The 55,928-nt window shown below is 34.9% G+C and carries 66 protein-coding genes and 1 pseudogene (2 of these 67 only partly in view); 30 read left to right on the plus strand and 37 right to left on the minus strand.

Annotated features, from left to right (window positions below):
* On the minus strand, window positions 1–644 hold the beginning of the coding sequence (locus GFS03_RS02490) for a 4Fe-4S dicluster domain-containing protein (protein ID WP_153422357.1). 1,615 nt of this gene lie to the left of the window's left edge; 644 of the gene's 2,259 nt are visible here — the first part of the coding sequence; it begins with the start codon at window positions 642–644; its stop codon lies beyond the left edge, outside the window.
* 48 nt (window positions 645–692) lie between these two features.
* Here GFS03_RS02490 and GFS03_RS02495 point away from each other — a divergent pair, with 48 nt between their 5' ends.
* Entirely contained in the window at window positions 693–1,442 is a 750-nt protein-coding gene (locus GFS03_RS02495) for a pantoate kinase (protein ID WP_153422358.1), read from the plus strand.
* Window positions 1,397–2,197, plus strand: coding sequence for a 4-phosphopantoate--beta-alanine ligase (locus GFS03_RS02500; RefSeq protein ID WP_153422359.1), 801 nt, complete (start codon window positions 1,397–1,399; stop codon window positions 2,195–2,197). Before GFS03_RS02495 ends, GFS03_RS02500 begins: the two co-directional genes overlap by 46 nt.
* Here GFS03_RS02500 and panB read toward each other — a convergent pair.
* Together panB and GFS03_RS02510 are read right to left on the minus strand one after the other, a co-directional pair.
* The gene (gene panB / locus GFS03_RS02505; RefSeq protein ID WP_153422360.1) at window positions 2,176–2,979 is read right to left on the minus strand and encodes a 3-methyl-2-oxobutanoate hydroxymethyltransferase; all 804 of its coding nucleotides are present in this window, start codon (window positions 2,977–2,979) and stop codon (window positions 2,176–2,178) included. The two genes, GFS03_RS02500 and panB, sit on opposite strands and share 22 nt — an antisense overlap.
* Window positions 2,876–3,559 (minus strand): hypothetical protein, encoded by a 684-nt coding sequence (locus tag GFS03_RS02510; protein WP_153422361.1) that lies wholly within the window; start codon window positions 3,557–3,559, stop codon window positions 2,876–2,878. Before GFS03_RS02510 ends, panB begins: the two co-directional genes overlap by 104 nt.
* 55 nt (window positions 3,560–3,614) lie before the next feature.
* On the opposite strand from GFS03_RS02510, the gene GFS03_RS02515 reads away from it, so the two are divergent.
* The 3 genes from GFS03_RS02515 to GFS03_RS02525 are packed head-to-tail and all read left to right on the plus strand — an operon-like array spanning window position 3,615 to window position 5,811.
* Window positions 3,615–4,352, plus strand: coding sequence for an ABC transporter ATP-binding protein (locus GFS03_RS02515; protein ID WP_153422362.1), 738 nt, complete (start codon window positions 3,615–3,617; stop codon window positions 4,350–4,352).
* Window positions 4,353–4,354: 2 nt separating this feature from the next.
* Window positions 4,355–5,545 (plus strand): ABC transporter permease, encoded by a 1,191-nt coding sequence (locus tag GFS03_RS02520; RefSeq protein ID WP_153422363.1) that lies wholly within the window; start codon window positions 4,355–4,357, stop codon window positions 5,543–5,545.
* A gap of 32 nt (window positions 5,546–5,577) precedes the next feature.
* Window positions 5,578–5,811 carry an Lrp/AsnC ligand binding domain-containing protein gene (locus GFS03_RS02525; RefSeq protein ID WP_153422364.1) on the plus strand — a complete coding sequence of 78 codons (234 nt, stop codon included), beginning with the start codon at window positions 5,578–5,580 and terminating at the stop codon, window positions 5,809–5,811.
* Window positions 5,812–6,039: 228 nt separating this feature from the next.
* Here the strand turns inward: GFS03_RS02525 and GFS03_RS02530 are convergent, their stop codons facing one another.
* Window positions 6,040–6,357 (minus strand): hypothetical protein, encoded by a 318-nt coding sequence (locus GFS03_RS02530; RefSeq protein ID WP_153422365.1) that lies wholly within the window; start codon window positions 6,355–6,357, stop codon window positions 6,040–6,042.
* Window positions 6,358–6,506: 149 nt separating this feature from the next.
* On the opposite strand from GFS03_RS02530, the gene GFS03_RS02535 reads away from it, so the two are divergent.
* Window positions 6,507–6,683 carry a ribbon-helix-helix protein, CopG family gene (locus GFS03_RS02535; RefSeq protein WP_009989429.1) on the plus strand — a complete coding sequence of 59 codons (177 nt, stop codon included), beginning with the start codon at window positions 6,507–6,509 and terminating at the stop codon, window positions 6,681–6,683.
* Here GFS03_RS02535 and GFS03_RS02540 read toward each other — a convergent pair.
* The 6 genes from GFS03_RS02540 to GFS03_RS02565 form a co-directional block, all read right to left on the minus strand.
* Window positions 6,680–7,315, minus strand: a complete 636-nt coding sequence (locus tag GFS03_RS02540) for an MBL fold metallo-hydrolase (protein WP_153422366.1) — start codon at window positions 7,313–7,315, stop codon at window positions 6,680–6,682. The genes GFS03_RS02535 and GFS03_RS02540 overlap by 4 nt on opposite strands.
* 8 nt (window positions 7,316–7,323) lie before the next feature.
* Window positions 7,324–8,442: an isopropylmalate synthase gene (locus GFS03_RS02545; RefSeq protein ID WP_153422367.1), complete on the minus strand. Its 1,119-nt coding sequence runs from the start codon at window positions 8,440–8,442 to the stop codon at window positions 7,324–7,326.
* Window positions 8,443–8,515: 73 nt separating this feature from the next.
* The gene (locus GFS03_RS02550; protein WP_181443773.1) at window positions 8,516–9,145 is read right to left on the minus strand and encodes a 6-hydroxymethylpterin diphosphokinase MptE-like protein; all 630 of its coding nucleotides are present in this window, start codon (window positions 9,143–9,145) and stop codon (window positions 8,516–8,518) included.
* The gene (locus tag GFS03_RS02555; protein WP_153422368.1) at window positions 9,142–9,348 is read right to left on the minus strand and encodes a hypothetical protein; all 207 of its coding nucleotides are present in this window, start codon (window positions 9,346–9,348) and stop codon (window positions 9,142–9,144) included. The genes GFS03_RS02550 and GFS03_RS02555 overlap by 4 nt, the downstream gene beginning before the upstream one ends.
* Window positions 9,329–9,721 carry a HEPN domain-containing protein gene (locus GFS03_RS02560; protein WP_153422369.1) on the minus strand — a complete coding sequence of 131 codons (393 nt, stop codon included), beginning with the start codon at window positions 9,719–9,721 and terminating at the stop codon, window positions 9,329–9,331. The genes GFS03_RS02555 and GFS03_RS02560 overlap by 20 nt, the downstream gene beginning before the upstream one ends.
* Window positions 9,714–10,091, minus strand: a complete 378-nt coding sequence (locus GFS03_RS02565) for a hypothetical protein (RefSeq protein WP_153422370.1) — start codon at window positions 10,089–10,091, stop codon at window positions 9,714–9,716. The genes GFS03_RS02560 and GFS03_RS02565 overlap by 8 nt, the downstream gene beginning before the upstream one ends.
* Window positions 10,092–10,123: 32 nt before the next feature.
* On the opposite strand from GFS03_RS02565, the gene GFS03_RS02570 reads away from it, so the two are divergent.
* Both GFS03_RS02570 and GFS03_RS02575 read left to right on the plus strand, forming a co-directional pair.
* Window positions 10,124–10,627 (plus strand): hypothetical protein, encoded by a 504-nt coding sequence (locus GFS03_RS02570; RefSeq protein ID WP_153422371.1) that lies wholly within the window; start codon window positions 10,124–10,126, stop codon window positions 10,625–10,627.
* Window positions 10,617–11,033, plus strand: a complete 417-nt coding sequence (locus GFS03_RS02575; RefSeq protein ID WP_153422372.1) for a 6-pyruvoyl trahydropterin synthase family protein — start codon at window positions 10,617–10,619, stop codon at window positions 11,031–11,033. The genes GFS03_RS02570 and GFS03_RS02575 overlap by 11 nt, the downstream gene beginning before the upstream one ends.
* 7 nt (window positions 11,034–11,040) lie before the next feature.
* Here the strand turns inward: GFS03_RS02575 and GFS03_RS02580 are convergent, their stop codons facing one another.
* Both GFS03_RS02580 and GFS03_RS02585 read right to left on the minus strand, forming a co-directional pair.
* On the minus strand, window positions 11,041–11,505 hold the full coding sequence (locus tag GFS03_RS02580; protein ID WP_153422373.1) for a hypothetical protein: 465 nt from the start codon (window positions 11,503–11,505) through the stop codon (window positions 11,041–11,043).
* Window positions 11,462–12,961, minus strand: a complete 1,500-nt coding sequence (locus GFS03_RS02585; RefSeq protein WP_153422374.1) for a dihydropteroate synthase-like protein — start codon at window positions 12,959–12,961, stop codon at window positions 11,462–11,464. Before GFS03_RS02585 ends, GFS03_RS02580 begins: the two co-directional genes overlap by 44 nt.
* 93 nt (window positions 12,962–13,054) lie before the next feature.
* Here GFS03_RS02585 and trxB point away from each other — a divergent pair, with 93 nt between their 5' ends.
* A complete protein-coding gene (gene trxB, locus GFS03_RS02590) occupies window positions 13,055–14,026 on the plus strand; it encodes a thioredoxin-disulfide reductase (RefSeq protein ID WP_153422375.1) in 972 nt (323 codons plus the stop codon).
* Window positions 14,023–14,817 (plus strand): inositol monophosphatase family protein, encoded by a 795-nt coding sequence (locus GFS03_RS02595; RefSeq protein WP_153422376.1) that lies wholly within the window; start codon window positions 14,023–14,025, stop codon window positions 14,815–14,817. The genes trxB and GFS03_RS02595 overlap by 4 nt, the downstream gene beginning before the upstream one ends.
* Here GFS03_RS02595 and GFS03_RS02600 read toward each other — a convergent pair.
* Both GFS03_RS02600 and GFS03_RS02605 read right to left on the minus strand, forming a co-directional pair.
* Window positions 14,762–16,585 (minus strand): AAA family ATPase, encoded by a 1,824-nt coding sequence (locus GFS03_RS02600; RefSeq protein ID WP_153422377.1) that lies wholly within the window; start codon window positions 16,583–16,585, stop codon window positions 14,762–14,764. The genes GFS03_RS02595 and GFS03_RS02600 overlap by 56 nt on opposite strands.
* 81 nt (window positions 16,586–16,666) lie before the next feature.
* A complete protein-coding gene (locus GFS03_RS02605) occupies window positions 16,667–18,223 on the minus strand; it encodes a phytoene desaturase family protein (protein WP_153422378.1) in 1,557 nt (518 codons plus the stop codon).
* Window positions 18,224–18,361: 138 nt separating this feature from the next.
* Here GFS03_RS02605 and GFS03_RS02610 point away from each other — a divergent pair, with 138 nt between their 5' ends.
* The gene (locus GFS03_RS02610) at window positions 18,362–19,516 is read left to right on the plus strand and encodes an alkaline phosphatase family protein (protein ID WP_153424531.1); all 1,155 of its coding nucleotides are present in this window, start codon (window positions 18,362–18,364) and stop codon (window positions 19,514–19,516) included.
* Window positions 19,509–20,048 carry a phosphoribosyltransferase gene (locus GFS03_RS02615; protein WP_153422379.1) on the plus strand — a complete coding sequence of 180 codons (540 nt, stop codon included), beginning with the start codon at window positions 19,509–19,511 and terminating at the stop codon, window positions 20,046–20,048. The genes GFS03_RS02610 and GFS03_RS02615 overlap by 8 nt, the downstream gene beginning before the upstream one ends.
* On the opposite strand, the gene GFS03_RS02620 is transcribed toward GFS03_RS02615, so the two are convergent.
* A complete protein-coding gene (locus GFS03_RS02620; RefSeq protein ID WP_153422380.1) occupies window positions 20,038–21,699 on the minus strand; it encodes a methylmalonyl-CoA mutase family protein in 1,662 nt (553 codons plus the stop codon). The two genes, GFS03_RS02615 and GFS03_RS02620, sit on opposite strands and share 11 nt — an antisense overlap.
* A gap of 80 nt (window positions 21,700–21,779) precedes the next feature.
* Between GFS03_RS02620 and mce the strand changes: the two genes are divergently transcribed.
* A complete protein-coding gene (mce, locus tag GFS03_RS02625; protein WP_153422381.1) occupies window positions 21,780–22,208 on the plus strand; it encodes a methylmalonyl-CoA epimerase in 429 nt (142 codons plus the stop codon).
* 72 nt (window positions 22,209–22,280) lie between these two features.
* Window positions 22,281–22,811, plus strand: a complete 531-nt coding sequence (gene hsp20 / locus GFS03_RS02630) for an archaeal heat shock protein Hsp20 (RefSeq protein WP_153422382.1) — start codon at window positions 22,281–22,283, stop codon at window positions 22,809–22,811.
* A gap of 16 nt (window positions 22,812–22,827) precedes the next feature.
* Here the strand turns inward: hsp20 and GFS03_RS02635 are convergent, their stop codons facing one another.
* A complete protein-coding gene (locus GFS03_RS02635) occupies window positions 22,828–23,346 on the minus strand; it encodes a ZPR1 zinc finger domain-containing protein (protein ID WP_153422383.1) in 519 nt (172 codons plus the stop codon).
* Window positions 23,347–23,414: 68 nt separating this feature from the next.
* On the opposite strand from GFS03_RS02635, the gene GFS03_RS02640 reads away from it, so the two are divergent.
* Complete coding sequence (locus GFS03_RS02640) at window positions 23,415–24,986, plus strand: GTPBP1 family GTP-binding protein (protein ID WP_153422384.1); 1,572 nt, start codon at window positions 23,415–23,417, stop codon at window positions 24,984–24,986.
* Here GFS03_RS02640 and GFS03_RS02645 read toward each other — a convergent pair.
* Window positions 24,976–25,383: an SRPBCC domain-containing protein gene (locus GFS03_RS02645; RefSeq protein WP_153422385.1), complete on the minus strand. Its 408-nt coding sequence runs from the start codon at window positions 25,381–25,383 to the stop codon at window positions 24,976–24,978. The genes GFS03_RS02640 and GFS03_RS02645 overlap by 11 nt on opposite strands.
* The gene (locus tag GFS03_RS02650) at window positions 25,380–25,799 is read right to left on the minus strand and encodes a CoxG family protein (RefSeq protein ID WP_153422386.1); all 420 of its coding nucleotides are present in this window, start codon (window positions 25,797–25,799) and stop codon (window positions 25,380–25,382) included. The genes GFS03_RS02645 and GFS03_RS02650 overlap by 4 nt, the downstream gene beginning before the upstream one ends.
* 26 nt (window positions 25,800–25,825) lie before the next feature.
* Here GFS03_RS02650 and GFS03_RS02655 point away from each other — a divergent pair, with 26 nt between their 5' ends.
* Window positions 25,826–26,395, plus strand: coding sequence for a nucleotidyltransferase family protein (locus GFS03_RS02655; protein ID WP_153422387.1), 570 nt, complete (start codon window positions 25,826–25,828; stop codon window positions 26,393–26,395).
* On the opposite strand, the gene cutC is transcribed toward GFS03_RS02655, so the two are convergent.
* From cutC to GFS03_RS02690, 7 genes are all read right to left on the minus strand, one after another.
* Window positions 26,366–26,872 carry a glyceraldehyde dehydrogenase subunit gamma gene (gene cutC / locus GFS03_RS02660; RefSeq protein ID WP_153422388.1) on the minus strand — a complete coding sequence of 169 codons (507 nt, stop codon included), beginning with the start codon at window positions 26,870–26,872 and terminating at the stop codon, window positions 26,366–26,368. The genes GFS03_RS02655 and cutC overlap by 30 nt on opposite strands.
* Window positions 26,873–26,877: 5 nt before the next feature.
* The gene (cutB, locus tag GFS03_RS02665; RefSeq protein WP_153422389.1) at window positions 26,878–27,714 is read right to left on the minus strand and encodes a glyceraldehyde dehydrogenase subunit beta; all 837 of its coding nucleotides are present in this window, start codon (window positions 27,712–27,714) and stop codon (window positions 26,878–26,880) included.
* Between the two features lie 69 nt (window positions 27,715–27,783).
* Window positions 27,784–27,939, minus strand: a complete 156-nt coding sequence (locus GFS03_RS02670; protein WP_153422390.1) for a YHS domain-containing protein — start codon at window positions 27,937–27,939, stop codon at window positions 27,784–27,786.
* Window positions 27,940–27,944: 5 nt separating this feature from the next.
* A complete protein-coding gene (gene cobA / locus GFS03_RS02675) occupies window positions 27,945–28,673 on the minus strand; it encodes a uroporphyrinogen-III C-methyltransferase (protein ID WP_153422391.1) in 729 nt (242 codons plus the stop codon).
* Entirely contained in the window at window positions 28,673–29,260 is a 588-nt protein-coding gene (locus tag GFS03_RS02680; RefSeq protein ID WP_153422392.1) for a DUF1404 family protein, read from the minus strand. Before GFS03_RS02680 ends, cobA begins: the two co-directional genes overlap by 1 nt.
* Window positions 29,260–29,499, minus strand: coding sequence for a hypothetical protein (locus GFS03_RS02685; protein ID WP_153422393.1), 240 nt, complete (start codon window positions 29,497–29,499; stop codon window positions 29,260–29,262). The genes GFS03_RS02680 and GFS03_RS02685 overlap by 1 nt, the downstream gene beginning before the upstream one ends.
* Window position 29,500: 1 nt before the next feature.
* Complete coding sequence (locus GFS03_RS02690) at window positions 29,501–30,328, minus strand: SIS domain-containing protein (protein WP_153422394.1); 828 nt, start codon at window positions 30,326–30,328, stop codon at window positions 29,501–29,503.
* A gap of 45 nt (window positions 30,329–30,373) precedes the next feature.
* Here GFS03_RS02690 and GFS03_RS02695 point away from each other — a divergent pair, with 45 nt between their 5' ends.
* The 4 genes from GFS03_RS02695 to GFS03_RS02710 all read left to right on the plus strand — a co-directional run bounded on the left by GFS03_RS02695 (window position 30,374) and on the right by GFS03_RS02710 (window position 34,821).
* The gene (locus GFS03_RS02695) at window positions 30,374–31,525 is read left to right on the plus strand and encodes an amidohydrolase (RefSeq protein ID WP_153422395.1); all 1,152 of its coding nucleotides are present in this window, start codon (window positions 30,374–30,376) and stop codon (window positions 31,523–31,525) included.
* The gene (gene taw21, locus GFS03_RS02700) at window positions 31,479–32,258 is read left to right on the plus strand and encodes a tRNA 4-demethylwyosine(37)-methyltransferase Taw21 (protein WP_153422396.1); all 780 of its coding nucleotides are present in this window, start codon (window positions 31,479–31,481) and stop codon (window positions 32,256–32,258) included. The genes GFS03_RS02695 and taw21 overlap by 47 nt, the downstream gene beginning before the upstream one ends.
* A gap of 298 nt (window positions 32,259–32,556) precedes the next feature.
* Complete coding sequence (locus GFS03_RS02705; RefSeq protein WP_153424532.1) at window positions 32,557–33,834, plus strand: glutamine synthetase family protein; 1,278 nt, start codon at window positions 32,557–32,559, stop codon at window positions 33,832–33,834.
* A complete protein-coding gene (locus GFS03_RS02710; protein WP_153422397.1) occupies window positions 33,835–34,821 on the plus strand; it encodes an alcohol dehydrogenase catalytic domain-containing protein in 987 nt (328 codons plus the stop codon).
* Here the strand turns inward: GFS03_RS02710 and GFS03_RS02715 are convergent.
* Window positions 34,818–35,057, minus strand: a complete 240-nt coding sequence (locus tag GFS03_RS02715) for a 50S ribosomal protein L13e (RefSeq protein ID WP_153422398.1) — start codon at window positions 35,055–35,057, stop codon at window positions 34,818–34,820. The genes GFS03_RS02710 and GFS03_RS02715 overlap by 4 nt on opposite strands.
* Window positions 35,058–35,089: 32 nt before the next feature.
* Window positions 35,090–36,103 (minus strand): RNA 3'-terminal phosphate cyclase, encoded by a 1,014-nt coding sequence (gene rtcA, locus GFS03_RS02720; RefSeq protein ID WP_153422399.1) that lies wholly within the window; start codon window positions 36,101–36,103, stop codon window positions 35,090–35,092.
* 13 nt (window positions 36,104–36,116) lie between these two features.
* On the opposite strand from rtcA, the gene GFS03_RS02725 reads away from it, so the two are divergent.
* The gene (locus tag GFS03_RS02725) at window positions 36,117–36,560 is read left to right on the plus strand and encodes a hypothetical protein (RefSeq protein WP_153422400.1); all 444 of its coding nucleotides are present in this window, start codon (window positions 36,117–36,119) and stop codon (window positions 36,558–36,560) included.
* On the opposite strand, the gene GFS03_RS02730 is transcribed toward GFS03_RS02725, so the two are convergent.
* Window positions 36,537–37,595 carry a DNA polymerase IV gene (locus GFS03_RS02730; RefSeq protein ID WP_153422401.1) on the minus strand — a complete coding sequence of 353 codons (1,059 nt, stop codon included), beginning with the start codon at window positions 37,593–37,595 and terminating at the stop codon, window positions 36,537–36,539. The two genes, GFS03_RS02725 and GFS03_RS02730, sit on opposite strands and share 24 nt — an antisense overlap.
* On the minus strand, window positions 37,592–38,443 hold the full coding sequence (locus GFS03_RS02735; RefSeq protein ID WP_153422402.1) for a carbohydrate kinase family protein: 852 nt from the start codon (window positions 38,441–38,443) through the stop codon (window positions 37,592–37,594). The genes GFS03_RS02730 and GFS03_RS02735 overlap by 4 nt, the downstream gene beginning before the upstream one ends.
* Before the next feature lie 274 nt (window positions 38,444–38,717).
* Here GFS03_RS02735 and GFS03_RS02740 point away from each other — a divergent pair, with 274 nt between their 5' ends.
* Complete coding sequence (locus GFS03_RS02740; protein WP_153422403.1) at window positions 38,718–40,076, plus strand: RuvB-like helicase; 1,359 nt, start codon at window positions 38,718–38,720, stop codon at window positions 40,074–40,076.
* Between the two features lie 83 nt (window positions 40,077–40,159).
* Complete coding sequence (locus tag GFS03_RS02745) at window positions 40,160–40,726, plus strand: GMP synthase subunit A (protein ID WP_153422404.1); 567 nt, start codon at window positions 40,160–40,162, stop codon at window positions 40,724–40,726.
* Between the two features lie 3 nt (window positions 40,727–40,729).
* Here GFS03_RS02745 and GFS03_RS02750 read toward each other — a convergent pair whose 3' ends face one another.
* On the minus strand, window positions 40,730–41,518 hold the full coding sequence (locus GFS03_RS02750) for a KaiC domain-containing protein (RefSeq protein ID WP_153422405.1): 789 nt from the start codon (window positions 41,516–41,518) through the stop codon (window positions 40,730–40,732).
* Window positions 41,519–41,596: 78 nt separating this feature from the next.
* Between GFS03_RS02750 and GFS03_RS02755 the strand changes: the two genes are divergently transcribed.
* The 4 genes from GFS03_RS02755 to GFS03_RS02770 are packed head-to-tail and all read left to right on the plus strand — an operon-like array spanning window position 41,597 to window position 44,268.
* Window positions 41,597–42,082 carry a cyclin-dependent kinase inhibitor 3 family protein gene (locus tag GFS03_RS02755; protein WP_153422406.1) on the plus strand — a complete coding sequence of 162 codons (486 nt, stop codon included), beginning with the start codon at window positions 41,597–41,599 and terminating at the stop codon, window positions 42,080–42,082.
* On the plus strand, window positions 42,052–42,648 hold the full coding sequence (locus tag GFS03_RS02760; protein ID WP_153422407.1) for an endonuclease V: 597 nt from the start codon (window positions 42,052–42,054) through the stop codon (window positions 42,646–42,648). Before GFS03_RS02755 ends, GFS03_RS02760 begins: the two co-directional genes overlap by 31 nt.
* A 4-nt stretch (window positions 42,649–42,652) precedes the next feature.
* The gene (locus GFS03_RS02765; protein WP_153422408.1) at window positions 42,653–43,270 is read left to right on the plus strand and encodes a cysteine hydrolase family protein; all 618 of its coding nucleotides are present in this window, start codon (window positions 42,653–42,655) and stop codon (window positions 43,268–43,270) included.
* An 8-nt stretch (window positions 43,271–43,278) separates the two neighbouring features.
* Window positions 43,279–44,268 (plus strand): DHH family phosphoesterase, encoded by a 990-nt coding sequence (locus GFS03_RS02770; RefSeq protein WP_153422409.1) that lies wholly within the window; start codon window positions 43,279–43,281, stop codon window positions 44,266–44,268.
* On the opposite strand, the gene GFS03_RS02775 is transcribed toward GFS03_RS02770, so the two are convergent.
* Entirely contained in the window at window positions 44,265–44,951 is a 687-nt protein-coding gene (locus tag GFS03_RS02775; RefSeq protein WP_153422410.1) for a metallophosphoesterase family protein, read from the minus strand. The two genes, GFS03_RS02770 and GFS03_RS02775, sit on opposite strands and share 4 nt — an antisense overlap.
* A 31-nt stretch (window positions 44,952–44,982) precedes the next feature.
* Between GFS03_RS02775 and GFS03_RS02780 the strand changes: the two genes are divergently transcribed.
* Both GFS03_RS02780 and GFS03_RS02785 read left to right on the plus strand, forming a co-directional pair.
* Window positions 44,983–46,122, plus strand: coding sequence for a DUF763 domain-containing protein (locus GFS03_RS02780; protein ID WP_153422411.1), 1,140 nt, complete (start codon window positions 44,983–44,985; stop codon window positions 46,120–46,122).
* 108 nt (window positions 46,123–46,230) lie between these two features.
* Window positions 46,231–46,891: pseudogene (locus GFS03_RS02785) on the plus strand (DUF47 domain-containing protein).
* On the opposite strand, the gene GFS03_RS02790 reads toward GFS03_RS02785, so the two are convergent.
* A complete protein-coding gene (locus GFS03_RS02790; RefSeq protein ID WP_153422412.1) occupies window positions 46,880–47,866 on the minus strand; it encodes an inorganic phosphate transporter in 987 nt (328 codons plus the stop codon). The pseudogene GFS03_RS02785 and the gene GFS03_RS02790 overlap by 12 nt on opposite strands.
* Window positions 47,826–48,056, minus strand: coding sequence for a ribbon-helix-helix domain-containing protein (locus GFS03_RS02795; RefSeq protein ID WP_153422413.1), 231 nt, complete (start codon window positions 48,054–48,056; stop codon window positions 47,826–47,828). Before GFS03_RS02795 ends, GFS03_RS02790 begins: the two co-directional genes overlap by 41 nt.
* A 167-nt stretch (window positions 48,057–48,223) precedes the next feature.
* Here GFS03_RS02795 and hel308 point away from each other — a divergent pair, with 167 nt between their 5' ends.
* Window positions 48,224–50,371 carry an ATP-dependent DNA helicase Hel308 gene (gene hel308 / locus GFS03_RS02800; protein WP_153422414.1) on the plus strand — a complete coding sequence of 716 codons (2,148 nt, stop codon included), beginning with the start codon at window positions 48,224–48,226 and terminating at the stop codon, window positions 50,369–50,371.
* A gap of 136 nt (window positions 50,372–50,507) precedes the next feature.
* Here hel308 and GFS03_RS02810 read toward each other — a convergent pair whose 3' ends face one another.
* The 4 genes from GFS03_RS02810 to GFS03_RS02825 form a co-directional block, all read right to left on the minus strand.
* A complete protein-coding gene (locus GFS03_RS02810; protein ID WP_153422416.1) occupies window positions 50,508–52,079 on the minus strand; it encodes an acyl-CoA carboxylase subunit beta in 1,572 nt (523 codons plus the stop codon).
* A gap of 24 nt (window positions 52,080–52,103) precedes the next feature.
* Window positions 52,104–52,613, minus strand: coding sequence for a biotin/lipoyl-containing protein (locus GFS03_RS02815; protein WP_153422417.1), 510 nt, complete (start codon window positions 52,611–52,613; stop codon window positions 52,104–52,106).
* The gene (locus GFS03_RS02820) at window positions 52,613–54,139 is read right to left on the minus strand and encodes an acetyl-CoA carboxylase biotin carboxylase subunit (protein ID WP_153422418.1); all 1,527 of its coding nucleotides are present in this window, start codon (window positions 54,137–54,139) and stop codon (window positions 52,613–52,615) included. Before GFS03_RS02820 ends, GFS03_RS02815 begins: the two co-directional genes overlap by 1 nt.
* A gap of 257 nt (window positions 54,140–54,396) precedes the next feature.
* Window positions 54,397–55,928: the 3' portion of an ABC transporter permease gene (locus GFS03_RS02825; RefSeq protein WP_153422419.1), read on the minus strand. Its footprint extends 76 nt past the window's final position; 1,532 of the gene's 1,608 nt are visible here — the last part of the coding sequence; its start codon lies off the right edge, out of view — the gene reads right to left on this strand; it ends in the stop codon at window positions 54,397–54,399.

A 55,928-nucleotide genomic window follows, 5' to 3' on the forward strand; every position in this document is an offset into this window, starting at 1 on the left:
ATAGGTATGTAGTTTCTCTTGAATATACTATGTATCTCCATATTCAAGCTTTTTATCAAATTATCTGTAGATACTGTTTTAAAATTATTATTATTAATAATTTTATTGTAAAACGAAGGTATGTAATACTTTATACTATCTTTGTATATTAGCGCGGACCATGCGAAATTATTCTCATTTTCAGTTTCTAACAGTTCTGGATATTTTACAGCTAGAATCCTTACTACTTTATAGTCAACTAATTCATTTATAGTCTTTTTACTTTTTGTAAATCCGAATTTATAACTGCCAAACCCCGACCCATTTAATGCAGTAAATCCTCCAACTGTGCCTTTTAAATATAATGGAAAGATCGCTGGATAATAATTAATTTTGGAAAGCTCATTTATTAATTTCTCGAAATTTACTCCAGCAGGTACTTCAAATATTTTATATATATTCTTTCCTTCAACTTCTCTAAATATACTTCCATCGTCAAATTTATCTGGAGCTCGTATTATTTTTGGATTAATATATCTTAATACGTCACCATATAACCCGGTTAGTCTACCAACTACCAATTCATTTTTATCCCTACTTTCGATCTTTTTTATGTCATAGCCTCCTATGATAGCTCTGCTAAATATTGATGCATCTAAAATCACAACTGCTCTTAGTAAAGATTATTAAATAACAATTTTATAGTTTTAGGCGTGGAGATTAAAGTACCAATTTCTATTTCCGGTATATGGTACCCAGTAATAGATAAAGAGAATTTGATAGAATCCGGATCCATAGGGTTAACCTTAACACTAGAACCGTACATAACTGCTGAAATTAGAGGTGGCAGTGGAATAGAATTTAATGGGATAGAGATAAAACTTCCCAATTATGAAATATTAAAGAAAAAATTAGGAGAATATAGGCTATCTGTATATTCTGAAGTACCATTAGGTTATGGCTATGGTTTAAGTGGAGCTATAAGCTTAGCGTATGCCCTAGGAGTTAAGGAACTAACTCCAATAAGTGAGAAAGATGCAGTTAACGTAGCTCATTTAAGTGATGTTATAGCTGGTAATGGATTAGGGGATGTAATAGCACAGTATTATGGTGGAGGTTTAGTTTATAGGAGAAAGACAGGAGGTTTAGGTTATGGTGAAGTTGAGGTGATAAATATTGATTGGTCAAGCTATCCAATTTTCTCTCAGCCTATTAGTCAACTTCCAACTAAGAGTATTATAAAAAGATCAGAAATAGCCCTTAAGCTTATAGACGAATTTCTTAAAAGTCCGTCTCCGTTAAAATTTATCGAGGTTGCTCAAAAATTTACAAGTAGTTTGGGCTTTAACTCAGAATATCCTTTTTCATATAGAAAGAAGGGGATAATTGTTAAAATCTTTGATCCAGAGTATGGAGTATGGATAAAGCACAAGATAGCAAGCCGTGGAGCATACGTGACATAATACCAGAAAATCATCCTAGAAGAGAATCCCTACTGATCAGGGAAAAACTAATTGAAGCGATGGAGAAAAATATCATAGTTCCTCAAGGATTAATTGCTCATGGAAGGGGAGAGTGTTTCGATTATTTAATAGGAGAGAAGACTCAAGATTTTGCTGAAAAGGCTATAGAAGTCGCAGCAGCTACCCTACTATTAGCTAAAACACCAGTTATTTCTATAAATGGGAATATGGCTGCATTAGTTCCAGAAAGTCTAGTAAAATTAGCAGAGGAGACAAATGCCAAGCTTGAAGTTAACTTATTCTATAGGGATGAAAGAAGAGAAAAAGCAATAGCTGAAGTCCTTTATAAGGCAAATGCCAAGGAGATTTTAGGAATAGGCGAGGAGGCATCAGCAGTCATACCAGAACTATTTAGTCAGAGGAGAAGAGTAAGCCCTAAAGGCATCTATGTGGCAGATGTAGTATTATTAGGTTTAGAAGATGGAGATAGAACTGAGGCGTTAGTGAAAATGGGTAAAAAAGTTATAGCTATAGACATTAATCCACTATCAAGGACTTCTAGAACAGCCACAATAACTATAGTTGATAATATAATTAGGGCGGTTCCGAGATTAGTGGAAAAGGTTAGAGAGCTAAAGTCTAAAAGTAAAGAAGAATTAGAACGTATAGTCATAAATTATGATAATAAAGCTGTCTTATCTGAATCATTGAGGTTTATAGCTAACAGATTAACTCAGCTCTCTCTTTCCTTATAGTGTTGTTTTTCTGGGAACTTATTATTTTTTACGTCAACTATGTACTGATTTATTGCGTTTGAAATAATTTCTTTCAAATTAACATATGATTTAGCGAAGTAAGGGGTGAAGTCAGATAGCCCCAGTAAATCGTTTATTACTAACACTTGTCCATCACAATATGGTCCAGCTCCTATACAGATTGTAGGTATGCTTACTTTTTCTGTAATTCTTTTAGCTATATCTGCATACGTGTTTTCAATGACTATTGAAAATACTCCTGCATCTTCTAGTTCTAAACAATCCTTTATTAATTGTTCCTCCTCCTGCTTAGTTTTTCCGATTGTCCTAAATCCTCCCAGCCTTAAAAACCTTTGAGGTGTTAAACCTATATGTCCCATTACGGGTATTCCAGCTTTTATGATTGCTCTAATAATGTCTTTGATTTCCTCTCCACCTTCTAGTTTTACTGCATCGCTACCAGCCTTAACAAGGAGTCCTGCATTCTTTACTGCAGTTTTAGCATCTATCTCATAACTTAGGAATGGCATGTCTGCAACTATTAGCTGAGGCGGATTTGCTCTTGCTACTGCTCTCGTGTGGGAAATCATATCTCTCATGGACACATTGAGCGTATTTGTATATCCTAGAACAACCATTCCTAAGGAGTCTCCTACAAGTATGGAGTCTAGCTCAGTATTAGATATTATCTTTGCTGTCGGATAATCGTATGCTGTTAACATCGTAATCTTCTCTTTCACTGATTTCTTCTTTATGAAGTCCCTTATTGTCACCTTTTTCATTGCTAATTCTAGAGCTTATTCTCTTAGCTAAATTTATAATTTTTTTCAATTTTTCGGCAATCTCAAAGGTTTCTTCATGTTGTGAAGCCTTGTAATACAATTTGACTATTAACGGTAAAATCTCAAATGAAAATTTCATAAAATTTTTCTTATCGAAGTCAAGTAGTTTAGGTTTCTTTAATAAGAATAGCAATTTTTTCTCTATCTCTTTAGGATTTAAACTATTATATTGAATCATTATAAGTGAAATTTCGGGATCTTCCTCGTTGTTCTCTATTTCGCCAATAAGTGCTAGCTTAGTCTGTTCAATGTCTATAAACTTCCACCAATGCTGATTAGCAGATTTATAAGTGGTCTCTATTATACCAAAATCCTTCTCTAACGCTCTCAATATCATTCTAGGGTCATAGTTGACTCCTAACTCCCCTAGTTTTTCAACTAATTGTTTATAGCTAAAGTCTCCGAGTTCCCTATTTTCATTCTCCTCAGTAATTTCTATTATAGCTTTTAAGATATATTTAGCCTTATCACCGTACTTCAGCAAAGCCTCTAATGTTCTATCCCTTACCGTGCCAATCATTTTATATATTACTTCGAAAATACATAATAAGTTCCTTAGCTATAATAGCATAAGTATGACAGAAAAGCAATTCGCGGTTAGTGTTACCAATTTACGAAAGCGAATCGGAAATAAGGAGATACTTAAGGGGTTATCATTTAATGTAGAGAACGGAGAAGTTTTTGGAATTGTTGGTCCTAATGGAGCCGGAAAGACAACTACACTAAGAATACTATCCGGTATTATTAAAAATTTCGATGGAAATGTAAAAATCTTCGGCCTTAGTCCAGTTGAGGCAAAACAAAAGGGGTATATCTCATATATGCCAGAAGACGCTTTCCCGTATGAGAAATTAACTGGCTACGAAAATTTAGATTTCTACGCTGAACTATACGCTAAAGGTGACAAGGAGTTAAAGGAAAAATACTTGAAAATAGGTATTGAGATTTCCAATTTAGGTAAGAGAATTTACGATAAGACAGCTGAGTATAGTAGAGGTATGAAAAGAAGGCTCATTATAGCAAGAACTTTAATGGTGATGCCTAAACTTTCAGTTCTAGATGAACCGACTTCAGCCCTAGATGTAGAGTCTGCAGTAAGAATAAGGAATATAATTTTAGATATGGCGAGAAGATATAATATGACAATAATACTCTCTTCACATAATATGCTAGAGGTCGAATACTTGTGTGATAAAATCACGCTGATTAACGATGGAAGAGTAATTGCTAATGGAAAGCCTGAAGACATCGTCAAAAGTGCTAATTCTAAGAACCTGGAAGAAGCTTTCATAAAACTCGTGTTCGGTGAGTAGTGATGCTAAAGACAATGATAAAGAAAGAGATATTGGATCTAAAAAGGGATAGAAAGTTAGTACTTGGGGCCATAATTCTTCCTTTCATATTACTACCGCTGATAGGCATTATACTTTACGCTTCTGTAGCTGTATCTCCACCTGTGATTGAAATAGTAAACTATAATCAATCAAACTTACCTTATGTTCAAGTTGTTTCACACTATATTAGTCAAAATGGGGGAAATGTAATTTACAACGATTCGAATGGAAGTATAATACCCGATGCTGTGATAATATTTCCCGGCGACTTTAACATAAATGCTAGTAATATCTCAAGACAAGCCTTTGTATATGTAAAGATTCTAATTTCCTCTAACCAGGAAGCTTCGAATTTAGTTAATAATGCATTAGGCTATTTATCTTATTATCTAATTTACAATAGAACTGAATTCTTGATAAATTCCTCTAATTTACAGCATAAGGTTAATCCTAGTGATATTCTAAGCCCCCTACTGGTTAAAAACTTCGTAGTTACTATAACTGGTAAAAGTGCATCGCAGTCTCAAGCTAACTTAAGTGAAATAGCTAGGATAATAACTCTAGTTCTCTTCCCCAGTGCTACTCCGGTAATATTTTATGTAACAGATGGGATAGTTGGCGAAAAGGAGAGGAAAACTTTAGAATCTTTACTGGCTTCACCAATATCAATAAACTCCTTTATATTCTCCAAGGTAATTATAGCTATAATTTTGGGAGTACTCTCATCATTGGGTGATATTCTAGGAGTGATACTATTTTCCTCCTTAATGTCATTCATGTTTGGTTTATCGTTATCCCTTAGTGCGTCATTTACTCTAATTGTTATCCTAGTCTACTTATTGGCTGTATTGCTTACCGCAGCCCTAAGTGTAATTTTACTCTTAGCTCTAGGTGGATCCATGCGTAATATGCAAATAATAAACTTTCTCATTTTATCGTTCGGTCTAATTGCCTCCTTTTCTGCTTTATTTATAAATGTAGCTAACTTACTGCCTCCACTTAATTTGATATTAATAATACCTTATGAGCAATTAAGTCTCTCATTACTTTACTTCGTTTCCGGTTCTACTTTTATTTCGTTATATCTTATATTGGGTGTGTTGATAGTAGCAGTGATAATTCTATTAGTGTCCTCAAAACTATTCAATTCAGAAAGATTACTGCTAAAGTAAACCTTTAAATATTGAGTCGTAATTAATATTTTATGGCAGAAGTTGTAAGAGCCTATATTCTCGTCTCTACTGCTGTTGGAAAGGAAATGGAAGTAGCGGATATGGCTAAAAAGGTATCTGGTGTTGTAAGAGCAGATGCAGTCTATGGTGAATATGACGTAGTAGTAGAAGTTGAAGCTAAGTCATCTGACGATTTAAAGAAAGTAATATATGAGATAAGAAGGAATCCGAACATAATAAGGACCGTGACTTTAATAGTAATGTAATTTTTTCTTAATCTATTTATCATCTCCCTGTATTTCCACTGTATTGAAAATACATGTTAGATCAGTCTTTTAATTTTTCTACATTAACTTCAGTTCGTCCCTGCCACATCACTTGATAATCACAAAATCCGGGGGTGACCCTCCTGCGATCATTTTACCCCGGTACTCGGGGATTGACCTAAAAATCACGCAGGCCAATAAAATTAGTTTAAGGATAGATTAAATTTTTTATCCTCGATTACTATCAACTACCTCTACTTGTTCCTCTTCCTCATCTTTTTCCTCTTCTAACATCTGTAACTTCTTTAACACCTCTACTAGCAACGCATCTAATTGTGCAACTTTAGCCTCTAAAAAGGCTATGCTCTCATCATACTTAGCATTCCCTTCTTTTTCCTTATTTTCCTCTTCTCTCTCAAAGTCTCCTTCGAGTCCTTTCTTTATAAACAATTTGACTAAATCAGTCATTTGAATGCCTAATTCATCAGCTTTCTGTTTAAGTTCGTCATACATCCACTCTGGTAATGAAAGATGTATAGTTGGCATCTCTGTACATTCCTCTAAATATTAATATTGAAATGCGAGTATATTAATCTTTATTTTCCATTATATACTCCTCTTCATAGAAGAATCCGGGAATACTGATCCAGAGAATACTTAAACCCTACTGATGACAAGTTTATATATGATAAAAGATGAGAGTTGTAACATTTAAGGTAGAAGAAGATTTGTTAGAACTATTAGATAGATATGCCATAAAATACGGTTTAAATAGATCTGAAGCTATAAGGAAAGCCATAGAAAAAATGGTAAGAGATGAGTTATCAAAGGAGAGAGTTCCAGTGGCGAGAGTGGAAAAGATAAAGCTTTAATAAGATAAAGCGTAAACCACTTTCTTGCTCTCCTCTATGTTTTCATCTATGAGATTGTTTTTCAGATCTATTCTTCTTATCTCATATTTTAAGTTGGATAAGAACTCTTCTGGGGGATCTAATGGCATGTAATGCCCTTTTATCCAATAGTGTATTGGAATTATTATTTTGGGCGAAACTTTATTAATTATTTCTAGTGCTTCCTTGTAATTTATTGTGATAACTCCACCTATAGGTATTAAAAGCACATCTGTTCCATATAATTCCTTATAAATATTTTCATCTGGAAGGTGACCTATATCTCCAAGATGAGCTATTTTCTCACCATCATTATTTTGTATTATGTATATGCTATTTTGTCCTCTTACTTTACCGTTATATTTATCATGATAACTCTTTATTCCCTTTATGATGTAATTGCCGTAATTAAAAGACCCATAGAAGTTTATTTTAACATCTTTAGATTCGAAAATTTGGTATGCGTTATGATCATAATGATCATGAGTTATTAAAATTAAATCTACCTTTTTTATATCTGGTTTAGATAAACCAATACTTCCTCCATCATGTGGATCAATTAATATTTTATCATCAATTAAAACACAAGAATGTCCAAAATATTTTAGTACCATACAATCGTTTAAGAATTCATTAATTTAAGTGCAATGTTTTTCGCATCCTCTACTGTTACCTTATTACCGGATTCAGCTAATTTCTTAATCTCAGCTAGGACTATCTTCAATTTATCATCAGATAAGTATATTCCTTGTTCCTCTAATAATTTCCTTAAGCCATGTATCCCACTATGCTTACCTAGTGCTAATCTTCTGAAATTACCTACTTCTTCTGGCGAAATTGGCTCATATGTGAAGGGATTTTCTATCACTCCATGAACATGTATCCCAGATTCATGACCAAATGCATTATCGCCAACAATTGCCTTGAAATAGGGTACTGGTACGCCAGTCATTTCAGCTACAAATCTACTTACCTCATACAATTTCCAAGTTTTCACATTTGTCTCGTAATTTAGCAATTTCTTTATACCCATTACCACTTCTTCTAACGACGCATTTCCAGCTCTCTCGCCTATACCATTTACAGTAACGTGGACCTGTCTAGCGCCGGCATATACACCAGCTAGTGAATTCGCTGTCGCCAAGCCGAAGTCGTTATGACAGTGAACACTCACTATTATTCTCTCACCTACGAAGTTTACAATCTTCTTTATCATATCGTAATACTTGAAAGGATGCATAATTCCTACTGTATCCGGTATATTTATCCTTTCGGCTCCAGCTTCTATTGCAGTTCTAATTGCCGTAAATAAGAAATCTTCTTCAGTCCTTGTTGCATCTTCTGGACTAAACTCCACTACCATACCGTGATCCTTTGCATATTTTACACTTTCATAGATCTTATCTAGGACCTCTTCCTTTGTCATCTTTAATTTATACTTCATGTGCAATTCTGAAGTGGCTATGAACAAGTGTATACTTGAGATTCCAGTGCTTATCGTCTTATCTATATCGTTCTTATTTGATCTAGATAATCCAATAACTTCTACTTGATCTCCTACCTCTTCGAAAATCCTTTTAGTAGATATGAATTCTCCTTCTGAGGATGCAGGAAAACCTGCTTCAATTACATCAACTCCTAAATCGGCTAACTTTTTCGCTATCATTACTTTTTGCTCAACTGTTAGATCTATACCTGGAGCTTGCTCACCATCTCTTAAAGTAGTATCAAATATTCTAATTTTTTTAGGCGTAGAGAATACTCATACCTCGTACGCACCATGATAACTACGGTATAATGCTATTTAAAACTTACTACTCATCATAATTTAAAACTTGTTCAATTATCATTCTAGCTATTTCTAACTTTTTTCTTTTTATCATCGAAGCTGGTACGTCCTTCTTATAGTACGGTTTAGAGAATTTTCCAATAATCCCAGACTCAAAATCCATAGCATACAATCTTATCTTACTAGCTCCCATATACTTCGCCAAAACTACAGCCCTATCCCCGTCACTGAACCCCCCATATAGTCTTAAACGACCGAAAGGCATTACTTGTGAATTCGGGATCACCTTATCCATCTCCTTGACCTTATGTAACAAATTAATATTATCACCATGAGCCAATACCACGTATATTGAGTTTTTAGGGAAAGTTTGAAGACCGTCTAAATCAGTTACTATAATGTCAGGGGTAACTCCAATATTTATGAGATAGTTTGTAGCACCATCGGCTGCTATTATTACATCCTCTTTTAGCCTACTTATTTTATCCAACTGAGGGCCAGCTCCAACTACTGCAATTTCCCTTCCCCTTACGAGGTCTCTTAATTCAGACTCGTCATACTCCTTAGATATTAAACAGTTTAGTATTGATGCAGAGATATAGTCATCTCTTTCTTTGAATCCAAGCCAACTCCTTATTATTTTATAAAAGTTCAACCACCAGAATGTATTATAAAGTAAATCGTATCACCTTCTTGCTTAATGATCTTAATGATATATTTGTGTTTTATTATCTCGAAATACGGATTTGTCAAATTTATCTTAAACATTATATTATTGTTATTGAGCAAATACTCTATTGCCTCTAGTGGATCACTTGAGCATGTATAAGAGTCTAGGTCAATCGTGGTATTCGTCATATGCTTTTTCGACCTCCTCTAGAATTTTAGATATTTCATCAACTAGCATTTCTGCTTCCTTATTCCTTATTACTACGGTAGGAGTTTTCAGAGAGGATTCGTTAATTAGAGTTATTGGAATTAATTTATATTCAAGATCTCTTAATTTCTTTTCTAATGCATTCTCGTCATTAAGTAACATCGTGGTATTCCAAAAAAGGTCATGCCTAAATATATCTTTCAAGGATAATAGTACTTTAGCTAAATTTTCTACAGTGTCTAAGGTTCTTATTACGGTATAATAAAGATCCCCATCCTCAAAAGCTATTTGTGCCTCTTTTAACGTCCTTCTAGCTCTGAGTAAATATTCAGCAGCTACTAAACTTTTATCCATTTTTCTCATCCTCTACCGAATATATTACTTTTCCATGAATATTAAGATATTCGAGTACTGGTATTTCATATTCCAATTCCTTAGGAGATAATATTAATCCATAAATTTTAGGTAAAGCTCCATAGTTCAAGATAAAATCTCTTGTGCTCTCCTTATTCTTAACTTTATTGTAGAAGAACGAAAATATCTCACCTCTAGCATAAAGTGAGATTTTAGAAACTTTATCTAATGCTATCAAATAAATTGTTTCCTCAGTCTCATCATTTTTCTCAAAAGATTTTCCGCCAACTATAATCTTTTTCACGTAATCTCTATACCATTCTATAAAGAGAGAGGATAAGTCTTCAACTACATTTAGAAGTAACTTCATGTTTAATAGTTAGTTGCTCAATATAAAAAATTATGAATGAAGATGCTGAAAGGTACTTGAAAGAGAGAATTAGTATTACTTTACCAATTCTAGATATATCTGTACCTTGTAATACTACTTGTATAATGATGAGTAAGTATAAACATCTCCTCTCAATAGAGAATTTCAAGGCACAATTAGAAATATTAGATAGCTTAATTAATCTAATTGAAGATAAAATATATACGCTGAAATACGAGATTGAGGATAAGTTCTCTCAGTATAAGGCTAATATTAACATAGATAATCTAGTGTATGCGATTTACAAGATGGTCGAGGAGGGTGGAAATATGGTTCTAGGTGAAAAGATATATTTCGGAAGTAAAGAAGTAGCTTATGGTGATTATACAGTTTTAATAGGTTTCCACAATCTTGTTGAAAAGATTGTGAAGAGCGATTCTAACATCAGATCATTATGTGATGAGATAAGATATTTAAGCGAGTCCACATGGGAACATTTTGACAAGAATATAAGGAGGTCTTTAAATGAAAGTTAAAGTTGGTATTGAAGGAATCACGATGGATTCAGCTCACTATACTTTATCATCTTATACTGATAGCCAAATTCATGGCCATACATATATCGTTAATGTGGAAGTTGAAGGGGAAGTCAATGAGAAATCTGGGTTTGTAGTAGATTTTAACTTACTCAAAAAAATAGTTAAGGAGACAATACAAGAATGGGATCATAAACTTATCATACCCAAGGCTGATTTAGATAAGTCGAAATTGGAAGGTCCATTCAGGGTGGATTATAAGGTAATAGATGCTCCATTTCCCACTGCTGAATATATAGGTATTGAAATAGCAAAGGACATATATCTCAAACTGAATAAGAAGTACAGAATACTTTTGAAGATATATGAAGGAAAGGACTCTTATGCAATTATAGAGTATCCGTAATAGGAGATTACGATAAACCTTGCCCATTTAGTTGGGAATGGACCAAAAAGCGTAAACCTATATTGTCTATCCATTTACATTCTTCAGATTCCTTTACTTTCTTGTAACAAAGTATAGAATTGTCATCAAATCTGAAACACCACTCTTTACCTTCTTCTAGTTGCTTAAATAGCTGATTTACATTTTTCACAGTTTCTTCTTTACCATTGCACAAATATCCAGTGAGCTCGTATCTTTTTATGATTACGTCGTGATTAAATATAAATATCCCACCGAATATTGCAGGATAACATAACTGTTTGTCCTTATTTTCACATGCAATTTCTATACTAAAAGATTTAGACAATTTAGAGAGAAAGTCCTTTACATCTCCGTCTGAATTTTTAAGTGTAATTATTGGGGGAATTACACAGAAGATAAACGTAAAATCATGAATCCTTTTTCTTATCATGCTCGGTATGGAAAGAATCATCAATTATCTTTTTGAACAATGGTTTATCTTGAATATAATTTTTATCGAGTTGGTAAGCAATCTCGGCCTTGGCTAGTTCGTATCCTATGTAAACCGCATGCTCTTTGCTGATATCCTTAACTCTTCTAACCAATTCTCTCCCAATACTTAGCCCATCTTTTCCTTTTATTGTTATCTTATTTTTTCCAATCCATTTTACTCCGAATCCATCTTCACTGACAAAAATTTTTGCAAATCCACTTTTATCCATATCAGGCTTTATGTGCTCATTAACAATTACGTCAGCATTGAAATCCTCCCTAAATCTTCTCTTATCCTTAAGTACGAGCAAATCTATCCCTATATCTTTTGGAAGTCTATTTTCTTTCAAAGCTATACTTATCATCTTTGTAGCCCGCGATAATTCCCAACTACTCCACCTCGTTTTCCCCTTTTCCATAATCAATAAGTTAGAAATTCCCAACTCGCCTGCAATGGCAGATAGAAGTGCGTTAATTCCCAGACTATCTGCATCAATAAGTTCAGTTACGTTAAGAATTCCCATTAGAATCGGTATATCTTGCAACGTGTTCCTTACGTATTTATACTCAATTATACTATTTACCAGCCCTCTTAGAGGTGGTGATAACACTGGGTCTGCTATCAATTTATCGAATCCCTTCTGTTTTGCTTTTTTAACTAGATCAACAGTTGTCTCTCCTCTATTTTCAGTTTTGAATGGGGCTACAATAAATGCAGCTTCTCTTCTAATTTCCTCAAGTTCCTCTAAGTTATTTTCATTTAAGTTAAATACGAATGAAGCTCCTGCTCTTACACCCTCTTTTAATTCTCTAGGCGATTCAGCATCTATTCCAACAACATATCCATAGTCCACTAATCTTTTAACCTTATTTTTTACCTCATCCAAATCGTAGTGACCTACAGGGAAACCTAACAATACCACGTCGATGTTTTTTCTTATTCTATCCAATTTCTCAAATTCTTGCTTATTATCTATTTCCAAAAATATTCTAAAAGGTGGCGGATAAGTTGTAATCTTTACTCCATTTATTTCGAAAGAAACCTTAGCTTCTTCCTCTATTTTTCTTAGCTTCTCTTCTATATTGTCCATTTTACCTATAATCTTATCAGCGGATTCTGTTGTAGAAAGTTGTATTCCATTCTTCAAGGCCTCAATTACTCTAGGCAGATCCCAAGCTTCTTCTGTTCCTTTGAAAGTTTTTATCCCTGTAACTTCTTCAACAATTTTAGCGTCGCCGTAAACTAGTCCCGGAATAAGTATGTAATCTACGTCAAATTTCGTCTGCTTTAGGTTCTCTGCTATAAACTTTGTACTCATTAGTGAAGCAACCGGGTAGTTAAGTACTTTAATTTCGACCTTAGCATCCTTGATGTTCTTAGCAACTTCAGAAAGTATTGGTGCAGCTAGAGTCCCAGTTACTACTAATACTTTCACACATTTATTCTAGTCTTTTACGGTATTTAATTTCACGTTTTTAGAATCGTTGGACAAAACTCTTAAAATTCGCTTATGAAATATACTATAGTAATGAGTCTTTTACCAAGAACTGCAAGTGTAAAACCAGGAGAGAAGTTTGATGTTATAATTGTTGGACTAGGTCCTGCCGCTTACGGTGCCGCATTATATTCTGCCAGATATATGTTAAAGACTCTTGTTATAGGAGAAACTCCGGGTGGGCAATTAACAGAAGCGGGTATTGTTGATGATTATCTTGGCTTAATAGAGATTCAAGCGAGTGATATGATAAAGGTATTTAATAAGCACATAGAGAAGTATGAAGTACCCGTCTTGTTGGATACAGTGGAGAAAATTGAAAATAGAGGAGACGAATTTGTTGTGAAAACCAAGAGAAAAGGTGAATTTAAAGCTGATAGTGTTATCTTAGGGATAGGAGTGAAGAGAAGAAAGTTAGGAGTACCTGGAGAACAAGAATTTGCAGGAAGGGGCATATCTTATTGTTCAGTTTGCGATGCACCTTTATTTAAGAATAAGGTAGTTGCAGTAATTGGAGGGGGAGATTCTGCATTAGAAGGAGCTGAGATATTATCTAGCTATTCAACCAAAGTCTATTTAATACATAGAAGAGATAGTTTTAGAGCTCAACCAATTTATGTTGAAACCGTTAAGAAAAAACCAAATGTTGAATTTATACTTAATTCAGTCGTGAAGGAAATTAAGGGAGATAAGATCGTTAGACAAGTAGTTGTGGAGAATTTGAAAACTGGTGAGATTAAGGAGCTGAATGTAAATGGTGTATTTGTAGAAATAGGATTTGATCCTCCAACAGATTTCGCTAAGAGCAATGGGATAGAGACTGATGCAAATGGATATATTAAAGTAGATGAGTGGATGAGGACTAATATACCGGGAGTATTTGCTGCAGGAGATTGTACGTCAATGTGGTTAGGATTTAGACAAATTATTACTTCAGTAGCTCAAGGTGGAGTAGCAGCGACTTCAGCTTATAGATATGTGACAGAAAAGAAGGGTAAGAGATGATCGATTTATTAAATAAAATTGCTATAAATACAACCAAATATTTAAATGAAATAAAGGACGAGAAAGATCTAGATAAGGTAGTCGGATTTCACTCGGGAGATACCACACGGATAATTGATAAGAAGTCTGAGGAATATATATTTCAACTACTGAATGAGACTGGGCTTAAATTTAAGTTTGTTTCTGAGGAATCCGGTGTTATAACACCATCGAATACCTATGATTATATTGCGTTAATCGATCCATTAGATGGTAGTAACAATTTTGTACTTAGTGTCCCATGGTATTCTATATCAGTAGCTATTTATGGTAAAAGTGCGAAAGGTTTGTTAGATTCGCTAGGAGGATTTGTTTCACATATCTCAATTAATAAGATATATTCATATGATACTTCTTCTGCATATGTGGATGGATCTCCATTAAAGGTTGAAATGATTAATAACTCCCCTTTAAATGTAGTAATAACGTATTTTGACGAGAGGAGCTTAGATAAGACATTAAAGATTCTCTCAGCTCTAAAAGGATATAAGATTAGAAGCTTTGGTAGTGCGTCATTAGATATGATTCTAACTTGCATCGGTAAAGTAGGATTATATTTTGACATTAGAGGAAAGTTAAGAAATGTAGATATTGCTGCATCAGCCAACTTTTGCAAAAGATTAAATTCTATTCCATCTACATTAAATGGTAAAGAAATACTCAGTGGAATAGATAATATATATACAATAGATGAAATTATCTTGTCTCGTGATCAGAATTTGTTGAGGACCGTTTACTCAATCTTTTCTTAACTGAGGGGTGTATCTTATTGAGTGCGTCTATTAAGTCTTCTTTAGTTAACGTTCTATTGCTTTCTCCTCTCAAGATACTCTTTAACACTCTCATTTTAGCCTCTCTTGCTAATGCGGCTAAGTCAGCGCCAGAATAGCCTTCAGTCTGCTCTGCTAAAATTCCACAATCTACTTTTTCGCATTCCTCTTTTCCAATATATTTAATTAGTATATCTAGCCTTTCTTCCTTATTTGGAAGTGGCATATGGATAATTTTATCAAATCTGCCTGGTCTCAATAGGGCTGGATCTATGGCTTTTAACCTATTTGTAGTTCCTATTACAACTACTTCCTTCAAGCTTCTTATTCCATCCATCTCCGTTAACAATTGATTGACAATTTTCGAAGAATCTGTATGACTCTTATAGTTTCTTTTAGATGCAATAGCATCTAGCTCGTCTAATAGCACTATTGCGGGCTTATTTTCCCTCGCTCTATTAAATACTTCCTTAATTGCAGCTATTGCACCTTCATATCCTTTATACATAATTTCAGCTCCACTTAACGCTATTAATTTGACGTTAAGCGTTTTAGCTAATGCCTTAGCCATCATAGTCTTACCTACACCTGGTGGACCATAGAGCAATATTCCCCTAATTGGAGGAACTTTTAATTGCTCCAGTAATTTATAGTGATATAATTGTAACTCTAATAATTCTCTTAATTCAGTCTTTATCTCGTTATAGCCTCCTATATCATTTAAAGTTAATTTCTCTTCTAGCTCATTTTCTTCTTCTCCCTTACGTACTCTTCTTTCAAAATCAAGTCTGAATTTCTCATAATCTTCTATCATTTGCAACGTTATACTAGGTTTATATTTTTTGATCAACTCTATGAAATCTGCCATAGTTATTTTCCTCTCTGTACCTTTTTCCAGTGCTTCAGATGCAACTTTCCTTGCTGCTTCTTGACACAAATTAGCTAAGTCTGCTCCACTATACCTCTCTGTAATTTCAGCTAATTTATCAAAGTCAACATCTTCAGCTAACGGTTTTCCTTTACAATGTATTTGTAAAATTTGTTTCCTAGCCTCTTTGTTTGGTGGGCCAATGTAAATTAGTTTATCAAATCTCCCGGCTCTGAGTAATGCTTTATCTAACATTTGAGGAACGTTAGTAGACCCGACTATTATTACTCCATCTTCACTATGTAATCCATCGATTTCTGATAACATTAGGGATAATAATCTAGGTGTTACAGAGTCACCAGTGTGAGACTCTCTCTTAACACCTATTGTGTCTATTTCATCAAAGAAAAGGATACATGGGGCGTTTTTTCTAGCATTATTAAATAACTCTCTCAGTCTAGCTTCACTTTCTCCATACCATTTACTCATAATATCACTTATATTAACGTAGAGGAAATTTAATTTAGATTCGTTAGCTAAGGCTCTCATCATCATAGTTTTCCCGCAACCGGGAGGACCGAACAGTAACATCCCTTTAGGTGGTTTTAAGCCATATTTCGATGCTAATTCCCTATTTTTTAAGGGTAATTCTATATATTCTCTTATCTCTTTTTTAGCATCCTCATATCCCCCTATATCATCCCATGTTATCTTTTTGTCTTCTATCTCGACTTTTTTCTTCTGTGATTTATTCTGTAATTGTAAAGCTTTATCGGAATAGGCAAATTTGGCAGTGGATTTTCCAAAAATCTTCATGAGTATGATTACTAGTACAGCTAAACTAATAAATATAATTGCTAAGTTAAGTACGGGCTCTATCAACTTAAATCAAGAGTAATATCTGCATTTATGATTATAAGCTTATTTCAAAACTTTTTATCTAGAAAAGGAGTCAATTAGTATCTATTTGTTCACACCTTTTCTTAGATCTTCTAGAATTTTGACGTGAGCATTATACCCAGGAGCGCCGGTTACACCACCACCAGGATGAGTTCCAGATCCACAAAGGTAAAGTCCCTTTATTGGCGTGGTGTAATCACTATAACCTATTAGTGGTCTAAAGAAGTATAATTGATCCGGAGTCATATCTAGATGGAAAATATTTCCTCCACTAATCCCGAACCTCCTCTCAATATCCAGTGGTGTTAAAACTTCATACTTAATAGGTTTGAAATTTGGTGCGAATTCCCTGATTTTATCAAAAGTTATCTCAGCGATTTTCTCTTTCATTTCATCGTTTCTCTTACTATCGTAAACCAAGTATTGCCCAAAAATTGAGAAGGAAAATTTACCTGGTGGAGCTACTGTAGGGTCTACGGAGGATTGAATGTTGATGGAAAGCCATGGTTCCTTCGAATACCCTAATGTTCTTGCATCGTCATAAGCTTTCTCTATGTATTTCATGCTGGGCATTATCAATTCAGAAGCTATATGTTCTGGTGATAGGCTCTTACCATTACCAAAATCTGGTAATTCATCTAAATATCCAACTATCTTAAATGACACACCAATGTTCTTCAAAGCTTTTACTCTTCTAATGAAATCTTCCTCTAATTCAGCATTTCTTAAAAGTTTAAGGAATGTTGTTTTAGGATCAGCGTTTGAAACTACAATTTTAGCGTTTATTATTTTTCCATTTCCTAGTTTAATACCTTCTACCTTTCCATTCTTTACTAATATCTCATCGACTTCTGCATTAGTGTAAATCTCAACCCCGAGTTGTTCAGCAGATCTCTTAAGGGCTTGCGTGACCCCTCCCATTCCTCCCTCTACGTAACCCCAGGCTCCTTTCACACCATTTACTTCACCTATAACGTGATGAGCCAATACATATGCCGTTCCCGGGGTCGAAGGTGAGGCAAATGTTCCCACTACGGAATCTTCTGCTAGTGCTGATTTAACCTCATCTGTTTCAAAATACTCATCTAGTAGTGATTTAGCATCTTGTAAGAACGTTCTTAAGAAACTTAGCGCTAATTCTTCATTCATGTTTCCCTTAAATATATCGAGTAAATTCTTAGCCTCATCCATATGTGGTGGAGGGTTTAGCATGAGAAAATCTGCCATCTCAGCAAATGCATCCCAAAACTTAATCCATTTTTCATAATTCTTTGCATCATTTTTTGAAAATTTTTCTATTTCTTTCTTAGTTTTCTCTAGACTTGACCAAATGTATAATTTTTTGCCATTTTCAAACGGCAAGAATAATCCAGGATCTTTTAAATAGACTTTTAATCCAAACTGTCTTAGTTTCAGTTCTTCTATTATTTTAGGTCTAAGTAGACTTAGCACGTAAGCGCCAGTCGAGACTTTAATCCCTGGCCATAATTCCTCAGTAACTGAAGCTCCACCAACTATTTCCCTTCTCTCAAAAACAGCTACTTTTAGTCCAGCTTTAGCTAGATATGCTGCTGTAACTAACCCATTGTGTCCTCCGCCAATAATTGCAACATCTATCATTTAGCTCGCCTTGTTGTTAGCCGTACTAGAAATCCTATTACAACTCCTAAAGCTCCAAGACCGATAGATATGTATGCAAAGGTTTCAATGGTTTGAGTAAGTGGTATTACTGTATTCGTGGCCGTGGCCAACACTGTTATTGGTAACATTAACATAAACTTAAAAATAAATACTTATAACCTTATTGCAAATATGGAATTGATAATACCAGACTATTACGGAGAGAATATTTACACGTTATCTTGTTTTATAGCGGAATATCTTGGAGTTCAGAGGCAATGTTTGAATAAGATGAATTTAAACCTTAATAACAGGTTAGTTTTAGCATTATTTGACGGACTAGGTTGGAATGTATTCAACCAAACCGGTATAAATTTAAGGGCAAAAAAGATAACAACAGTTTTTCCATCAACAACGTCTACTGTATTAACAACACTATTTACTGCATTAACGCCTGGTGAACATGGAGTTTTAGGTTACAACACCTTTGTAAAAAGATTAGGAGGAGTAGTAAATACTCTACGTTATACTTATCCTACAATAAGCGAAAGGGACTCTATAACCAATTATGTTCCTTTTTCATCTTCATTCCCTAATGTCAAAAGTTATTTAAAAGAAGTTCAAGGAATGAAGATTATATCCATAGTGCCTAAAGGGATAGAAAATACTGAGTTCAGTAATGCTACGCATGGAGCCTCTGGTGAGTCTAAAACATATGTTAACTTTTGGGATGCATTTTATCAACTCTCACAAGTTTTGCAACAAGACGCATATCACTTCATTTACTTTTACGTTCCAGATGTGGATACTTTATCGCACAGATATGGGCCATATGCGGAACCCACCATTAAATCCGCAAGAGATATCCTAGCCAGTATCTTAGAAATTTCAGAAAAATATAAAAAATATAGTTTTATTGTAACAGCAGATCATGGTCATGTTCCCGTTTCTGAAACTATACTTTTCAACAATGACCAAGAATTAATTAACATGCTTGATGTCCCTCCATATGGAGACTCTAGGGCAATATTTTTAAGAACACGATATGACGTTTCAACTTATCTAAGCAGAAAGTACGAAAGCCTTAAAATATTTGGAAAAACCGATTTTGAAAAGCTATTAGGAAAAGTTAATGATATTTTTGCCTTACCGGACTATATTGCAGTCCCCACTGATTACAGAGCATTTATATTTAATTTTAAGGAAAAAGACGAGTATGATAAACTTAAAGGGCATCATGGAGGACTATTGCAAGAGGAATTTGAGATACCTTTGGTGATCTTAAATGGTTGAATATCATATTCCATCGTGGGATGAAATAGAAGATGCAGTTTTTTCAATAGGGGAAGCACTAGTTAAAAGCAATTATATTCCAGACGTTTTGGTCGCGGTATTAACGGGTGGAATTGTACCGGCTAAACTTCTTTCTGACTTGCTAGATTTGAAAGTAATTAGGTATATAGATATAAAATTTTACCGTAGTGTTGGAAAAACTGAAAGTAAGCCAGTGATCAGATCCGTATATACTGATTCCTTAGAAGGTAAGAAAGTCCTAGTGGTTGATGATGTCGCAGATACTGGTGAAACCTTAGAGGCGGTTAGTAATGTTATAACCATGTTTAATCCGGCTAAAGTAATGACTGCGACTTTATACTTAAAACCTTGGTCCAAGAGATTTCCGGATTTCTATTATAAACAAATTGATAAGTGGATAATTTTCCCATGGGACAAATGGGATGTTGTTAGGGAAAATAAAGATGTTCCAGTTAGCAAAAAGGAGAAATTCTTCGAATTATATAAACAATTATTAAAGATCAGAAAATAGAAGGTTCTTTATATTCTCCCCAAATATCTCTTAAAACGCTACTAATCTCCCCTATTGTAGCTCCCGCCTTTATTGCGTTGATCATGTATGGGAACATGTTCTCATTCTCTTTTTCAGCAACCTTCCGCAGATTATTGAAACTATCTCTAATTCTCATGTAATCTCTCTCTTGTTTATACTTCCTTAATCTTGAGATAACTCTCTCTCTGACCTCAGGATTAACTCTAAATATTTCAGTTGTTCCAATCCACTCTGGTTCATAATACATATTAACGCCAACTTTTCCGAGATCACCTTCTTCTATTCTTTTTTGTATCTTATACGCACTTTCAGCTATTTGTGCTTGCGGATATCCATTTTCTATGGCTTTTACCATACCACCCATTCTTTCTACTTGATCTATGATCTTCCACGCTCTCTCCTCTATTTCGTCGGTTAGCCATTCTATGTAATATGAACCTCCTAATGGATCTACTACATCAGCGACTCCACTTTCATTCGCTATTATCTGCTGAACTCTTATCGCAATCTTAGCAGCTTTCTCAGTGGGTAACGCTAATGCTTCGTCATAGGAATTAACGTGCAAACTTTGTGTTCCACCTAATACAGCAGCTAAAGCTTGTAGTGTAGTTCTTATGATGTTTATCTCTGGTTGTTGTGCAGTTAATTCAGCTCCTCCTGTTTGTGTATGGAACCTTAACATCATTGACTCAGCTTTTTTCGCTTTGAACACATCTTTCATTATTTTCGCCCACATTCTTCGGGCTGCTCTAAATTTAGCAATTTCCTCGAAAATATCTGAGTAAGCAGCAAAGAAGAAGGATAAATGCGGTGCAAACTCATCTACGTCAATTCCCCTCTCTATCGTTTTTCTTACATACTCTATACCATCCGCTAATGTAAAAGCTACTTCTAATACTGCATCCGCCCCAGCTTCTCTTATGTGATATCCACTTATGCTTATTGGATGCCATTTTGGTAAGTATTTAGCGGAGTATTCTATGATGTCGATAGCGTATCTCATTGAGGGTGAAGGAGGGTATATGAAGTTCTTTCTAGCTATATACTCTTTTAGAATATCATTCTGAACTGTTCCATCTAGAATTTCCTTGTTAATATTTCTACTTTCTGCGGTGGCAATTAGCATTGAGAGTAATTCCATTGCAGTGGCGTTTATAGTCATTGAAGTGGTAACTTTATCAAGGGGTATTCCGGACATGACAATATCCATTTCCTTCCAATGAAACATGGAGACTCCAACAACCCCAACCTCTGTGTAAGCTAATTCATAATCTGGGTCTAATCCTAATTGAGTAGGTAAATCAAAGGCCATACTTAGACCAGTTTGTCCAGCTTCCAGTAATTTCTTGAACCTAGAATTCGTTTCTTCAGCAGATCCAAATCCTGCATATTGTCTAATTGTCCAAATTCTTCCTCTATACATGTTAGGATAAATTCCCCTTGTAAAGGGATACTCACCGGGTAAACCTAATTTTTCAAAGTAATTGCCTTTAACATCCAATGGTGTATAGACCGGTTTAATATGTATTCCAGAGAACGTTTTGAACTCCTTCTTCCTCTCTCCCCTCTTCTTCACCCAACTTAAATATACCCTTTCTTCCCATTCCTTAATTCTATCTTCGATATCCATAATATGTTTAAATCATATAAACAATATATAACTTTTTCTTTAAGGCAAAACTTTTAAGATTAAACAATTATGAATACGTTATGCTAGTTGAAAATCTAGATCATATTGGAATAGTAGTTGAGGATATAGACGAAGCAATTAAGTTTTATCAAAATATTTTTGGAATGAAATTAATACATTATGAAGTAATTACAGAAAGAGGGATAAAAGTAGCGTTTTTAGTTGGAGAAGAAAAAAATGAGACCTCAATAGAGTTATTAGAACCAATCAATCATAACGACATGAACAACACTGTGGCTAAGTTTCTGAAAAATAAGGGCCAAGGTTTACATCATTTAGCCGTAAAAGTTAGTGATATTAATAAAGCATTAGAAGAATTAACAGCTAAAGGACTCCAATTAGTGGATACTGCCCCAAGAAAGGGTGCAAGAGGACACTTAGTAGCTTTTGTACATCCTAAAAGCGTTATGGGAGTACCAATTGAATTGGTACAACAAAAAGAATTGTAGATGTTTAAGACACGTTTGGAGAGGATGTAAAAAACTTTAAAATTATATTTTCATAATATGTTACGATAATCTATGCCCAAGAGGGAAGAAAAAGATATTTTTGACATAATGGATGAATGGCTAAGGGAGATGGAAGAAGAGTTCGAGAGAATTGAAAGAGAATTTATGAGAGGTTTTAGAGGCAAAGGGGAAGGGATTAAGCAATTTGGACCATATGTTTACGGATTTAGAATAACTGTTGGACCTGACGGTGTACCAAAAATAGAGGAATTCGGCAATGTTAAGAAAGTCAGAGGTAAACCAATCATATCTGAAGAACGTGAGCCATTGGCCGATGTAATCGAGAAAGGTGACGAAATTAAGGTAGTAGCCGAAGTGCCCGGGGTTAACAAAGAAGATATTAAAGTTAAAGTAACAGAGGGAGGGAAGAAATTAGTGATTACGGCTAAATCAGAGGATAGACAATATTATAAGGAGATTGATTTACCAGCGGAAGTAGACGAAAAATCAGCTAAGGCTAGCTTTAAGAATGGAGTCTTAGAAATAACTTTGAAGAGAAAAGGTCCTTCATCAGATTCAGGTGTTGAAATAAAAGTTGAGTAATTAATTTTTTCCTATTTTAATCGAAATTAGTTAGAATAAGTGGTTTTATTATTGCCTTTTCTGACTTTATAAAGCTTAACCCAGATTCATCTTCAACTATTAATGTGAATTTAATTTTACCTTCCATTGCGGATTTAATTCTATTTTCACATTCGTTATCACAGAAGTTCCCTACTTGATCTAATAGTATTTCTAGAACTCCTTCAATTGTAGAGATATAACCTTGAGACATACCAGCTGGTTCTATTTCTATTCCTAATTCTGGTATTATTATCTTTGCAAAAGCTGATCTATATATCATAGTTCTTAGATCGTCCTCGTTCTCTATCCTCATCTCAATTATTGTGGGTTCTTTAGCTTCATATGGTTTAACATCTCTAAATTTATACCCACAATTTTCACAATACCAATTTGATAAAATTAACTTTCCGGCATGTGGAGTATCATATAAGTAGTCTATTGCCTTTAGGGTCTTCGATTTACACATTGGACATATCAGTATCTCCTCAAATATTACCTTAGGTCCTTCTGACATTAACAATCCCCTATTAAAATTTATTTAGTTGTTCACAAATTTAATACTTGTTAAAGTGATGTGATGTAATGAAATTACCCCGAGAAAATGATGAAGGAAAAGTAGAATATAAGCTTATTCTTTCTGATGTGACGCCAGACCGTCTTCAAGAATTAGCTTCTCAAATGAAGTATAGATTAGAGGAGGGTGATGGCGAAGCATTTTACGTTTTAGGTGTAAGTAATGAAGGAGAAATAATAGGACTATCTAAGGGTGAATTGGAAGAAAGTATAGCTACGTTAAATATGATAGCAAAGCTAGTAAACGCTAAAATTGTGTATAGAAGAGACGTGGAAGTAAGAAAGGGCAAATACGTTGCTGAACTTCTAATCAGAAGATATAAGGAGAATTTACCAGTAGAAGTCAACGTTGCAGTAATGGGTCATGTAAATGCAGGAAAAAGCACTGTAACTGGGGCGTTAGTCCTAGGAAGATTGGATGATGGGAATGGAAGCTTAAGAACTGCAATTGCGAGACATCTCCATGAAGTTCTATCAGGTAGAACGTCTTCCATTACTTTGAGATTGATCGGATTTGACGATAATGGTAAGATAGTTAATTGGCAATTAAAAGATCCGCTTGATGAGGCGGAAACAACGATCAAGAGCACTAAAATAATTAGGCTTATTGATCTTGGGGGTCACGAAAGATATCTTAGAACAACTCTAAAAGGATTATTAGGTTATGAGGTAAATTACGTCATGCTAGTAGTTGGAGCTGATGATGGGTTAAGTATAATGGGAAAAGAACATTTAGCCTTAGCTTCAATATTAAAATTTCCTGTATTTGTAGTTATTACTAAAGTAGATAAATATCCAGAAGATAGAATAAAGAGTATAGTTAATGATATTAAAAATGTTTTAAAAATTCCCGGAATTAATAGATTAGCTCTAGAAGTTGAAGATGAGGATGATGTGGTAAATTCAATTTTAGCTATAAGGACTAAGCGGGTGGTCCCTATTTTTAAAATATCGAATGTAAGTGGAAAAGGCTTAGATCTACTTATAAAATTTCTAAACCTATTACCTCCTGAAACTAAGATTTTAGATGAGAAAGAGGCACCATTAGTGTATATCGACGAAATATATAACGTGACTGGAGTGGGTACTGTCGTACTTGGTTCAGTTGTAAAAGGTAAGCTTAAGATTAATGAGTCTGTGTTAATTGGACCTAACAAGTTAGGGGAGTTTAAAGAAGTTAAGATAAAAAGTATACAAGTAAATAAGGTATTTGTGGATTCGGTCTTAGCTGGAAATATAGCTACATTTGCCATTCAAGGTATTGAAAAGGAAAGTCTTAGAAAAGGAATGGTTATGGTGAAGGGAATGCCCAAGGTAGTTAGAAGATTTAAGGCAAGAGTATTTATACTTCATCATCCAACAACTATTAGAGAAGGTTATGTTGCTACTCTTCATTCTTATACGATAAGACAAGCTGCAAAGTTTGAGAGAATTCAGACTGGGTTTTTAAGAACTGGTGATACGAGTGAAGTAATATTACATTTTCTATATAGACCAGAGTACTTAGAGAAGGGACAGATTTTCGTGTTTAGAGAAGGTCGAACTAGAGGTGTGGGTATTGTATTGGAATCTATTGGCTAATTTTCCCTACACTACACTCTACAATCTGCTTTGATATTTCCTCAGCTTGTGAACTTATATGCTTCTTTAAACTATTAGCTAATGGTCCACTTACTTCATAATCACTACTCCATTTAATTTTATTTCCAAGAATTGTAAGTAGTGTATTTATACTTGCTATTATACCTGGTCCCTCAATGGTAATTAGCGTATCTATGTTATCTCCATTAACTTCATGCGTTTTTACAGTCCCATTAATTTCAATAGTCAAAAACGAGAATTTAACATAAGCCTTGAAGCTGTTCCCATTTATTTCCTTTACCCCGGGAATACAAGTCAATAGATTCTTGTAATCTGAAAAAAACTGTTTAGCTTTAGTTGGATCCTTTATCATAATTTCTCCTTCAGTTTTGGTCATTTTATCACCCTCTCCTTTATACAATTGAACAAGTCATTGATGATCTTCTCTATCGCACTACCCATTAATCTTGCACCTACTGACGCTAAAACTCCAGCTACTTTTACATCCGCTGAATAGTTTATCTTGCCATCTAGAGCCTCAGCTATTGCGTCTATATCCACATTACTATTCATTCCAGTACCTTTAGCAATAATTTTTCTCTTATTTTCATCTATCTTCTCAAATCGTACATTCGCCCTATATTCTCCTTTTATGAATCCGATTCCAGTTACTCCCACTACCTTGTACTCTTCACCTTCTTTGGTGAAACTCTTTATCCCCGGAAAACACTGTGCTACTTGATCTGGATTATCAAGCAGTTTGAGAATTTGATCCTTACTCGCATTTAAGCTGATTGAACCCTCATATTTCATAAGTAACTGTTGGAATAGCAGTATATATGAATATAGGAGTCATTATTTTAGCAGCTGGAGAAGGAAAGAGGTTCGGAGGAAATAAGTTATTTGCAAAAATAGATAATACCCCTATAATTATACGAACAATTGGAATTTATGAAGATTTAGAAAAAGTTGTCATTGTAGGTAAATACGTTAATGAACTCCTTCCCTTACTTATGGATCAAATAGTAATATATAATCCATTCTGGAAGGAAGGGATAAGTACATCAATAAAACTTGGATTAAGATTTTTCAAGGAATATGACGGTGTATTGGTAGCATTAGGTGATATGCCATTTGTGACCAAGGAGGATGTTAATAAGATAATTAACGCGTTTAAACCAAATTGTAAAGCCGTAATTCCAACTCACAACGGAGAAAAGGGAAATCCAGTATTGATTTCTAAAAGTTTATTCAATGAAATTGAAAAATTAAGAGGAGATGTCGGAGCTAAGGTTATACTAAGTAAAATGAGCATGGAAGAATTATGTTTTGTAGAATGTAGTCAGGGTGTTTTAATAGATATAGATAAAAAAGAGGATTTAATGCGCCTTGGGAATTTCCATCCTTAATTTTTGTGATGCTAATTTCACTGCTTCCACAATATTTTGATATCCAGTGCATCTACACAAATTACCAGAGATTCCTTCCCTAATCTCTTCCTCTGTTGGGTTAGGATTTTCCTTAAGTAGCCAATAAGCTTCCATTATCATGCCTGGAGTACAATATCCACATTGCAAGCCATGTTTCTCCCAAAATGCTTCTTGGATTGGATGTAGTTTACCATCCTTTGCCAATCCCTCTATTGTTGTGATCTCTGACCCATCTGCTTCTACAGCTAATATTGTACATGATTTAACGCTCTTTCCATCCATAATTACAGTACATGCTCCACAGTTGCTTGTATCGCAACCAATGTGAACACCAGTAAATCCTAATTCTCTAAGAACGTGAACTAACAACCTTCTAGGCTCTGTTTCAACTTCGTAATTTTGTCCATTTATCTTTAAGTGAACTTTTACTTTTTGATCCTTCTCAAACACTTTCATGCTTATCACCTATTCAATGCGGCTAAAATTGCTCTCTTAGTCATAACTTTTACCATTTTCTTTTTATATTCTGCTGATCCCCTTATATCAGAAGTTGGATTTGCGTAATCCATGGCTTTAGTAGCAGCCTCCTCTATTAATTTTTCAGATATTTTTCCAGATAACAATATTTTCTCAGCTTCGCTAGCTCTTACTGCAGTTCTGTTTACAGCAGTTAATCCTATTCTTGCATCTTGAATTACATCCCCATTTACCTTTAGTGCAACTGCAACTCCTACAATTGCAAAGTCTCCAGCTCTCCTTTCTAGTTTTTGATATGAGAATTTATAATCCTTAAGTAGGGGAACTTCTATTTCTGTAACTAATTCACCTGGATTCAAATCTGGTGTAAACATATCCTTAGCGAATGAAGAAAAGCTTTCAACTCTTTCTCCTTTTGTACTTTTAATCTTTACCTTTGCATCCATGGCAATCAATGCAGCAGGATAATCTGCTGAAGGATCTAAATGTGATATACTCCCTCCTATAGTTCCCATGTTTCTAACTTGAGGATCAGCTATCTTTGATGCAGTTTCACTTAATAATGGAATATTAGCTTTCATAATCTCGTAATGAGTAACTACAGGCCCTAATTTTACTACGTTTCCTTCCATCTTAATGTATTTTAGTTCTGGTAATCTCCTTATTTCAACTAGATATGAGGGTCTAAATATCCTTAGCTTCAACATTGGTATTAAACTATGTCCCCCAGCTAGTGGCTTAGCATCATCATGTGACTCCAAGAACTCTAAAGCCTCTTTTACGTTATCTGGAATTACGTAACTAAACTTTGGTGGATACACATCCTTAATATTTAGTAGACCTTTATATACTTAGCTCCTATACTTTTAACATCTAAACAAAAACTTATTTTAAGGCTTATTAGATGTGTATAATTTAACATATTTTTCTGGTCTCTTCTTGAATTCTACCATACACATTGGACTGCAGAAATAATATGTATTTCCTTTATAATTGTATGAATAGGGTTTACCTCTTATCTCATCCCCACATACAGTACATTTCATCTTTATCACTTAAATTTCCATAAGTATTCCCTAAATTTAACCACTTCGCCAATTACAATAACCGCTGGAGACGTTATATTATTATTCTTAATAATGTTAACTAGATCTTTTAACTCCCCAGTAAAAACTCTCTGGCTTTCCGTTGTTCCGTTTTCAATAACAGCTACTGGTTCTCTTTCATTTCTCAATTTTATTATAATATTAGCTATATTCTCTATTTTCCTAAGACCCATAAGAATTATTAGTGTGCCTTTTCTTGGGATATAATCTTCATCAATTACTTTATCTTCCGCTTTCGTTCCAGATATTACAGTAAAGCCACTAGCTGAGTAGATTCTACTAGTAACTGGAATTCCCGCATATGCAGGTACAGCAATTGCACTTGTTATCCCAGGAATTACCTCACACTCTACACCTTTAGATATAACGTATAAACATTCCTCCTCTCCTCTACCCAAAACATATGGATCTCCTCCTTTTAATCTAACAACTACTTTATTTTCCATCGCCTTTTTTACTAATAACTCATTTATCTCATCTTGTATTACATAATCCCCTATATTCTTCCCAACGTAAATTCTTTCAGCCCCAACTTTACAGAAATTTAGAAGCTCTTTAGGGATGAGCCTATCATAAATCACAACATCAGCCTTTTGTAAGATCTTTAAGCCCTTGATAGTTATTAGTTCGGGATCTCCCGGTCCTGCTCCTACTAAATAAACTTTCCCACTCATCAAATCCCCCCTATCTTTCTCATAATATAAATTGCAAATGCTACACCTTCTGGAAATTTTATACCATAAACGAGCACGATTACCGAATTTAATAGTAGCTGGGATTGAACGTGGAATATCCCAGATGCTAAGTATAATAACAGCAGATAGATTGTATCTCCCGCAAATCCTAGACTAAATAGGAGAAGTTTTTCTGCGAATTTTAGTGACGGTATTACATAGCCTATCATAAAACCCCCTAAGAATTCACTAAGGAAAGATATGACGAATAGCCACTGTATCTTTAATACAATAGGATATATCTGAGGCATTAACCATGGTGTTATTAAGAGTAAACCAATTATTATGAATAAGGGTGATCTTCTCCTTATTAATATTGAAACTATAGGTATTTTTTCTCCTTCATTTTCAATAAATTTATCCTTTGGAGTATTAGAAATTAACACATACCACCCCAGTAGTGCGCCTGAGAGTATCGGTCCTTGATACGAGAGTAATCTATCCACTGGGTCTACAAAAACGTAAATAATAATTGAAATTATAAGTAAAGAAAAACCAATATATTTGGCAATTTGAACTACGTCCATTATGGTAAAAATATTGTATACACTATTTTATCTTTTTCATCCTTTTTGTCTACTAGTTTAACTCCTTTCTCACTCATAACATCTATCCACATGTTCACTTGCTCTTCTTGCGATCCCTTTAATGCAATCACTTTTATCTCTTTATTCCCTCCTACTTCTAGCCAGAACTTCAATAACCTTATACTCGCAGAATTTGCTCCGCATCCACTTTCAGCTTTTGTTAAATCTAATTCCTCCATCTCAATATATCATGTTAGAGCTAACGTTTAATATTTTTTTGTTCTCTAGAAAGTAAATCTTATCCCACTTTTCCTTTCTCATTTTATTTACTATTGATTTTATTAATATAATCGCATTACAGAAGGCCCCATTACAGTTAGTGAATTGAATATCAGTATAATCGACGTTATTAATTAATTCAATCTCCCTCTCGTTACCAATTCTAAATAATATTATCTGTCTGCTTTCTGTCATAAAAATTGGAGAGTGGCAAAATTGCTCAAATCTCTCACTATTTGTCGTATAACCAAAGATTTCAGCGAACTTAAGCATTGCGTAATATGCAATACCATAACTTTCCTTATATCCTACGAAAAATGGATTATTTGACAAATCAAGTAGTGTACTAGATTCTTTAATATCGTCTTCTGTTTCTCCTGCAAGTGAATATACTGCACTTAAACTCATTAAGAACGATAATGTGCCAGGCAAACGATAACTTGACTTGTAGGGAATGAGTATAAGATAGTCAGTCAATTTTGCCAGCTGTGAATCTTCATTTGCTGTTATTACATACAATTTCGTTCTTCCTTTGAATTTCTTAGCAAGCAGTATATTTGATTTTGGTCTTCCGGAAACTGATACTATAACTAAAGGGCGATCTAAATTTTCATAGAACAATCCCTCGAATGGATCTAAAGCCTTAAACTTACCATTGGTTTTGCCCTCTATTGTGAGAGCTACTGCATAAGAATCTCCAGCTCCTACAACGTATGCACTATCTAACTTTAAGTCTACATTTACTCTATAGTCTTGTGTTATTTCACGTTCAATTAAATCTGCGTACATTAAATAACTTTAATTAACATTCTGCCTAATAGTGTTTTAAGAAAAATGAAGGTTTTAATAAAAAGCGATTTATTATTAGGGGAACCTAAGCCTCTTAGAGACGTATATATAGGAATTGATGAAGGACAAATAAAGGTTATATCTAAAGAACAACCCGAAGACTACGATTATGCAGAATACGTGATCGGTGGTAAAAACAGAGTGGTTGTACCGGGATTTGTAACTACACATTCCTTTCTATACTTATATCCATTTAGGTTTAGGGTATTTTCGGGTAAGGTAAATGCCTTTCAACTGATGTCAACACTTTCACCTAATGATATTTATTACTTCTCCTTAATGGGCGCGTACCACTTATTGAAAACTGGAGTTACTACAGTCGTAACTTCAGGGCCTAACTTAGATATGATAGCCAGAGCGATTTCAGAAGTGGGATTAAGACCAGTACTGGCTGTAGGTGTGGATTGTCCAGATTCGAAAGAAGATTGGGAGAGAGAGTTCACAACGTTATATAATAGGTGGTCTAGTAAGAATGAGAATAGGGTAATTTTGCGTCTTTGTAGTAATGAGTATTCTAAAGAGGTATTTGAACTTTCACAACAATATAATTTCCCTGTTCTCTTGGAAAGGTTTGTAAGCTTAGAAAATATCAGTGGTAATCCAATAAATGTAATAGGATTAGGTGGAGGAGCTAGGAAGGATCTAGATATTATAAAACATAAGGGATTTCATTTAGCGTCGACTCCATCATATGAAGTTTCCCAATTTCCATTAAGCCAATATAAACCATCAATATCCTTAGATCTATCTCCTACTTTTGATATTAGGCATGAAGTCTCTACGATTATAACTAGGTTAATTTTAACGCCGGAAGAGGCGCTTAATGCCATGACAATCTGGGGGCAATTACAACTGAAATATAATGATAGAGGTGTTGTGGAGAACGGAAAAGTTGCCGATTTAGTAATCTTTGAGGTTAAGGAGCCTCCAACTTTCCCATTAGATTATGAAAGTCCCTATGAGTCTATAGTTTTTAGTCTCTCTACTCCGGAAACAGTTCTAGTAAGTGGAGAAGCAGTATTAGATGGTGGTGTTCCTTTAAATATTGGAATAAAACATATAGAGAAAGCCATAGAGAGGCTTGAAGACATTGATAAAAAGGTTGCAAAACCAGCAAGATATATGGAAAAGGATTGAAATAGTAGGGGATATAGTAATAATTGGAGTTCCTTTTAACAAAAAACCAGAAGATCTTATAGAAATAGCAAACAAGATACTTTCAGCTTTTCCATATATTAAATCAGTATGGGGAAGATACAGGGATGTCTCTGGTACATATAGATTACCAACGTATGTTCATTTAGCCGGAGAGAAAAGAAGTGAGACCATCTATAAAGAGCATAAATGCAAATATTTTCTTGATTTTACCAAGGTATTCTTTTCTGAGAAATTATCCTATGAACATTTGAGAGTAGCAAGACAAGTTAAGAGAGGGGAAATTATTATAAACATGTTCTCTGGTTTTGGGCCATTTTCAATACTCTCTGCAGTTCTTAGTAAACCAAAAGTAGTTTATTCGATAGATGTGAATCCCTACGCATATTACTATATGATGGTAAACGTAGAACTAAATAAGGCTTATGAAGTGCTTCCAATATATGGAGATGCTTTCAAAAGAATATACGATCTAGAAGATGCAGATAGGATAATTGCTCCTCTGCCAGAACTTGCGGATAAAGCCTATGAGGTGGCATTGCAAAGAGTAAAGAAAGGTGGTGTAATTCACCTTTATACGGAGGTAGAGGCTTATAGAGGTGAGGATCCTGTAAAAATTGCCATGAATAAGTATAATGGATCTTACTTTGGTAGGATCGTAAGAAGCGTCAATCCACATAAGTATCATGTAGCAGTAGATATTAAAGTTACTTAATTGGAATAATTTATTCTTATAGATTCAAACAGAATTTCTAATTTGAAATAACTTTTAATCTGAGTTCGTTCATTAAAGATAAATGTTTCTCTACGTAAAGATGTTCAATATTATTACTGTATTTAAAAACTCAGTTTACGTATGTTAAGATTTACTAAGCTCCTAGTATTTCTTCCAAAAATTAGAATGAATGAGTTTCTTTGTAAGTGGGGTGAGTCGATGGTCTAAACATTGTAAATACTTAAGATTTCGTATTAACATTTATTAAATGATTCTACAAATAGTTGATGAGATAAAAGTGTCTAAGGAGAGTATATTTGATGCTTTGAAATCTGGAAAAATAGATTACGTGAGAGTAGAATTTGTAGATATATTAGGGAATACCAAAGGAAGATCTCTAAGGAGAGCGGAATTTGAAAATGTGATAAATAACAACAAAGGAGTTGATTATCCAGAATCTTTGGCATTAATGGACTACAAGGATAGACCGATAAAGTCTAGGTATGAGGATATTATTGCTATTCCTGATCTGAACACCTTTGTTGTAATACCGTATCTAGAAAGAACTGCTAGAGTACTCTCATTTCTAGTCCAACCTGACGGTTCATCGTACCCATATTGTAGTAGATCTATACTTAATAAGGCAATAGATAAGTTAAGGGAAGCTGGATACATGCTACAAGTTTCATTTGAACCAACATTTTATCTTTTGGATTCTTCCTTGAATCCAGCAGACTACTCTAAAGCTTTCTCGTTGGAGGGATTATTAGAGCAACAGAACTTCCTAAAACTACTTATAAAGTATTTGGAAGAAATTGATATAAAAGTAGAAACTATTAATAAACACTATGGCCCAGGTCAATATGAGGTTAAGCTTTCCCAAAAACCTGTTTTAGAAGCTGCAGATTCCCTAATTTCCAGTAGGGAAGTGATAAGAGATACCGCAAAAATGAATAATACAATTGCTACATTTATGCCTAAGCCATTTAAAGAATACCCTAGTAGTAGTATGGACATTACATTAAGTTTGCAAACAATAGATGGAAAAGACATTATGTATGACCCCAATGACTCTAACGGAATTGGGCTTAGCAAGATTGCATACAACTTTATTTCTGGAATATTGGAGCATCTTCCTTCAATATTATCCATCGCAGCACCGACAATTAATTCATACAAGAGATTTAAGGAAATAGTGACTCCGAATATGCCAGGTATAGGCACTGAAAGGCATTATATAGTGAGAATACCAAGTTATTATAAGGACACTCATCAAGTAGAATTCCGTTTAGCTGATCCATTAGCGAACCCATATATTCTATTAGCAAGTATAATCTATGCAGGTTTAGATGGTATTGAAAGAAATCTTATGGTTAATGTAAATGAATATTATGGTAACTTACCACAAACTCTAAAGGAATCTTTAAGCAGACTGGAAAATGACGCATATATGAAATATAATCTTGGCCAAGATTTAATTTCTACTTATATCAATATCAAAAATATAGAGATAGAAGAATATGAATCAGAAATAACTGAATGGGAAAAGGAATATTATCTAAAAGCGGGATGGTAAGTGTTAGCTGCAATTCTTAGGAGTTTTGGTGAGGGATTAAGTCTTGAAAACGTAAGAGAACCTTCTTATGGAATCATTCTAAAAGTTCTAGCTACTGGACTTTGTCATGGAGATTTACATGTGATGAGTGGTGATTGGAGATATGAAATTAAGATTGAATTGCCTAAAATACTAGGACATGAAATTGTCGGTGAGGTTATTAAAGGTAATAAAAATTTTGAGGAAGGGGATAAGGTATTAGTTTATAATAGTATTGGTTGCGGAAAATGTAAATATTGCGTGTCCAGAAAGTATCAATATTGTGAGAGAGTGAAGATTGTCGGGCTTAATATTGATGGTGGTTTTGCAGAGTATGTGGGTGTTCCTACTGATAACATTCTCTTGAAAGTAGAAGGGAATCCTGTTGAATTAGCGCCTTTAGCAGATGCTGGAATCACAGCTTATAGTTCAACTAAGGGCATAACTGATGAGGATAACGTATTAATTATAGGAACTGGAGCTGTCGCACTATTCGCATTGCAAATTTTAAAGCTAAGAGGAGCTAGAGTTACTATTATTGGGCATAATAAAAATAAGCTTGGAAAAGCTAAGGAATTAGGAGCTGATGAGGTAATTAATATAAAGGATAATAGTTCAATAGCGAGTGAGATTAAGGGGTTTAAGTTTGACTATATTATAGATTATGTGGGTAGTGATTACACACTTTCTGATTCTATGTGGTTGCTGAATAGTGAAGGAGAGCTAAGAATTGTTGGAGAATTTGGTGGCGTTCTAACTGTGCCGGAACAGTTACTGGTATTAAAGGGGTTAAAAGTAAGGGGTATATTATACGGTAGCTTTGATGATTTGGTAAGTGTTTACAAACTGTATAATGAGGGAAAAATTAGATCTATAGTAAATACGTATAGATTAAGGAATATTAACATGGCGGTTAAAGATTTGAGAGAGGGAAAAGTAATAGGTCGAGCAGTCATAGTACCTCCTTAAGATTTTTGATTAGAAAGCTTCTCTAGAAACTTCTTTAGTATCTCTACGTTCTCTTCATGAACTGATTTTCTTCTTATATCTATAGATATCCCTAGTTTTCTCGCCTTATTTATATTTAATCCAGCTTTTTCTAGTTCTCCTACGCTAAATCCTCTTCCTATTCTTTTATCCTTTCTTTTATGTGGGTATTCGAAATGATAATTCGGTCTTTTTATAATAGCTTTAGGGAACTCCATAGGAGTCCCCAAAATTAAATAGCGAGCTACTTTTAAAAGGTTTTAGCTTTAAACCTAAATGGTCTTTTACCACTAATCTCGATTTTAACATCTAGAAACTTTTTTATAATCTCCATATTCGTATAGGCGTGAGACGTTAATTCAGCACCAACATATTCCCCACCGTAAAGTGAGGCAAATATCATGAGCATATCGCTCATGTGTACATCTACTGCTGCCTTAGTGTTAAGATTGTCAATAAGTATTCTCGCAGCCTCTTCTCCAACTGTCTCAGCTCTTTTACCTCTCTCTCCCAAGGAATCCGCTCCAATAATACTCTTCTCCCCTATGGCTGCTAGTGTAATACCACTGCCTTTACTGATTTCATTTTGTCTTACATCAGTTTCTATTTCAATTGGAACTCCAAGCTTAGAAAGTATTGTTTTCGCTGAGTTCATCTGCCTTTCCGCAATATGAGCGGGTAAAGATGAAACATGTGAAATTCCCTTTATCATTGTTAGTTTACCCAGTTCTGGTAAACTAAATGCGGATGGGTTTCCATTAACGTATTCAATTACAACTTCTCCTCCACCCTCTGGATAATGACCTCTTTTTATCAAACTCACCTTTGCTTCAATTCCAATTTTTCTTAAAATTTCTAAATATATAAGTCTAATGTAATCTATACTAGGAGATTTTGGGACATCAGTACCACCTTTTAGTCTAACTTTTACATTCTTGTTAATTATGGCCGGTATTACAGTTTGTATTATTAGGGTTACGCTACCAGCTGTACCAATATTTATATCCATGTTAGTATTTCCTTTTACTTCATGAGGGATGAATATTAGTTCTTTGGATCCTACTTCGTCCCCTTTAGTTTCCGCATTCGATATCATCTTCATTGCTCTTACTGCCCATAGATGTTGCCTTTGTAAGCCGGGATTAGGTCTATTAGCTCTTATATTAAATATTCTAAATGGTTTACCAGTTATGACAGATAACGTTAAAGATGTTCTCAGAATTTGCCCTCCACCTTCGCCAAAGGATCCATCTATTTCAATCATCGGGTGAATTATCTTGAAGATCAAATTAAAGTCTCTTGTAAAGGTTGTTGGAGAAGAGGAATTAGCAATAATACCTTTAGCGGAAAACGAATATTTTGTAGAATGTTTAAATTTCTATGAAGATGTAGAAGGCGGAAGACAAGCTAGATTAGTTGTTATAGTAGATAAGTATGGAATAATAAGACAAGATCAAGTCAATTTCATAAAAGGTAAAAAGACATTTGTAGATGCAATAGGAATAGAGGACGATTTCCGGAAAATTCAAACTGTATTAAAACTTGATAGAGTAGCCAGAATGTTTAAAGTTCCCTTATACTTTGATATCGAAATTGTTGAGAAGCCAGATGTTTCTAAGAGGGGAATAAAGGGATTTTATAACTATTTGTCAGTTCATAAGGAAATAGATATAAGTAAGTTGAAAGGTTTAGTAAGTTTAAGTATCGAAGAACTTGTCTAACCCTATTGCCTCAATGAATTTGCTAAATCTTACTCCAATCCTCCTTATTTTCCTCTCGTCATCTTCCAATATTTTTTGCAGTAATCTTATCGCTTCCTTATACGCTGTTTCCTTGCTTATTCCATGGGTGAAAGTTCTTCCTCTGCTTACAATATCTAAATCTTCAGTTACTGCAACTACGTGAATAGCCTTAGGAATCTTCTTATCTAATTTATAGTATGCCTCATCTATTGTTCTAAATAAATACGGTTTTATTTCCTCTAAATCCCTACTGTTTCTCTTGATTGTTACGATTCTCCCAATACTCTTTTGTACTCTAGTCCTTATAGGTTCGTTATACTCATCTCTAGCTAAAGAGAACAGATATTTGGCTTTCGCTTTACCAATTATTCTTTTTAGTTCGTCAAATTCGACTCTCAGTGTGTCAACCAGTTTATTAATGCCAATCTTTTTTAGTTTCTCTGCAGTAATACTACCAATCCCTGGTATATCTGCTATATCCAACTCTCGTATTAATCTTTTGACTTCATCGTCATCAATAACCTTTATCCCGTTTGGTTTCGCTAGATCTGCAGCAATTTTTGCGAATACCTTATTCTTGGAAATTCCCACAGTAACTGTGATTTTCTCTTTTTCAAGTATTTTGTTCTTAATTTCCAACCCTAGACTATATGCCTCTTGATAATTCTTAACCTTGTCTGAGATATCGAGGTAGGCCTCATCTATACTTGCGATCTCGATCTTCTCAGAGTATTCCCTTAGTAATTTCATTATTCTATTGGAAACTTGCTGATATACTTCCTTTCTCATGGGTAAGTAAACTGCATTTGGTAAAATTTTCTTTGCCTCAACTATTGGTATTCCAGCTTTTATCCCAAATTTTCTAGCTTCATAATTAGCAGTAGCTACAGCCCCACTATCCTCGAATCTCCCAGAAAATACACAAATAACCACTGGCTTTCCTTTCAAGGACGGATTTAAAACTTCCTCAACTTGAGCGTAAAAGTAGTCAAAATCGACGAAGAGAATAATCATTTACATATAACATTTGGTTTCTTCTTCCTTAAATACTCTCTTACCTCTTCTAATGTTGGTGAAGATATTCCTCCAATCCTTGTAACTTTGAGACCCGATGCTACGCTAGCAACTTGTAGACTTTTTACAATATCCTTTTCCTCAGAATATGTGACATTAAACGCCGCATCGAAGGTATCTCCAGCTCCAGTAGTATCAACCACCTTTTCTACTTGTATTGGTTCAACTGAGCACTCTTCGGTCTCAGTAATTATCTTTGCCCCTTTCTTGCCCATCTTAATTACGATAAATCTTGCCCTAACGTTTTTATCTTCTATCATTTCATACTCTTTTTCATTAACATATAAGATGTCTACGTCAATTGACTCTATATTTTTAGTCTGTGGTCCAGGATCATAGCTTACCAATTTCGCATAAGGGTCCCTTACGACAACGTTTGGTGATACTGAGGCGAAGTGAGTAACGTCAAACAATCCAAAACACCTTTTGACGTCTTCTCTAGTTAGCAATATTGAGGCACCAAGTTTTCTTACCATAGATAGTGTTCCATCGTTCCTTAGGAAGATCAATGTGGCGCTAGGTTTCTCATTTAGTTCCTCTACGTACTCTAATCCTACTCCTAATTCTACTATCTTCTCCATTAGACTTCTAACTACTTCATTTTTCCCAACCTTTGCTAGTAGCTTAGCTGAGTGACCCAGCTTAGTCACTGCTACTGCGTAGTTTGTTGCAGCACCTCCTGGCATGATTTCAAGGATATCTGTCATGTGACTAGAGTCTATAGGTGGAATAGAATCCAATTTTACTATAATATCAATGTTAAATCTTCCCACCGCTAGATGTATCAACTAAAATCACCCATTTCAGACAGCCGCCACTCAATCACTTCGTCAGTCCCAAAGGTCTTCATCACATGTTATCTTTAGATAGTGCTATATTAATAAAGCTTACATAATCCTTATAATTGAGCCTCCGATCTCTACTGCGTGAAAAAACTTAGCTTTTAACCATCGTATCCTGAACTTTTAGGTCATAATATTTTATATATAACCTTTCTCATAATATAAAGCCTCAGATATTAGAGTTAATCTCAAAAACTTTACCATATATTAGTACTGTGATATGTCGGAGATAAAAGAGTTAAAGAAACCTATACGTGAAAAAGCGAATATTCATAGTCATATTAAAGGTTTAGGTTTGGATAATAACGGTAAAGCGAAATTTATCGCAGATGGGCTCGTTGGTCAGGTTGAAGCCCGAGAGGCAGCGGGAGTGGTAGTACAACTAATAAAACAAGGAAAAATGTCTGGGAAAGGGATACTGTTTGTTGGTCCTCCCGGTACTGGGAAAACTGCATTAGCTGTAGCGATTGCCAGGGAATTAGGTGAGGATACTCCATTTACTGCAATTAACGCTTCTGAAATATACTCTACAGAACTTAAGAAGACTGAAATACTAACCCAATTGATAAGAAAATCAATCGGTGTCAGAATTAGGGAGAAGAGACTTGTGTATGAAGGTGTCGTAAAAGAGAGGAAGATTAAGGTTGCTAGGAGTAGATTAAATCCGTACTCTCAAGCTCCAGTTGAGGCTCAAATTACTTTAACTACTAAAGACGATGAAAGGACATTATCGGTAGGTGAGGAAATAGCTCAACAACTTGTATCCTTAGGCGTTAAGAAAGGTGATATTATCATGATTGATGCTCAAACTGGGCATGTTGTAGTTGAAGGTAAGGCAAAAGGTTTTGAGGGTGCTAAAACGTACGATATAGAGACTACGAAAGTGCTAGAGATTCCTACTGGTCCGGTGAAAAAAGAAAAGGAAATAACTACTACACTTACTTTAAACGATTTAGACTTGAATTTAGCAGCTAGAAACCTAGCTGTTACAGCTATTTTCTCATTCTTTACGGAGAGAGAAATAAATGAGGATGTTAGAAAAGAGGTAGATAGGCTGGTTAAGGATTGGATTAGTCAAGGAAGGGCTGAATTAGTAGTTGGTGTGCTATTTATTGATGATGCCCATACACTCGATTTAGAAGCATTCTCTTTCCTAACTAGGGCCTTAGAGTCCGAACTAGCTCCAATACTGATCTTAGCAACTAATAGGGGCTTAACTAAGATTAGAGGAACTGATATAGAATCTCCTCATGGGATTCCTCTTGACCTATTGGATCGACTGTTGATAATACCAACTAGACCTTATAACGCTGATGAAATTAGAGAAATAATAAAGATAAGGGCTGATGAATTAGAAATTGAATTAGATCCTCAAGCTTTAGAGGAATTAACTAAAATAGGCGTTGAAAATAGTTTAAGATATTCCGTTCAGCTACTAGAACCATCTCTTATAATTGCACAAAGAAATAATAGGAGTGTCATAAAGGTTGAGGATGTGTTGGTAGCTTCAAAGCTATTCTCAGATGTTAAGAGAAGTGTAAAGTTTGTAAAGGAGTATGAGAATCTATTATTGAAATGATGTCTGGTGACGGCTCTGAGCAGTGATGTCGCCAAAAGTCTGATCAATATATTTTTTAAATATCCAAAAACTTAGATTTTGGTGTGAAAGTAGGTTTAGTATATTATGGGGGACAATATAATCACCTAATACTTAAAAACGTAAAGTATTTAGGAGCTGAAATTGAGGTAATATCCCCACATAAACCGGTAGAGGAACTTAAGAAATTCGATTGTGTTATATTCAGTGGTGGCCCCTATTCAGTATCAGAGGAAATTCATAAAATGGGAAACTCTCCCCTTTATATAAAAGAACTGAAAGTTCCAATGTTAGGCATATGTCTAGGCCATCAGTTGATTGCCTATGTATTAGGTGGGGTTGTAAGAAGAGCGCTAAATCCAGAGTATGGGCTTACTAGGATAAACATATTTGATGAAGATACTATTCTGAGAGGTTTTTCACAACAACTTAACGTCTGGGAAAGTCACAATGATGAGGTGGTAGAACCGCCTAGTGGATTTAGAGTGCTAGCTAGTAGCGCAAATGCAAGAGTTCAAGCAATGGCGAACTCAAATAATTCAATATTTGGTGTGCAATTTCACCCTGAAGTTAAACATACAGAAAGGGGAATAGAGATATTCAAGAACTTCTTAGGAGTATGTAGGAAATAGAATTTACTTAAGTTCCTCCTCAGTCTTTTTACTACTGTCAATGATCTTTCTCTTTACCTTTTCTGGCAAAGCATAATCTTCTCTCCTTTCCTCTAATCTTCCCTTTAAGACTATTCCCTTACCATTAACGATATCTATTTCCCATACATGTTTGTCGTGATCGGTTTGTCTCATCTTCTCAATTAATATATACCTATGCAGTTCTCCATTCTTTATCATCCTTCTGAATCTGATTATTCCATCTGCGACATGTTCTACTCCAAATCCAAATGCTTGTGATGTGGTTATTGCGTACTGTGAAGTAGCATATATTGTGAAGTTCCATTTATTTAGTACTCTCTTAAGATAGTAGCTTATTTTCCTTGCCATAGCTGGTTTATCCAAAAATAATGCACTTACGGAATCGATTACTAATCTAGCTTTGCCATAACCTAATTTTTGTTTAGCCTCAATTACCTTGTTTACTAGTTCTTCAGGAGTTAAGTTCACTAGAGACCATTGATCCTCTCTTTCCTTCATTAGTGCATCTATTATTATCAACTTCTTCTCTATATATTCCTCAAAATCCCAGTTGAATTGCCTAGCTTGTCTTATTATTGAATCTCTACTTTCCTCAGTTGTAACGTATATACAGGGATCTCCGTCTCTTAATCCTTTAGCGATGAAGTGAAGTGAAAATATAGTCTTTCCAGTCCCTGGTTCTCCAGCCAACGCTATGAAAAATCCTTGTGGAATTCCACCTTGAACTAGTTTGTCAAAGTCGGATATTCCAGTAGATAATCGACTTGCCATAATCTTAAATATCTATTTTGAGAATTTTAAAATGAACTGTGAAGCTCAGCGGATCTTCTGAAATTGGAGTGATGAATAATGTATTGGGTTAGAAGGAAAATTATAGGAGGTTCTGAATTACCATATACCGAAAATGAGATTTTAGAATGGAGGAGGGAGGGAGTAAAAAGAGTATTAGTTTTACCAGAGGACTGGGAAATTGAGGAGAGTTGGGGAGATAAGGATTATTACCTATCTATTCTTAAGAAAAATGGACTCCAGCCCTTACATATTCCAATTCCAGATGGCGGAGTTCCATCAGACTCTCAATTTCTTAAAATTATGAGATGGTTACTAAGTGAAAAAGAAGGTAATTTAGTTCATTGTGTAGGCGGAATAGGAAGAACTGGTACAATTTTAGCTAGTTATCTAGTTTTGACTGAAGGATTAGACGCAGAATCTGCTATTAATGAAGTTAGATTAGTAAGACCTGGTGCTGTACAAACATATGAGCAAGAGATGTTCGTATTACGTGTAGAAGGGATGAGAAAGAATTGGTTGAAAAGCATCTACTCGAATTCCTAGAAAAATTACAACTCCTTATCTCTAAGAACGTTAAAATAAGCCATTATGGAATTGAGAACGTTAAGAAAATCTGTGGAGTTGATATTGCATATAAGGATAATCTAGGATTCTCTGTCGGTGTAAGTATGGATATTAGTAGTGGAGAGTATAATTACAAATCTTATGTTGGTGAAGTAAATTTCCCATATATTCCGGGTTTCCTTTTCATGAGGGAAGCTCCACTGATGATAAAGGCAATAGAGGGTTTGGAATGTCAACTTCTTTTGGTTGATGGTCATGGGATAGCTCATCCCAGGAAAAGCGGAATTGCAGCAGTCATAGGAGTTCTCCTAGACTTCCCGACAATTGGGGTAGCTAAATCTAGGCTTACTGGTGATTTAGTAAATGAAAGTGAAATTACCTATATATATCTAAATGGGGAGAAAGTGGGGGTTAAATTCGGCAAATATTTTTATAGTCCAGGAAATAAAGTCGACTTACAAGATTGCATAGAACTAGGTAAAAGAGGTTATCCTAAAGTTCTAAAAATAGCTGATATGCTTACTAAGAGGATAAAAAAGGAATAAAAACGTGTTTGCAGTAGATTTAATTATGAAAATTGAAGTACCAACTATACCAGAGCATAAAGAGGTTGTGCTAGATCCCACTAATACAGCACTGATAATTGTGGACATGCAAAACGATTTTGTGAGGAAAAACGGTAAATTATCAGTTCCTACTGCAGAGGCTACTATACCATTCATAAAAAGGCTAATTGATAAGGCTAGGAGTTCTAACGTACTGGTAGTATATACACAAGATTGGCACATGAAAGATGATCCAGAATTTAAAATATGGGGAGAACACGCATTAGCAGGAACTTGGGGTGCAGAAATAATTGACGAGCTTACTCCAGAAAGGAATGATTTTATAGTTAAGAAGTACAGATATGACGCCTTCTTTGAATCTTCGTTGGATTACATTCTTAGAGTTAAGAATATCAAAAATACAATAATTACCGGTACTGTAGCAAATATTTGTGTATTACATACTGCTGGTAGTGCAGCTTTAAGGTGGTATAATGTAATCATGCCAAAAGATTCAATATCTGCAATAACGGAATTTGACTATTATGCAACTTTAAGGCAAGTAGACTTTTTATATAAGGGTATAATAACTACTGCAGACGGCATTAAGTTTGAGAGGTAGGTAAAAAGTTGGAATATTATGCAATAGTACATAACGATTTTGATGGGACAGCATCAGCGGCCATTTACGCTAGAGCAGTTAAATCATTACCTAAAAATGTATTCTTTACAGAGCCAAACAAATTGCACTCACTTTTAGCTTCATTGGAGTTAAGAGGAGTATACAACGTTATGATCGCAGATTTGGGAATAAATGCTAGCACTTTTAATGAAATTATAAAGAGTTTAAAAAAGCTAATCGAACAAGGTGCTAACGTGGAGTGGTTTGATCATCATGTCTGGAAGGATGAATGGAAAGAGGAATTGAAAAAAATCGGTGTTTCGGTATATCACGATACTTCGACGTGCGGTGCTGGAGTTATATATAAATATAAGAATCCTAATGATGAATTTTCCAGAAGATTAGCTTCAGCAGATTGTTCGGTTGACATATGGCTTCATGATGATCCTATGGGAGAAAAATTGAGAAGAATAGTTGAGAATAATAAAGATTACTCGTGGAAAAATGAGCTAATAAGAATGTTTTACAATGGGATATTGTGGAATGATACATTTGATAAAATGTTAGAAGAAGTAGTTTCAAGAGAATTAGAAGGTTATAAAAAAGTAATGAAGAGTTATAAGTTAATACAAATTGACGGTTATAAGGTTGTTGTGGCAGTAAGATGGAAAGGTCCTCCAGATATAAGCTATGCTTCTCAGTTTTTAATGACTAGAACTAATGCTTCGGTCTTTGTATCAGCAAATGGGAAAAGCATATCTTTTAGAAGCAAGGAGATTGATGTTAGGCAATTTGCTGTTAAATTAGGGGGAGGAGGGCATCCCTTAGCAGCTGGTGCACAACTGAAAGTTCCCTTAATATATAGGTTTCTAAACAGGCTTGGGATTAAAGGTCCTATGCTAAATTGGGTTACTAAAGTTGTTCAGAGCACAATAACTGACGTCGGTTTTGTAATATATCAAGATAGTAAAAAGAGTAGTACATCTTCGCCATATTAAAGAGTGTGGATAGTTACAATTCTCTTATTAGCTGGTAATGCTACATTATATACTCTAACCCCTTTAACTACTGAGAGTGTTCTTTTTGCGTAATGCGCATGACCATGTATTGCTATGTTGGGTAAACAATCTTTTCCCTTAGTTGATAACTCCTCTAATATTCTATATCCTAGGTGTGGATAAACACTTTTTCTTTCACCGAATACTGTTTCAAAGGTACTGGCATAATGAGTTAAAAGAATTTTAATATCCGCTTTAGAGTTACAAGTCATTTCAGCGATTTTTTCCAACCTTTTCATATAAAGGTCTTCAGTTATCCCATTAGTAGTTTGCCATACTGTAGGCTTTTCTAGAACCCCCTCACTGCCGATTATTATAAGCCTTCTATTATCCATCTCGATTTCTGCTCTTTCATCCTCAAGCCAAACTATATCACTATATTTTTCTCTATAAAATTTTCTATTTTCTATAAAATCCTCATTCCCAAAAACTGAGACTATTTGCTTAACTCTGTTTTTTAGGGCATTATATACAGGGGTAAAATGTAAATACTCACCTCTTTCAACTAGATCTCCAGCTAATAATGCTAAATCAGCCTTAATATTCCCAAGTTCTCGTAAGGCTAAGAAGAATTCTGTTAAATACCTAGGTGAGTGTATGTCTGAGGTTGATATGATAAGCACATATATACCTTCTCTTCAGAACTTATAAAATATGGAAGTAGAGGGTATAGCTGACTTACCACTTCACACTGGTCATGTTCCCCCTTGGCTAGTTCCTATTATGAAGAGATTAGCTAAGGCCATAGTTGAAATAATGGTTCTCGAATTAGGTCCTCAAAAGGTTGTGGAGAGGTTATCAAATCCCTTATGGTTTCAAGCTTTCAATAATGCGATTGGAATGGATTGGGATTCCTCTGGTTCCACGACAGTAACATTAGGTATTTTGAAGGACGTTATAAGCCCTAAAGTTCATGGTTTTGCCGTACTTGGAGGTAAAGGTAAGAATGCTCTGAAGGTTCCAGAAGAGGTGGATATGCTAAGTTTTGATATAGATAAGAATAAAATTAAAAATATAAGTAAGATAGTGGCAAAAGTCGATTCAACCTTAGTTCAAGACGGACATCAACTCTATCATCACTCACTGCTTGTGACCGAGGATGGAAAATGGAGTGTAATCCAGCAAGGCATGAATTTAGAAACTAAGTTCGCTAGGAGATATCATTGGAAAGAAACTGATAATTTTGTGGTAGAACCTCATTCTGCAATATCTGGCTATAAGACTAATGTTGCGGTTAACATAATAGACAGAAAGAAAGATAGTACAAGAAAGTTAATATTAGATTTGTTAAGAGAGAATCCTAATAAGATAGTCTCTTTATATACACAAGCAATGTCTATGCTTAAAGGTCAATTATCTTTAGACTTGTGGATAAAAGGTGGATCAATAGCCTTTGTATCTAAAGAGGCTAGATTAGTTTACATGAAACCTGTAGATATTAATAGAATCAAACAGGTACTTAGGGAAATATATGAGGCTAACCCACTTAAACTTGAGGATGCACTAATTAGTGGCTTAGGCCCCTCTACAGCTAGAGCATTGTACTTAATAGCAGATTTAATATATAATGAACCACCATCGTATAAAGATCCGGTAAATTATCCTTATGATCCATTTAAGTATGCATTTGCTATTGGAGGTAAAGACGGTATACCATTTCCAATTAATAGGAAGGATGCTTGGGAGGTAATATATACCTTAGAGGATTTTATAACTAGAGCTAAGCTTGAAGAGGGTGATAAACGATTAGCCTTAGGAAAGTTGAGAGAACTTTCTAAAGGAATTGAGAAATGATATACGCAAGGTGATATAAATCTGTTACGAGAAGAGTTGTTAAGTTAAATGAGTTGAGCTATAAGTAGAAAAGTACTTAAATATGATTCTCCAGAATACAGTTTTAGAATGTTCAAATTAAGATTAAATAATAAAGAAGAGGAGGTATTCGAAAGAATTACGTTTACTGCAGAACTAATAGGTGAAGCAGTCAAGATTTTGCAAAGCGAGGTAGATCACGTAAGAAAAGGAGAATATGATCAAATTCCCGCAGATTTAATTAAAATCAAATCAATTCATGAAAGGGCTGGAATGTTACGTGAAGAAATACTTTCAACTCTTTATGGGGAGGCATTTTTACCCGACTTTAAGGAATCAATGGTAATGCTGACTCAAGCCCTTTTTAATACTTTAAGTTCTGTAAAGGATGCAGCTAGAGCTTTGGGATCTAGGAAAGTAGATGGGAAATGTATTACAATACTATCAGAAATGCTAATTACGTACCTAGCATTGGTCGATGAGGCATCACATAAGATTCATGAATTAACGAGGCATTTAGGATCAGATGTTGAGGTTTCATTGAAACTAAGTAGGGAAATACAAGCGATGGAGAGAGGGGGATGATATCAAAGACACTCTTTTGCAGAGGCTTTATGAGATAGAGAAGGAGATTGATATTATAAGCATATTGCAGATGAAAGATGTAATTATTTTTATAGATGATATATTGGATTCCTTAGAAGACGCGACATTAAGTGTAGAAATATTCTACGCAACATTAAAGTCCTAATATACTCTTTATTACTCCAAAGATTGCCAATGAGAGTATTATGGCAAATATTGGAGACGTGGACCAACTCCTAAATATTTGCATTACTTGTTTTCTAACATCTGATGTAAAACTTCTAAAACTAAGCCCTACTATACCACCTACTATGGTTTGGGTTATTGATAAAGGTATCCCGAAGATTGTGAAAATTTCATTTATAACATTACTTCCTATTAATGCGGATGATGCACCTAAATATCCTAGTTTGGTTATACGAAATCCAACCCTTATTGCTATCCTTTGACTAGTCAAAACTCCTAAAGCAGCAGATAATCCGTAGAGGGGTATTACAAGGTATGCTGGAGCAGAGAGCAACGCAGAAGACACTATTATGCCAATTGCGTTAGCTCCAACTATAAATGAGGTAAAGGCTGACGAGAATAATATAAGATTTCTATATATTGCGATCTGTTTAATAATGCGAGTCTCTGCACTTACAACCTTATTCAACGTTAGATATAGTAGAAGGGAAAATCCGATTGCGACTATTGGCGAAATAACCCAAGAACTTACTATTACCCAGAATTTTACCCAGTCTAATTCTATAAATCCATGAGATATTAAGGTTAGTATTGCAATTGACGGATAGAACGTTTGACTTAAAGAGGAAGGGATGCCTGATTTATTCAAAAAATAAAAGGTAATTATTGACGAGGACAATGAGGTTAAAATGGCTATAGCTACGTACAAACTATTTCCACGCATCACCCCATAGACACTGTGTAACATAGTTAAACTACCTAGTATTACACCTACTAAAATAGAGATCATATTCAATATGTAAGCATATCTTCTTTTTATTGCATTAGTTGCGAACAATATACCTAATGATGTTGCATTATTGTTCGCCCCTATCACGTAACTCGATATTAGCCCAACAATGAATAATAGGTACTCAATACTGTTCTGGGTCGAGATTATTACTGTGATCGCCATTTCTTTTCAGATACCCCAAGTAGCTGATTATGGCATCTCTTATAAAATCGCTTCTATTAGCATATCCTAAGTTTCTTGCGATATTATCCACTTTTTTTATGAATTCATCCTCTAATTTAAAAGATATCGTTACAGTCCCGGTAATTTCCAACTCAAATGTCTGTTCATCCACCTTTTTTAAAGTCGTCATGTGAATCAGAATTAATATGTGATTTAAGTACATAAACGTTTTGTCTTGTTTCCGGAGTCTATATTTATATAACTCTATCTACTACATTGAAAAATTTTCAACGCATTTCTTTGCGGAAAGTAGGGCAATAGTGCTTAAAAACCTCTTGCTATAAATAAAATGAGTTTATGAATTTAGAATTAGAGTGGATGCCAGTAGATAACCTAAAATTACCTAACAATGTTATTGATATAATAAAAAATAGGGGTATAAAAAAGCTTAACCCGCCTCAAACCGAAGCAGTAAAAAAAGGACTATTAGATGGTAATAGACTATTATTAACATCACCTACTGGTTCTGGAAAAACACTAATAGCAGAGATGGGAATAATTTCATTTCTTCTAACAAGCGGAGGAAAAGCAGTATACGTAACTCCTCTTAGAGCGCTCACAAATGAAAAGTATACAACTTTTAAGGACTGGGAATCAATAGGTTTTAAGGTAGCTATGACTTCAGGTGATTATGATACAGATGATGCTTGGTTGAAGAATTACGATATTATAATTACCACTTACGAGAAATTAGATTCCCTATGGCGTCATAGGCCAGATTGGCTTAACGAGGCTAATTATTTCGTGTTAGACGAACTGCATTACCTCAACGATCCTGAAAGAGGGCCAGTAGTTGAGAGTGTTACAATAAGAGCTAAAAGGAGAAATCTATTGGCATTGAGTGCTACAATAAGTAACTATAAACAAATAGCCAAATGGTTAGGAGCAGAACCAGTGGCAACAAATTGGAGACCAGTTCCCCTCATAGAAGGTGTTATGTATCCAGAAAGGAAAAAGAAGGAATATACTATACTTTTCAAGGATAATACTACCAAGAAGGTTCATGGGGATGATGCCATAATAGCTTATACTTTAGATAGCCTAAGCAAAAATGGCCAAGTTTTAGTTTTTAGAAATTCTAGGAAAATGGCTGAGAGCACAGCACTAAAGATAGCAAATTCCATGAACTTTGTAAGTTTAGATGAGAATGCGATATCCGGGGTTTTAAAACAATTAGATGATATCGAGGAAGGTGGTAGCGATGAAAAAGAGCTGTTAAAATCTCTTATAAGTAGAGGAGTTGCATATCATCATGCTGGATTATCAAAGGCATTAAGGGATTTGATAGAGGAAAGTTTTAGGCAACGAAAGATAAAGGTTATCGTAGCAACTCCGACTTTGGCTGCTGGTGTAAATTTGCCAGCTAGAACAGTAATAATAGGAGATATTTATCGATTCAATAGGAAAATAGCTGGATATTATGATGAAATTTCAGTCATGGAATATAAGCAAATGAGTGGAAGAGCTGGTAGACCTGGTTTCGATCAGATTGGTGAGTCAATAATAATAGTAAGGGACAAGGAAGATGTAGATAGAGTATTTAAGAAATATATAATGTCTGACGTCGAACCTATTGAGTCTAAACTAGGTAGTGAGAGGGCATTTTACACATTCTTGCTTGGTCTCCTTTCTGCTGAAGGTAGTTTGAGCGAAAAACAGTTAGAAAGCTTCGCGTACGAATCTTTGCTTCCAAAGTCGTTAGTTGACGTGTATTTTGATAGAGCCATAAGGTGGCTGTTGGAACATTCCTTCATTAGAGAGGAAAATAGGACGTTTACTTTAACTAATTTTGGAAAGAGGGTAGCTGATCTATATATAAATCCGTTTACTGCCGACATTATCAGAAAGGGACTAGAAGGACATAAGCCCTCATGTGAAATAGCTTACCTTCATTTACTGGCGTTTACCCCAGATGGACCGTTAGTATCAGTCGGAAGGAATGAGGAAGAAGAACTAATAGAATTGCTAGAGGATCTAGATTGTGAATTGTTAATAGAAGAACCTTATGAGGAAGATGAATATTCTCTTTATATAAACGCACTAAAAGTTGCGTTAATAATAAAGGATTGGATAGATGAAGTTGATGAAGATACAATATTGGAAAAATATAATATAGGTTCTGGCGATTTGAGAAACATTGTTGAAACCATGGACTGGTTAACTTATAGTGCATATCATTTATCCAAAGAGTTAAGGTTAAATGATCATAGTGAGAAACTTAGGATCTTGAACTTAAGAGCCAAAGATGGTATAAAGGAAGAGTTATTGGAATTAGTTCAAATAGGTGGTGTAGGTAGGAAGAGGGCTAGATTATTGTATAATAACGGAATTAAAGGACTAGGCGATGTTGTAATGAATCCAGATAAAGTTAGGAACTTGTTAGGTCAAAAACTAGGTGAGAAAGTTGTCCAAGAGGCTGCAAGATTACTTAATAGATTTCATTAATTTGCCGAACGGAGAGGTATACATTGTAAGAGATGAGTGTGAGACATTAAAAAGGCTTAGGCTAATTCTTTTAGCCTTGGGCCAAGAAGTACAACTTAACAATTGTCAAGAGCTGATTTGTAGAAAAAAGGTTTAGTCAGAGAGGGATATTACCATGTTTCTTTGGATATCTGAATTCCCTTTTATTTCTTAACATTTCTAATCCTCTAGCTATTACTTTTCTAGTGTCCTTAGGCTCGATCACATCATCTATTAAACCTTTCTCGGCTGCCCAATAAGGATTAGCGAACAACTTCTTGTATTCCGATATTTTTTGCTTTAATAGCTCTTCAGGATTTTGGGCACTTTGTATCTCCCTTCTATATAATATTCTAACTGCACCTTCTGGACCAGTTACAGCTATCTCCGCAGAAGGCCAAGCGTAAACTAAGTCAGCACCTAAACTTTTAATGCTCATTGCAATGTGAGCACCACCATAAGACCTTCTTACAATGACTGTAATTTTCGGTACTGTAGCTTCAGCAAATGCATATAACATTTTAGCGCCATGCCTTATTATTCCTTTATACTCTTGATCCGTCCCTGGAACATAACCTGGGGTATCAACTAAGTTTACTAGCGGTATGTTAAATGCATCGCAAAATCTGATAAATCTAGCGGCTTTATCTGCAGCATCAATATCTATTGCTCCTCCATAATACGCTGAATTATTTGCAACAATTCCCACGACGTTTCCATTTATCCTTCCAAAGCCTACAGTAATATTTTGTGCCCATAATTTGTGAACCTCCAAGAATTCGCTATTGTCAACTATATTGTATATTAAGTCCCTTATGTCAAACGGCTTTACTGAGTCTGTAGGTACAATTGACTCCGCACTCTGTACTTCCCTATCACCTGGATCGCCGGTATCAACATATGGAGGTTCTTCCATATTGTTTGAAGGTAAATAAGAGAGTAATCTCTTAGTTATGTTTATTGCCTCTTGTTCGTTTTCGGCCACAAAGTGAACAACTCCAGATTTTGTCGCGTGTACTATTGCACCACCTAGGTCTTGATAACTTACTTCTTCTCCTATTGACACTTTAGTAATCTCTGGTCCGGTCACAAACATGTAGTATGCGTCTCCTTTTATCATTATTAAAAAATCAGTAAGAGCAGGAGAGTAAACTGCACCTCCAGCTGCTGGTCCTGCCATAATGGTAATTTGGGGAATTACTCCAGAAGCCATTACGTTCATCTTAAACACTGCACCATATCCCTCTAAAGACTGTGCACCTTCTTGGATTCTGGCACCACCTGAATCATTTATTCCTATTATTGGAGAACCAACCTTTAGGGCTAGTTCATAAGCTCTAACTATCTTATTGGCATGTGTTTCTCCTAAGCTTCCTCCGAGTACCGTAAAGTCTTGAGCATAAGCGAAAACTTGTCTACCATCTATTTTTCCCCATCCGGCTATTACTCCATCTCCATAAAACCTATTCTTATCCAACCCAAATTCAGTCGCTCTAGTAGTAGCAAACGTCAGTATTTCATTGAAGGTTCCTTCATCGAATAGTAGATTTAATCTCTCCCTCGCCGTTAACTTCCCTTTACTGTGCTGGAAGTTTATTTTCTCATCTCCTCCACCTTTATACACTTTTTCCTTTAGCATTTTCAAATCTTGAATTAATTTATCCATTGGAGGTTTTTCATATATATCCATTTCTTTCACCTCATAACTGTAAGGCTATTTTATAACGATCAAAATATCTCCTTTCTTTACACCTTGTCCTTCTTTAACTAAAATTTTCTGCACAATTCCACCTATTGGCGATGAGATTACTGTTTCTGCCTTCATTGCCTCGATGGATAATAGGGGTTGACCCTTATTTACTGCATCTCCTTCCTTTACTCTTATTTTAACTACCCTTCCAAATAATGGAGACACTATTTCTCCCTCTTTTCCTCTTATTATTTCTTCAACTTTTTCTTCTCCTTTTACAGGAACTTCGCTTACCTTATCTAATCTTAAGAAATCTTGATTGTTGAATATTAACGCGCCATCAGATTCCACAAAAACATAATATTTTTTACCATTAATCTCAAATAAATGCTCATTTTCCCTATTACCTGGTCCTAGATATTTTACCTCGTAATATTTATCTCCTATTTTTATCTTGTCAATATTATTACTGGTTTGTTCATAAGATACTAGATATGTATCTCCCAATTCACTATAAATTCTAAACAGCCTCATTACCACAACACCCTTGGAGAGGATTGCGATATAATACCATAAGTTTTCCAATTGCTTTTATTAGTCGAGATGGGTAGTCTTTGTTCAGTCTTTTTCTTCTTTATTAATGTCCTATTGTAAATGGAGATAGCGATTGCAATTTGCATCTCTTGTTCTTCTTTTAATTTGGCCGTAAAGTACTCCATTTTCTCAGATATATATGCAGTAGTAAAGTTACCTTCCCAGAAGTCGGGATCTTGTAAAATCAACTTATATAATGGAATTGTAGTTTTAACTCCTCCTATTTTATAATCGTTTAAAGCCCTTAATCCAACTTGAATGGCGTAATCTCTACTTTGTCCATAAACAATTAACTTGGAAACAAGGGGATCGTAATATGGTGGAACCCATGAACCAACTTCTATACCACTATCTACTCTCACACCGGGACCAGTTGGTTCCTTATAATAAGTAATGTATCCAGATTGGGGTGTGAAGTTGTTTAATGGATCCTCAGCGTTGATTCTAAATTGTATTGCATGTCCTCTTATTTTCAAGTCCTCTTGGGAAAAAGGTAAATATTCACCAGTAGCTAGTCTTATCTGTAATTTAACTAAGTCAATTCCAGTTATGAATTCCGTAACCGTATGCTCTACTTGAACTCTTTTATTTAGTTCTAAAAAGTAAAATTCCCTGGTTACGGGTGAAAATACAAACTCCATAGTACCTAAAGTAAAGTAGTTAATTTCCTTCCCAAATCTTATTGATGCTTCTATAATCTCCTTTCTTTCCTCTTCTTTAATGGACGGGGAGGGAGCTTCTTCAATCAACTTCTGATTTCTTCTTTGAATTGTGCATTCTCTTTCAAAAGCTACAACGTAATTTCCATACTTATCTCCTATCAATTGAGTTTCAATGTGTTTTGGTTTTATAGCTGCCTTTTCTATGTAAATTTCTCCCCTACCAAAGGCAGAGTAGGCTAATCTTTTGCTTCTTTCAAAAGCTTCAGTTAGTTCGCTAGGATTATCAACCTTTATAATGCCTACTCCTGCTCCACCTCCAGCAGCCTTTAACATTATGGGATATCCTATTTCTTCAGCAATCTTTAATGCTTCTTCTACGCTCTCAATCGGTCTTAAAGGTCCAGGAGATGTAGGAACACCAGCTTTTCTAGCTATCATCTTTCCTTCTAATTTATCCTTTATTCTATTCATTACAGAAGCAGAAGGTCCTATGAATACCATTCCAGCTTTTTCAACAGCTTCTACAAATGATGGATTTTCAGAGAGGAATCCGTAGCCAGGGTGTATAGCATCAGCATGAGCTTTTTCCGCTGCATCAATAATTCTTTCAATATTTAGGTAACTTTCTAAGGCTGGTGATGGCCCTATCCAATAGGCTTCATCCGCATATTTCACATGGAGGGCGTATTTATCAGCATCGGAATATACAGCAATTGCCTTCATTCCCATTTCCTTTATGGCTTTCATAACTCTTATGGCAATTTCTCCTCTATTGGCTACAAGAACTTTATTAAAGGGTGGCATACTATACTAATGTGGTTAGACTGGTTTAAAAGTTTTTAACATTAGGAATTTGGGATAAACTGATTTTTAAAAAATTTTCGCTACAAAATCCTTTATGCACGCAAGATTTTGTTTTTTAGATCAATTTACATATAGTGTGCAAAGTACAATCTTGCTATGGGTTATTATTCAGCAAAATTTTTAATGTAATCTCCTCTATAGTAAGTGAGGATGACGAATCCGGGAACTGATAAGTGAGGACATGCGCGAACGCTGATTTAGGCTAAATAAATTCCTTCCTCTGCTACATATTTCTTCCTGGCTAAATCCATCATCTTCCTTGTGAAGAATATTGAGTAAATTATTACTACTATTCCAAATATTAATGAATCCCAAGCGGCAAGAGGGACATTTCCATTTGCAGTAGCAACTGCAATGTTTTTCATTATACCATGAGTGACTTGTAATGTATAACTGTTTGAGATTTGCCAATATTCCCCTATTGCCAAACCTCCCCATGCGCTGTTAATTGTACTTGAAAGTCCTGCAATTATATATGGAAATGTTGAAGGTATAATTACATATCTTAACTTTTGCCAGAAGGAGAAATTATAGTTCTTCATTATTTCCCAGTATTGATTAGGCATGTTCTTTATTCCAAGCCAATAGCTATAGAAAACGTAATAGAAAGTTGAAATGAATCCTAAGAGTATTACGTAGAACTCATTTGTCCAACTTCCAAAAACACTGTGAATAAAACTTATGGTTGATGTAAAAAGCAATGGGAAGTACGCTGGAGCTGGAAAAGACGCGTAGGTTTGTATTACCGGTGTCAATACTTTTTCCAATCTTTCACGGGTTGCAAGAAAATATCCTAGAAATATTGAGAATACTAGACTTACAGTTGCAATAAAAACTACTCTTATGTAGTCTATTAAGAGGTTAAAGAGAACGTTAGGAATGGTTGAAACTAAGTAAAGCCAAACAGATTTAGGTACCGATGAAATTGTAGAGAAAGCACCATACACTAATAATCCTAACAAAAATATAGAGATTCCAATGCCCAAATATCTCCAAGGCAAGTTCTTTCTAGTCTCTTCTTCATTGCTTGTAGTCCTACTTCCAATTCTAGTTACATATTTAGATAATTTAACAAAAGGGGCTATCGTGTTTGAGATTCTAGTAGTATACCTTATCCTCATTCTACCTCTTTTCGTCACTTTTATTTCAGTATCTAACCCGTATTTAGAAACTGTATAGTTGGCAAATTTTCTTAATATATAAGTAAATATGGTTACAAAGATTGCAAGTACTCCTAATCCCTCTAAGGCTAAATTGTACTCTTGAAGCGCAGTAAACTCTGCAATTAATGTACCTATACCAAACACGTGATAACTGGAACTACCTATTGAGAAAACCTCGCTAACTGTAATATAGAAGAACGCATCAGCGAAACTTGGTATAAGATTTGCCGCTATTCTAGGCCACGAATAAGGGATATACAATTTTGTCATTTTACCCAGAAAGCCTAATCTGTAGTTTTCACTAACTTCTAAAAGATCGCTAGGAACAGTCTTAAAAGCTTGATATATTCCTATCCATATATTCCAAACCACAGCAGTGAAGACTAGAAAATCTACAGCCAATTCTATACCAATATATCCACCAATCTTATATACGAAGAATATTAAAACAACCGGAAAGAATGAAATAACTGGGACTGATTCGAAAACTTCTAAAACTGAAATATAAATGTTTTCAAACACCTTACTTTTTATTGCTATATATCCTAGAAACCACCCAGTGATTA

The sequence above is a fragment of the Sulfolobus sp. E5-1-F genome (assembly GCF_009601705.1).
GTDB lineage: Archaea > Thermoproteota > Thermoprotei_A > Sulfolobales > Sulfolobaceae > Saccharolobus.

What these genes read in the sequence shown, in the direction of transcription:
- trxB (WP_153422375.1), top strand. Translation starts at nt 13,055, where the DNA reads ATGAGTCTTTTACCAAGAACTGCAAGTGTAAAACCAGGAGAGAAGTTT.
- GFS03_RS02680 (WP_153422392.1), bottom strand. Translation starts at nt 29,260, where the DNA reads ATGGACGTAGTTCAAATTGCCAAATATATTGGTTTTTCTTTACTTATA.
- GFS03_RS02595 (WP_153422376.1), top strand. Translation starts at nt 14,023, where the DNA reads ATGATCGATTTATTAAATAAAATTGCTATAAATACAACCAAATATTTA.
- GFS03_RS02565 (WP_153422370.1), bottom strand. Translation starts at nt 10,091, where the DNA reads ATGAAGTTACTTCTAAATGTAGTTGAAGACTTATCCTCTCTCTTTATA.
- GFS03_RS02755 (WP_153422406.1), top strand. Translation starts at nt 41,597, where the DNA reads ATGTATTGGGTTAGAAGGAAAATTATAGGAGGTTCTGAATTACCATAT.
- GFS03_RS02570 (WP_153422371.1), top strand. Translation starts at nt 10,124, where the DNA reads ATGAATGAAGATGCTGAAAGGTACTTGAAAGAGAGAATTAGTATTACT.
- cobA (WP_153422391.1), bottom strand. Translation starts at nt 28,673, where the DNA reads ATGAGTGGGAAAGTTTATTTAGTAGGAGCAGGACCGGGAGATCCCGAA.
- mce (WP_153422381.1), top strand. Translation starts at nt 21,780, where the DNA reads ATGCTAGTTGAAAATCTAGATCATATTGGAATAGTAGTTGAGGATATA.
- GFS03_RS02555 (WP_153422368.1), bottom strand. Translation starts at nt 9,348, where the DNA reads ATGACGAATACCACGATTGACCTAGACTCTTATACATGCTCAAGTGAT.
- rtcA (WP_153422399.1), bottom strand. Translation starts at nt 36,103, where the DNA reads ATGATTGAAATAGATGGATCCTTTGGCGAAGGTGGAGGGCAAATTCTG.
- GFS03_RS02715 (WP_153422398.1), bottom strand. Translation starts at nt 35,057, where the DNA reads ATGGAGTTCCCTAAAGCTATTATAAAAAGACCGAATTATCATTTCGAA.
- GFS03_RS02640 (WP_153422384.1), top strand. Translation starts at nt 23,415, where the DNA reads ATGAAATTACCCCGAGAAAATGATGAAGGAAAAGTAGAATATAAGCTT.
- GFS03_RS02580 (WP_153422373.1), bottom strand. Translation starts at nt 11,505, where the DNA reads ATGATTCTTTCCATACCGAGCATGATAAGAAAAAGGATTCATGATTTT.
- GFS03_RS02730 (WP_153422401.1), bottom strand. Translation starts at nt 37,595, where the DNA reads ATGATTATTCTCTTCGTCGATTTTGACTACTTTTACGCTCAAGTTGAG.
- GFS03_RS02790 (WP_153422412.1), bottom strand. Translation starts at nt 47,866, where the DNA reads ATGGCGATCACAGTAATAATCTCGACCCAGAACAGTATTGAGTACCTA.
- GFS03_RS02530 (WP_153422365.1), bottom strand. Translation starts at nt 6,357, where the DNA reads ATGCCAACTATACATCTTTCATTACCAGAGTGGATGTATGACGAACTT.
- GFS03_RS02520 (WP_153422363.1), top strand. Translation starts at nt 4,355, where the DNA reads ATGCTAAAGACAATGATAAAGAAAGAGATATTGGATCTAAAAAGGGAT.
- GFS03_RS02810 (WP_153422416.1), bottom strand. Translation starts at nt 52,079, where the DNA reads ATGGATATATATGAAAAACCTCCAATGGATAAATTAATTCAAGATTTG.
- hel308 (WP_153422414.1), top strand. Translation starts at nt 48,224, where the DNA reads ATGAATTTAGAATTAGAGTGGATGCCAGTAGATAACCTAAAATTACCT.
- GFS03_RS02635 (WP_153422383.1), bottom strand. Translation starts at nt 23,346, where the DNA reads ATGTCAGAAGGACCTAAGGTAATATTTGAGGAGATACTGATATGTCCA.
- GFS03_RS02795 (WP_153422413.1), bottom strand. Translation starts at nt 48,056, where the DNA reads ATGACGACTTTAAAAAAGGTGGATGAACAGACATTTGAGTTGGAAATT.
- GFS03_RS02510 (WP_153422361.1), bottom strand. Translation starts at nt 3,559, where the DNA reads ATGATTGGCACGGTAAGGGATAGAACATTAGAGGCTTTGCTGAAGTAC.
- GFS03_RS02645 (WP_153422385.1), bottom strand. Translation starts at nt 25,383, where the DNA reads ATGACCAAAACTGAAGGAGAAATTATGATAAAGGATCCAACTAAAGCT.
- GFS03_RS02575 (WP_153422372.1), top strand. Translation starts at nt 10,617, where the DNA reads ATGAAAGTTAAAGTTGGTATTGAAGGAATCACGATGGATTCAGCTCAC.
- GFS03_RS02615 (WP_153422379.1), top strand. Translation starts at nt 19,509, where the DNA reads ATGGTTGAATATCATATTCCATCGTGGGATGAAATAGAAGATGCAGTT.
- GFS03_RS02535 (WP_009989429.1), top strand. Translation starts at nt 6,507, where the DNA reads ATGAGAGTTGTAACATTTAAGGTAGAAGAAGATTTGTTAGAACTATTA.
- GFS03_RS02500 (WP_153422359.1), top strand. Translation starts at nt 1,397, where the DNA reads ATGGATAAAGCACAAGATAGCAAGCCGTGGAGCATACGTGACATAATA.
- panB (WP_153422360.1), bottom strand. Translation starts at nt 2,979, where the DNA reads ATGAAAAAGGTGACAATAAGGGACTTCATAAAGAAGAAATCAGTGAAA.
- GFS03_RS02750 (WP_153422405.1), bottom strand. Translation starts at nt 41,518, where the DNA reads ATGGCAAGTCGATTATCTACTGGAATATCCGACTTTGACAAACTAGTT.
- GFS03_RS02515 (WP_153422362.1), top strand. Translation starts at nt 3,615, where the DNA reads ATGACAGAAAAGCAATTCGCGGTTAGTGTTACCAATTTACGAAAGCGA.
- GFS03_RS02740 (WP_153422403.1), top strand. Translation starts at nt 38,718, where the DNA reads ATGTCGGAGATAAAAGAGTTAAAGAAACCTATACGTGAAAAAGCGAAT.
- GFS03_RS02820 (WP_153422418.1), bottom strand. Translation starts at nt 54,139, where the DNA reads ATGCCACCCTTTAATAAAGTTCTTGTAGCCAATAGAGGAGAAATTGCC.
- cutC (WP_153422388.1), bottom strand. Translation starts at nt 26,872, where the DNA reads ATGAAAGTGTTTGAGAAGGATCAAAAAGTAAAAGTTCACTTAAAGATA.
- GFS03_RS02695 (WP_153422395.1), top strand. Translation starts at nt 30,374, where the DNA reads ATGAAGGTTTTAATAAAAAGCGATTTATTATTAGGGGAACCTAAGCCT.
- GFS03_RS02780 (WP_153422411.1), top strand. Translation starts at nt 44,983, where the DNA reads ATGGAAGTAGAGGGTATAGCTGACTTACCACTTCACACTGGTCATGTT.
- GFS03_RS02655 (WP_153422387.1), top strand. Translation starts at nt 25,826, where the DNA reads ATGAATATAGGAGTCATTATTTTAGCAGCTGGAGAAGGAAAGAGGTTC.
- GFS03_RS02620 (WP_153422380.1), bottom strand. Translation starts at nt 21,699, where the DNA reads ATGGATATCGAAGATAGAATTAAGGAATGGGAAGAAAGGGTATATTTA.
- hsp20 (WP_153422382.1), top strand. Translation starts at nt 22,281, where the DNA reads ATGCCCAAGAGGGAAGAAAAAGATATTTTTGACATAATGGATGAATGG.
- GFS03_RS02540 (WP_153422366.1), bottom strand. Translation starts at nt 7,315, where the DNA reads ATGGTACTAAAATATTTTGGACATTCTTGTGTTTTAATTGATGATAAA.
- GFS03_RS02650 (WP_153422386.1), bottom strand. Translation starts at nt 25,799, where the DNA reads ATGAAATATGAGGGTTCAATCAGCTTAAATGCGAGTAAGGATCAAATT.
- GFS03_RS02605 (WP_153422378.1), bottom strand. Translation starts at nt 18,223, where the DNA reads ATGATAGATGTTGCAATTATTGGCGGAGGACACAATGGGTTAGTTACA.
- GFS03_RS02525 (WP_153422364.1), top strand. Translation starts at nt 5,578, where the DNA reads ATGGCAGAAGTTGTAAGAGCCTATATTCTCGTCTCTACTGCTGTTGGA.
- GFS03_RS02560 (WP_153422369.1), bottom strand. Translation starts at nt 9,721, where the DNA reads ATGGATAAAAGTTTAGTAGCTGCTGAATATTTACTCAGAGCTAGAAGG.
- GFS03_RS02685 (WP_153422393.1), bottom strand. Translation starts at nt 29,499, where the DNA reads ATGGAGGAATTAGATTTAACAAAAGCTGAAAGTGGATGCGGAGCAAAT.
- GFS03_RS02670 (WP_153422390.1), bottom strand. Translation starts at nt 27,939, where the DNA reads ATGAAATGTACTGTATGTGGGGATGAGATAAGAGGTAAACCCTATTCA.
- GFS03_RS02690 (WP_153422394.1), bottom strand. Translation starts at nt 30,328, where the DNA reads ATGTACGCAGATTTAATTGAACGTGAAATAACACAAGACTATAGAGTA.
- GFS03_RS02815 (WP_153422417.1), bottom strand. Translation starts at nt 52,613, where the DNA reads ATGAGGCTGTTTAGAATTTATAGTGAATTGGGAGATACATATCTAGTA.